At 61.1% G+C, this 48947-nt stretch carries 32 protein-coding genes (1 of these 32 only partly in view); 22 read left to right on the top strand and 10 right to left on the bottom strand.

From position 1 onward, the window contains the following. Nucleotides 1–293: 293 nt before the first annotated feature. The gene (locus tag GWQ22_RS05230; RefSeq protein WP_275929660.1) at nucleotides 294–1034 is read right to left on the bottom strand and encodes a phosphatase; all 741 of its coding nucleotides are present in this window, start codon (nucleotides 1032–1034) and stop codon (nucleotides 294–296) included. A 466-nt stretch (nucleotides 1035–1500) separates the two neighbouring features. Between GWQ22_RS05230 and GWQ22_RS05225 the strand changes: the two genes are divergently transcribed. Both GWQ22_RS05225 and GWQ22_RS05220 read left to right on the top strand, forming a co-directional pair. Further along, nucleotides 1501–2154 carry a TetR/AcrR family transcriptional regulator gene (locus GWQ22_RS05225; RefSeq protein WP_275929659.1) on the top strand — a complete coding sequence of 218 codons (654 nt, stop codon included), beginning with the start codon at nucleotides 1501–1503 and terminating at the stop codon, nucleotides 2152–2154. A gap of 48 nt (nucleotides 2155–2202) precedes the next feature. Next, nucleotides 2203–4527: an acyl-CoA dehydrogenase gene (locus tag GWQ22_RS05220; RefSeq protein ID WP_275929658.1), complete on the top strand. Its 2325-nt coding sequence runs from the start codon at nucleotides 2203–2205 to the stop codon at nucleotides 4525–4527. Between the two features lie 425 nt (nucleotides 4528–4952). Here the strand turns inward: GWQ22_RS05220 and pyk are convergent, their stop codons facing one another. Both pyk and GWQ22_RS05210 read right to left on the bottom strand, forming a co-directional pair. Then, nucleotides 4953–6392: a pyruvate kinase gene (pyk, locus tag GWQ22_RS05215; RefSeq protein ID WP_042038603.1), complete on the bottom strand. Its 1440-nt coding sequence runs from the start codon at nucleotides 6390–6392 to the stop codon at nucleotides 4953–4955. Between the two features lie 162 nt (nucleotides 6393–6554). Beyond that, complete coding sequence (locus tag GWQ22_RS05210; protein ID WP_167335294.1) at nucleotides 6555–7409, bottom strand: MurR/RpiR family transcriptional regulator; 855 nt, start codon at nucleotides 7407–7409, stop codon at nucleotides 6555–6557. Between the two features lie 349 nt (nucleotides 7410–7758). On the opposite strand from GWQ22_RS05210, the gene glk reads away from it, so the two are divergent. Beyond that, nucleotides 7759–8727 carry a glucokinase gene (gene glk, locus GWQ22_RS05205; protein ID WP_108536583.1) on the top strand — a complete coding sequence of 323 codons (969 nt, stop codon included), beginning with the start codon at nucleotides 7759–7761 and terminating at the stop codon, nucleotides 8725–8727. Nucleotides 8728–9058: 331 nt separating this feature from the next. On the opposite strand, the gene GWQ22_RS05200 is transcribed toward glk, so the two are convergent. The 5 genes from GWQ22_RS05200 to GWQ22_RS05180 form a co-directional block, all read right to left on the bottom strand. Next, nucleotides 9059–10441 carry an ATP-binding protein gene (locus GWQ22_RS05200; protein ID WP_275929657.1) on the bottom strand — a complete coding sequence of 461 codons (1383 nt, stop codon included), beginning with the start codon at nucleotides 10439–10441 and terminating at the stop codon, nucleotides 9059–9061. Then, nucleotides 10441–11115, bottom strand: a complete 675-nt coding sequence (locus tag GWQ22_RS05195) for a response regulator (protein ID WP_042038607.1) — start codon at nucleotides 11113–11115, stop codon at nucleotides 10441–10443. The genes GWQ22_RS05200 and GWQ22_RS05195 overlap by 1 nt, the downstream gene beginning before the upstream one ends. Before the next feature lie 127 nt (nucleotides 11116–11242). Further along, nucleotides 11243–13420 (bottom strand): type I secretion system permease/ATPase, encoded by a 2178-nt coding sequence (locus GWQ22_RS05190; protein WP_275929656.1) that lies wholly within the window; start codon nucleotides 13418–13420, stop codon nucleotides 11243–11245. Between the two features lie 2 nt (nucleotides 13421–13422). Further along, on the bottom strand, nucleotides 13423–14787 hold the full coding sequence (locus GWQ22_RS05185; RefSeq protein ID WP_212514122.1) for an HlyD family type I secretion periplasmic adaptor subunit: 1365 nt from the start codon (nucleotides 14785–14787) through the stop codon (nucleotides 13423–13425). After that, nucleotides 14784–16871, bottom strand: a complete 2088-nt coding sequence (locus tag GWQ22_RS05180) for a type I secretion system permease/ATPase (RefSeq protein ID WP_275929655.1) — start codon at nucleotides 16869–16871, stop codon at nucleotides 14784–14786. Before GWQ22_RS05180 ends, GWQ22_RS05185 begins: the two co-directional genes overlap by 4 nt. A gap of 375 nt (nucleotides 16872–17246) precedes the next feature. Between GWQ22_RS05180 and GWQ22_RS05175 the strand changes: the two genes are divergently transcribed. From GWQ22_RS05175 to rtxA, 3 genes are all read left to right on the top strand, one after another. Beyond that, complete coding sequence (locus GWQ22_RS05175) at nucleotides 17247–17576, top strand: peptide chain release factor 1 (RefSeq protein ID WP_275929654.1); 330 nt, start codon at nucleotides 17247–17249, stop codon at nucleotides 17574–17576. Nucleotides 17577–17661: 85 nt separating this feature from the next. Continuing rightward, nucleotides 17662–18057, top strand: coding sequence for a toxin-activating lysine-acyltransferase (locus GWQ22_RS05170; RefSeq protein ID WP_275929653.1), 396 nt, complete (start codon nucleotides 17662–17664; stop codon nucleotides 18055–18057). 17 nt (nucleotides 18058–18074) lie between these two features. Beyond that, the gene (gene rtxA, locus GWQ22_RS05165; protein WP_275929652.1) at nucleotides 18075–31472 is read left to right on the top strand and encodes an MARTX multifunctional-autoprocessing repeats-in-toxin holotoxin RtxA; all 13398 of its coding nucleotides are present in this window, start codon (nucleotides 18075–18077) and stop codon (nucleotides 31470–31472) included. Between the two features lie 335 nt (nucleotides 31473–31807). On the opposite strand, the gene rimO is transcribed toward rtxA, so the two are convergent. Continuing rightward, entirely contained in the window at nucleotides 31808–33136 is a 1329-nt protein-coding gene (gene rimO / locus GWQ22_RS05160) for a 30S ribosomal protein S12 methylthiotransferase RimO (RefSeq protein WP_275929651.1), read from the bottom strand. Between the two features lie 284 nt (nucleotides 33137–33420). Between rimO and GWQ22_RS05155 the strand changes: the two genes are divergently transcribed. Further along, nucleotides 33421–34512: an HD domain-containing phosphohydrolase gene (locus GWQ22_RS05155; RefSeq protein WP_042038617.1), complete on the top strand. Its 1092-nt coding sequence runs from the start codon at nucleotides 33421–33423 to the stop codon at nucleotides 34510–34512. A 96-nt stretch (nucleotides 34513–34608) separates the two neighbouring features. Here the strand turns inward: GWQ22_RS05155 and GWQ22_RS05150 are convergent, their stop codons facing one another. Next, entirely contained in the window at nucleotides 34609–34740 is a 132-nt protein-coding gene (locus GWQ22_RS05150) for a hypothetical protein (protein ID WP_275929650.1), read from the bottom strand. A gap of 218 nt (nucleotides 34741–34958) precedes the next feature. Between GWQ22_RS05150 and GWQ22_RS05145 the strand changes: the two genes are divergently transcribed. From GWQ22_RS05145 to fliM, 15 genes are all read left to right on the top strand, one after another. Further along, nucleotides 34959–35327 (top strand): helix-turn-helix domain-containing protein, encoded by a 369-nt coding sequence (locus GWQ22_RS05145; protein ID WP_275929649.1) that lies wholly within the window; start codon nucleotides 34959–34961, stop codon nucleotides 35325–35327. Between the two features lie 4 nt (nucleotides 35328–35331). Beyond that, nucleotides 35332–35700, top strand: coding sequence for an arsenite efflux transporter metallochaperone ArsD (gene arsD, locus GWQ22_RS05140; protein WP_275929648.1), 369 nt, complete (start codon nucleotides 35332–35334; stop codon nucleotides 35698–35700). 60 nt (nucleotides 35701–35760) lie between these two features. Further along, nucleotides 35761–37524 carry an arsenical pump-driving ATPase gene (arsA, locus tag GWQ22_RS05135; RefSeq protein WP_275929647.1) on the top strand — a complete coding sequence of 588 codons (1764 nt, stop codon included), beginning with the start codon at nucleotides 35761–35763 and terminating at the stop codon, nucleotides 37522–37524. 133 nt (nucleotides 37525–37657) lie between these two features. Continuing rightward, nucleotides 37658–38722, top strand: a complete 1065-nt coding sequence (arsB, locus tag GWQ22_RS05130; RefSeq protein WP_212514116.1) for an ACR3 family arsenite efflux transporter — start codon at nucleotides 37658–37660, stop codon at nucleotides 38720–38722. 75 nt (nucleotides 38723–38797) lie between these two features. Further along, nucleotides 38798–39223, top strand: coding sequence for a glutaredoxin-dependent arsenate reductase (gene arsC / locus GWQ22_RS05125; protein WP_212514115.1), 426 nt, complete (start codon nucleotides 38798–38800; stop codon nucleotides 39221–39223). Between the two features lie 181 nt (nucleotides 39224–39404). Continuing rightward, nucleotides 39405–40190 carry a hypothetical protein gene (locus tag GWQ22_RS05120; protein WP_108536513.1) on the top strand — a complete coding sequence of 262 codons (786 nt, stop codon included), beginning with the start codon at nucleotides 39405–39407 and terminating at the stop codon, nucleotides 40188–40190. Between the two features lie 424 nt (nucleotides 40191–40614). After that, entirely contained in the window at nucleotides 40615–40932 is a 318-nt protein-coding gene (gene fliE / locus GWQ22_RS05115) for a flagellar hook-basal body complex protein FliE (protein WP_042034112.1), read from the top strand. 46 nt (nucleotides 40933–40978) lie between these two features. Further along, a complete protein-coding gene (fliF, locus tag GWQ22_RS05110; RefSeq protein ID WP_042034111.1) occupies nucleotides 40979–42685 on the top strand; it encodes a flagellar basal-body MS-ring/collar protein FliF in 1707 nt (568 codons plus the stop codon). After that, entirely contained in the window at nucleotides 42678–43739 is a 1062-nt protein-coding gene (gene fliG / locus GWQ22_RS05105) for a flagellar motor switch protein FliG (RefSeq protein ID WP_042034110.1), read from the top strand. The genes fliF and fliG overlap by 8 nt, the downstream gene beginning before the upstream one ends. A gap of 68 nt (nucleotides 43740–43807) precedes the next feature. Continuing rightward, the gene (fliH, locus tag GWQ22_RS05100; protein ID WP_042034109.1) at nucleotides 43808–44596 is read left to right on the top strand and encodes a flagellar assembly protein FliH; all 789 of its coding nucleotides are present in this window, start codon (nucleotides 43808–43810) and stop codon (nucleotides 44594–44596) included. A gap of 70 nt (nucleotides 44597–44666) precedes the next feature. Beyond that, nucleotides 44667–45998, top strand: a complete 1332-nt coding sequence (gene fliI / locus GWQ22_RS05095; protein ID WP_275929646.1) for a flagellar protein export ATPase FliI — start codon at nucleotides 44667–44669, stop codon at nucleotides 45996–45998. 26 nt (nucleotides 45999–46024) lie between these two features. Further along, nucleotides 46025–46465, top strand: coding sequence for a flagellar export protein FliJ (gene fliJ, locus GWQ22_RS05090; RefSeq protein WP_108536182.1), 441 nt, complete (start codon nucleotides 46025–46027; stop codon nucleotides 46463–46465). 92 nt (nucleotides 46466–46557) lie between these two features. Next, on the top strand, nucleotides 46558–48327 hold the full coding sequence (locus tag GWQ22_RS05085; protein ID WP_275929645.1) for a flagellar hook-length control protein FliK: 1770 nt from the start codon (nucleotides 46558–46560) through the stop codon (nucleotides 48325–48327). 57 nt (nucleotides 48328–48384) lie between these two features. After that, entirely contained in the window at nucleotides 48385–48900 is a 516-nt protein-coding gene (fliL, locus tag GWQ22_RS05080; protein WP_275929644.1) for a flagellar basal body-associated protein FliL, read from the top strand. Nucleotides 48901–48909: 9 nt separating this feature from the next. After that, nucleotides 48910–48947, top strand: the 5' portion of a protein-coding gene (gene fliM / locus GWQ22_RS05075) for a flagellar motor switch protein FliM (protein ID WP_275929643.1). 1033 nt of this gene lie beyond the right edge of the window; only the first 38 of its 1071 coding nucleotides appear in the window; it begins with the start codon at nucleotides 48910–48912; its stop codon lies off the right edge, out of view.

Raw genomic sequence — 48947 nt, 5'->3', positions numbered from 1 at the left:
CAAGGGATTTGCGCTGCTGACGTTGGTAGCGAACAACGTGAAATTCAAGGACGGAGTAAAGGTGCTGGAGGAGTCAGACAGGAGTGCCGCCTGACCGACGCCATACACCAGATTTGACAATAGCTCCATAGTTCCAAGACTACCTCTTAAGTTAAGAGGGGCGAAGTGTCTGGATCTTCAAGGGGCCAATCTACTGAGCTATATCGGCGTGGCACTAGATTCCCGAAAACAGTGGGTCAAGTCAATGAGTCCCTCTTCTTTTTATGAATAAGCTCATGGAGTTAGCGTCGGGATCAGAGATCGGCAAACTCCGGGATATGGGCTCTGCCGCGGCTCTCGAGAAAATCGAGCAGGGCGCGTGGGGATCGTGCCAGGATCCTGTCCTGCGGGAAGTTTGCCTCGGTCACCAGCCGATGACAGTGCTCGAAATCCCCCAGGCTGAAAGCCACGTGGGAGTCGGAGCCGAAGGTGAGATAGGCGCCCAGATCCCGCGCTGCTTCTACGATGGCGCGGCAGTTTCCTTCGCTACCCGGGCGGGAGTGACTGAAGGAGGAGTTGTTGAGTTCCAGCGCCACTCGGTATTCCGCGGCGGCTTTGACCACGGCCTGGATATCGGTGGGGAAGGCGGGGTTGCCCGGGTGACTTATCATGTCGACCCGACCGCTCTTGATGGCGTTGATCATGGCCTGGGTATGAGTTGCCTGATCGCAGGGGGGAAATACAGGTTCGTGGAAGCCCGCCATGATCATGTCGAGTCGTGATTCGTAACGTTCGGGGAAGTCGATCTCGCCATCAATGTTTTTGATGTTGGCTTCGATGCCACGCAGTATGCCGACCCCGTCGATCATCCGCGGCAGCACATGCAGATTGACGAAGTGCCAGAAGTGGGGAGCATCGGCCATGTCCGGGCCGTGATCCGTGGTGGCAAACAGCTTGATCCCCTTCGCCCTGGCGATGGGCAGATAGTCGTGAATGGTGCTGTAAGCGTGGGTGCTGGCGACGGTATGGGTGTGGGTATCGACCGTATACTTCATCTTCTCTCCCCTTCTGGCGTGAGGCGCCAGCATAGCAAAGGCGGCGGGTCGAGACCACGTTGTGGCTTGTCATACTTTGTCACAAATTGCGTGGGCGTTGACAAAGTTTGAACACGCTTGGCCGCCATGATGGATGAATCGATGCAAGCCTGAACTCGCATCAATGGGTTGGATCCGGATGGTGCAACCTTTTTTTCCCCGCCGTCGCTCCCTGCGACGGTTTTTTTATCCGCGTATCGGCACCAGTGCCAGCAGGGCAAAAAAATGCCCAACTAGCATGGAGCAGGTCGGGCGAGACTTAATACTTAATTACAGTGGCATAGATATAGAGTGTTGTTTGCCCGATAAGTTCCCGCCTTGTTCTCCATTTTTTAGCAAAAACATTCCACTAACACTTGTTCACATTCTCTTGACATAAAAGGTTGTGAAACGTACTTTTTAAACATTCGTTTAAGAGAGGTGTTCTGTGAGTAAAATCGATACCAAAAACCGTATTCTCGATGCCGCCGAGGTGTTGTTTGCCGAACGGGGGTTCGCCGATACCTCTTTGCGTCTGATCACCAGCGAGGCCAATGTCAACCTGGCCTCGGTCAACTACCACTTCGGCTCCAAGAAGGAGCTGATCCAGGCCGTGCTCGACCGTTATCTGAGCCTGTTCATGCCTGAGCTGGATGCGCGCCTGAACACCTTGATGGAGCAGGAGCAGCTGACACTGCTGCAACTCTTTGAGAGCTTTGTCGAGCCGCTGATGAAACTCTCGGCAGTGCGGGCCAACGGTCCGGCCATCTTCATGCAGCTGCTGGGACGCGGCTATATCGACAGCCAGGGGCACCTACGCCGCTTTATCACCGCCCACTATGGCCCGATCTTGATGCGGATAACCCAAGCGATCTCCAAGGCCAATCCGGCCCTGTCGCCGGCGGATCTCTTCTGGCGCCTGCACTTCACCCTGGGCACCGTCGTATTCACCATGGCCTCCGCCGATGCGCTACGCGACATCGCCCTGGCCGATTTTGGCCAACAGCTCGATGTGGAAGGGCTGGTGCGCAACGTTATTCCTTATCTGGCGTCCGGAGTCGGGGCGCCCGTGGAGTCGACCAGGCTCTCCCTGGCCGTGTAACAACCAACAATAAATCAACGGAAACAGTGAAATAGAAGGAACTTGAGTATGATCACATTGCTTGTCCTGCTGGTGCTGGCGATTGCCGTTGTGCTCGGCGTACCCTCCATCCGTAAAAAGGTGGTAACCCGTCCGGTGTTCGGCATCTTCAAAAAGATATTGCCGCCCTTGTCAGCTACCGAGCGGGAGGCCATGGAAGCCGGCTCCGTCTGGTGGGATGGCGAGTTGTTTCGCGGTAACCCCGACTGGAAAAAACTGCACGGTTACGGCAAGGCCGAACTGAGCGCCGAAGAGCAGGCCTTCATCGACAATCAGGTCGAAACCCTGCTCGCCATGGTTGATGACTTCAAGATCGTCAACGAAACCAAAGACCTGCCGGAGCCGGTGTGGGACTACTTGAAGAAGGAAGGCTTCTTCTCCCTGATCATTCCGAAATCCTACGGCGGCCGTGAATTCTCGGCGATTGCCAACTCCACCATTGTCACCCGCATCGCCACCAAGAGCCTGAGCGTGGCGGTCACCGTCATGGTGCCAAACTCCCTCGGCCCGGGCGAGCTGCTGATGCACTACGGCACCCAGGCCCAGAAAGATTTCTGGCTGCCGGGGCTGGCCAATGGCAAAGAGGTGCCCTGCTTCGCCCTGACCGGGCCGGAAGCGGGCTCGGATGCGGGCGCCATTCCTGACAAGGGGATCGTCTGCAAAGGGATGCACAAGGGTGAAGAGGTGCTGGGTATTCGCCTCAACTGGAACAAGCGCTACATCACCCTGGCGCCGCGCGCCACCGTGCTGGGACTTGCGTTCAAACTCTATGACCCGGAAAAATTGCTGGGTGACAAGGAAGAGCTCGGCATCACCTGCGCGCTCATCCCCACCAGCCACCCGGGCGTGCGGGTTGGCGATCGCCACTACCCCATGGGGCTGGCGTTCCTGAACGGCCCGACCTTCGGCAAGGATGTGTTCATTCCGCTCGACTGGATCATCGGTGGCCCGGATTACGCTGGCCGTGGCTGGCGCATGCTGGTGGAGTGCCTCTCCGCCGGTCGCGGCATCTCGCTGCCTGCCCTTGGCACCGCTTGCGGTCACATGGCGAGCCGCACCGTGGGTGCTTACTCCTACGTGCGTAAACAGTTCGGCATGTCCATCGGCAAGTTTGAAGGGGTGCAAGAGGCGCTGGCTCGCATCGGCGGCCTCACCTATCAGCTGGAAGGGGCCCGTCGCATGACGGCAGGTTCCCTGGACTTGGGTCAGGCTCCGGCCATCGTCACCGCCATCTCCAAGTACCACATGACCGAAATGGCGCGCCAGATCATGGATGACTCCATGGATATCCATGCCGGTCGTGCCATCCAGCTGGGCCCGAAAAACTACACCGGCTACGCCTACATGGGCATTCCGGTCGCCATCACGGTGGAAGGGGCCAACATCCTGACCCGTAACCTGATGATCTTCGGGCAAGGGGCGACCCGCTGCCACCCTTACGTGTTTGCCGAGCTGGAAGCGGCCGCCGACACAGACGTGGAGCGCGGGCTCGAGAAGTTTGACGCCCTGCTGATGAAGCACATCGCCTTCGGTGCCGGCAACTTCTTCGGCGCCCTGTTCCAGGGGCTGACCCTGGGCCAGTTCAACAGCGCGCCGGTAGCCGGTGAAACCGCCCGCTACTACAAGCAGCTCTCCCGCATGAGTAAAGGGCTGGCCCTGTGTGCCGACGTCTCCATGCTGATGCTGGGTGGCGATCTCAAGCGCAAGGAGATGATCTCCGCCCGTCTTGGCGATGTGCTGAGCCACCTCTATCTGGCCTCCTCTACCCTCAAGCACTACGAGGATCAGGGCCGCATGGTCTCCGATCTGCCGTTCGTGCAGTACGCGGTGGAACGCAACCTCTATCTGATTGGCAAGGCGTTCGAAGGTTTCTTCCAGAACTTCCCGAACAAGGTGGTGGGTGCCGTGCTCAAGCGGGTCGTCTTCCCGCTCGGCGTTGGCTACAAAATGCCGGCAGACGATCGCTGCCACGCCATCTGTCTGGCCATGATGAAGCCGGGCGAGTTCCGCGACCGTCTGACCGCCCTCTGTTATGTCGGCAAGGATGATGCGGATCCGGTCGGTCTGATGGATCGTGCCTTCCTGGCCATGGTGGCGGTACAGCCCTACGAGAAGAAGCTGGTGCAGGCCCAGAAAGAGGGCAAACTGCCCCGCAAGATGGCCCTGCCGGAGCTGGTTGCCGCCGCGCTTGCCGGTTCCATCCTGAGCAAGGATGAGGCCGACAAACTGCTGGCCGCCGATGCCTTGCGCTACGAAGCGATTCAGGTAGACAACTTCGCCCCTGGCGAGCTGGAGGGTCTGTCTCAGCCGAACCCAGTGGTGCATGCCGCCTGAGTTTATCGCAGTCACTGAACCTCATGAGAAACCGGCCTATTTGGCCGGTTTTTTTGTTTGTTCACCATGCATTTACAACCGCGATGACTTCCACCTCCCACCCTGGAGGCAGGAAGCAAGGCCAGCGGAATGGCCGATAACAACAACTCAGGGAGAGTGAATGAATCTCGCCAAAACGGCGATAGAGCGACCTGTCTTGGTGGCGGTTTTGATCGTGCTGATTTGTCTGCCGGGCCAGCTCAGCATCCGGGGACTGCCCATCCAGAATGGCAATCCCGCCCTCGCGGTCAGAGGGGCAGGTGGTGCGTGGTGCAGGCAGCCTGCGCCAGGCTGACAAGGTCGCGCTATTTCGCGGCTGAAGCGGCTGCTGCACAATGAAAAACGGCTCCCGCGGGAGCCGTCTTGGTTGCAGTCAGATGGACTAATTACTCGACCATCATCACCTTGCAGGTGTTGGTACTGCCGACGGTTTCCATCTTGTCACCGTGGGTCAGCAACACCATGTCGCCACTTTGCACCAGCCCCTTGTCCTTGAGCACATCCAGCGCCTCGCGGCACACTTCGTAGACCGGCTTGGTCTCGTCGCCGTCGAACAGCACAGGGGTGACGCCGCGGTAGAGGTTGGTCCAGGCCAGGGTCTTGTTGTGCGGTGACATGGCGAAGATCGGCAGGCCGGAGCTGATGCGGGACATCAGCAGCGGTGTGGTGCCGGATTCGGTCAGCGCCACGATTGCCTTGACTCCTTCCAGGTGGTTGGCCGCATACATGGTCGACATGGCAACCGCCTCTTCCACCGAGGTGAAGGTGTAGCTCATGCGGTGGTTGGAGACGTTCAGGCTCGGGTGTTTCTCGGCGCCCACGCAGACACTGGCCATGGAGGTCACTGTCTCGATGGGGAACTGGCCGGCGGCGGTCTCGGCGGAGAGCATCACTGCGTCTGTGCCATCCAGCACGGCGTTGGCCACGTCCATCACTTCCGCACGGGTCGGCAACGGGGCGTTGATCATGGACTCCATCATCTGGGTCGCTGTGATGACGACGCGGTTCAGACGGCGGGAGTGACGGATCAGCTTCTTCTGTACGCCGACCAGCTCGGGATCGCCGATCTCGACGCCCAGATCGCCACGGGCCACCATGACGGCATCGGAGCCGAGGATGATGTCTTCCATTGCTTCATCGGTGGCGACGGTCTCGGCGCGTTCGACCTTGGCCACTATCTTGGCGTTGGAACCGGCTTCACGAGCCAGTTCGCGGGCGTAGCGCAGGTCATCGCCACAACGGGGGAAGGAGACGGCCAGGTAGTCCACGTTCATCAGGGCGGCTGTCTTGATGTCTTCCTTGTCTTTCTCGGTCAGGGCCGGGGCGGAGAGACCGCCGCCTTTCTTGTTGATGCCCTTGTTGTTGGAGAGGGGGCCCGCCACCGTCACAGTGGTGTGAATGCGGGTGCCTTCGACCAACTCCACCTTCAGCTGCACACGACCGTCGTCCAGCAGCAGGATATCGCCGGCTATCACGTCATCGGGCAGGCTCTTGTAGTCGATGCCGACCTGTTCCTGACAGCCTTCGCCCTTGCCGAGCGCGGCATCGAGAATGAACTTGTCGCCGATGGCCAGATAGACCTTGCCATCCTTGAAGGTGGAGACGCGGATTTTGGGGCCTTGCAGGTCACCCATGATGGCGACGTGACGACCGAGTCTGGCGGCGATGTCGCGTACCTGCTTGGCGCGCAGTATGTGGTCTTCAGCAGTGCCGTGGGAGAAGTTCATCCGCACCATGTCGGCGCCGGCACGGATGATCCCCTCGAGGATCCCCTCGCGATCGGTCGCCGGACCGAGTGTGGTTACAATCTTTGTACGTCTTGGCATGAAAGACTCCAGTTTGAAGTTGATATGACTTGGGATACTGCCCCGTCAAGCGCATGGCCCATTGCACCCGCTTGCAAGCCATCTGGGTGGCTTTTGTTACTAAATTACAATACTACACCAAGGAAGGTGGCATAGACAGCCGGGGGCCAAGGCCCCCGCCCGTCAGGAAGCGTGGGGGGTATCAAAGCGGGATTCGCGCAAACCTTCTTTGACTTTCTTCAGGTTTTCGCGAAATTTCATGCCACGGCGCAGGGTAAAACCGGTCGCCAGCACGTCTACCAGAGCCAGCTGGGCAATACGCGATGCCATTGGCATGTAGACATCAGTGTCTTCCGGCACGTCCATGGAGAGCACCAGATTGCACTCGCGGGCCAGCGGGGAATCCTTGGCGGTCATGCCGATGACAGTGGCGTCGTTCTCGCGGGCCAGCGCGGCAATTTCCACCAGCGCCTTGGTGCGCCCGGTGTGGGAGATAAGTACCACCACGTCCCCTTCGCTGCTGTTGATGCAGCTCATGCGCATCATGACGATGTCCTCGAAGCTCACCACAGGGATGTTGAAGCGGAAGAATTTGTTTTGGGCATCGCGGGCGACGGCGGAGGAGGCGCCCAGCCCAAAGAAGCTGATCTTCTTGGACTGGGTCAGGATATCGACGCAACGATTGATGGCGGAGATATCCAGGCTGTTTTTGGCGGCATCCAGACAGGCCATGGTGGATTCGAAGATCTTGGCGGTATAGGTCTCTGGCCCGTCTTCTGCTTCCACGTGGCGGTTCACATAAGGGGTGCCGTTGGCCAGGCTCTGGGCCAGATGCAGTTTGAAGTCGGGAAAGCCCTTGGTATCGAGACGGCGGCAGAAACGGTTAACGGTCGGTTCACTGACGTCGGCCATCTTGGCGAGGGTAGCGATACTGGAATGAATGGCCGTCTGCGGGGAGGCTAGAATGACCTCGGCAACTTTACGCTCTGATTTACTGAAACTTTCCAAATTATTAGTAATTTTATCAAGGGTATTCATCATCACCACCAGGCATTTTTGTAATTTAGCTTCAGTGTCTTTGCACTAAACTCACGGCTAAGCAGGTTTCCAATCAACTTGATGACTATACAAGACAAGCTCTTATCGAAACTAATCTTGGCCCTGCAAAGTATGACTCATGTCTAATTATTTCGTCTTTTTGGTTACAAACTTCCACCCTTCCCGTGAAAACGCTTACAAATGTTGCAAAGCAACAACACTGTGAGCGGGCGCACACTTGCATCCATCAATTGCGCCGCGGGGGGAGGGGCTCGGGTAGAATTGTTGTCAAATAATAATTGCGGGACGGTAAGGGCCGCCCCGACCCAAGTAACGAAGGAGTTGTTTTATGCAGCATACCCATGCACTGGTCGGCGACGTAGGCGGCACCAATGCGCGGCTGGCCCTGTGCGAGCTGGCGACTGGTACCATTTCCCAGGCCAAGACCTATTCCGGACTGGCTCACCCCAGTCTCGAGGCCGTAGTGCGCCTCTATCTGGATGAGCATCAGGTGCAGGTGAGTCAGGCCTGTATCGCCATCGCCTGTCCCATCAAGGGCGACTGGGTCGCCATGACCAACCACTGCTGGGAGTTCTCCATCAGCGAGATGCAGGCAAATCTGGGCCTGACCCGCTTGCAGGTTATCAACGACTTCACCGCCGTCTCCATGGCGGTGCCCGTGCTGGCTGATACCGATCGCCTTCAGCTGGGCGGCGCTGCGCCTGTGGCTGGCAAACCCATCGCCATCTATGGTGCGGGCACAGGTCTGGGGGTGGCCCACCTGGTGCAGGCGGGTGAGCAATGGCTGAGCCTGCCGGGCGAGGGGGGTCACGTGGATTTTGCCACCAACAGCGAAGAAGAGGATGCTGTGCTGCAGGTGATGCGCGCCGAACTGGGTCATGTCTCGGCCGAGCGACTGCTCTCCGGGCCTGGTCTGGTTAACATCTATCGCGGTCTGGTGAAGTCTGATGGCCGCGAGCCAGCTGACTTTGCACCCAAAGACATCACAGAGCGGGCGCTGGCGGGCGAATGCCTGGATTGCCGGCGCACCCTCAGCTTGTTCTGCGTGCTGATGGGCCGCTTCGCCGGCAACCTGGCGCTTAACCTGGGCACCTTTGGCGGTGTCTACATCGCCGGTGGCATAGTGCCGCGTTTCCAGGAGTTCTTCATCGGCTCGGGCTTTCGGGTGGCGTTCGAAGACAAGGGACGTTTCAAGTCCTATTTGAAGGATATTCCCGTTTTCCTCATCACCCACGAGGGGCCGGGTCTGCTTGGTGCCGGTGCCTACCTGCGCCAATCGCTGGGCATCAAGTTGTAAGCCGAAACAGGGGCGGCAGCCAATTGTCCCATGGTACAGCTTTGATTCAGTGACCATGGGATAGAGTAACCACACGTACTCAAGAGGCCAGGGCACCATAAGGAATTGGGACTTGTCTTCATCCACTGGGTGCGTTTGTCACCTGACAAGCCTGAACTGTTTCACCGGCCCTTGCGGCCGGTTTTTTTATCTTTTGATCTCCTCCCTGCTCCCGGATTGTCGCTTCCCCTGCGTGATGTGATCTTGCGGATGCCGGGCTGGGGGAAAAGGGCGGGATAAAACACAACGCCTGCGGGCAGGCGTCGTTATTTGTGTCGGGGCTGAGGCAAACTCAGGGCAGATCCAGGGTGAAGCGGGCGCCCCCCAGCGGCGATTCATCCACCATGATCTGGCCGCCATAGCTGTGCACTATCTCGGTGACCACGGCCAGACCTATGCCCTGGCCGGGGGAGCTGTCGGCGCGCACGCCGCGCTGGAAGATCTGTTGCGACTTGCTCGGGTCTATGCCCGGGCCATCGTCCTCAATCGCGATCCGCAAGCGGTCGTGGCGGCGGCTCACCGTCACCCGGATTTCGCTGATGGCGAACTTGCAGGCGTTGTCGAGCAGGTTGCCCATCAGCTCCATCAGATCCCCCTGTTCGCCGGCGAAGAAGACGTCGTCATCGAACGTGAAGCGGGTCTGCAACTTCTTGTGGCGATAGACCTTGGCGAGGCTGGCCAGCAGCTTCTCGATGAGGGGCACAGGTTCCGTGCCCTTGCTGGCGAGGCGCTTGCGGCCGGTGACAGCGCGGCGCAGCTGGTACTGGATGATCTGATCCATGGTCAGGATCTGCTCACTGATGTTGTCATGGATGTCGTGCCCCAACTTGATCTCCTGCGCCGTCATCTGGATCAGCGCCAGCCGGGTTTTCAGGCTGTGTGCCAGATCGTTCAGCGCGTGCTGATAGCGCTGGGTCTGTTGGCGTTCGTTCTCCAGCAGCTGGTTGACTGATTCGGTCAGCGGCGTCAGCTCTCGCTCGTAGTCGTCGGAGAGCGCCTCCCGCTTGCCCGCCCGGATCTCGTCGATCTGGCGCGCCATGGTGCGCAATGAGGTCAGGCTCCAGAAGCTGGTGAGCAGCAGCAGGGCACCGAGCAGCGAGTAGGCCAGCAGGGCCTGGCGGATGCACTGATAGAGGTAGCTGCGGGTCTGGGTCAGGTAACGCTTGGCCGAGTCGACCATCACCACGTAATAGGTGGTGGGGCCCTCACCGTGATTGCGCAGAAAACGCAGGCTGTAGATGAAGTAGCTCTCGCCATTCTGGATGGTGTGGCGCTTGAAGAAGTAGTCCTGATCCAGGCCGCCGAGGTACTTCATCAGATCCTGACAGATGGTGCCCTTGGCGCTGATCACCTCCGGCATGTGCAGGCTGGACCAGCTTAGCTGGCCATCGGCCCGGCAGATCAGGGTATCCAGATTGGGGTCGATGGCATCCGGCGTGATCTTGCCGAGATCCTTGGTGGCATGGAGATCCGGCAGCTTGGATGAGAACAGCTTGGAGAGGTTTTCCTGCATGCGGGTGCTGGCCTTCTGGGCCTGCTCCTCGGTGTGGCCCAGATAGAGGATGTAGACGGAGAAGGCCATGATGAGCGCTATGACCAGCATGGCGCTCAGCATCAGCTTGATATGCAGCGAGCGATGGATCAGTCTCATGGGCCGTGGCAGGCGAAGGCGCATCAGCTGCAGGAGAGGTTGAAGATATAACCCTGGCGCCGGATGGTGGAGATGGGCTGGGTGGTCCCCTCCGGGTCCAGCTTCTTGCGCAGTCGGCTCACCATCACCTCTATGGTGTTGGGGTCCCCTTCACCATCGCCGTAGAGCTGGTCCAGCAGTTGCTGCTTGGAGACCACCTGGCGAGCGTTGCGCATCAGGTATTCGAGGATCAGGTATTCGAAGCTGGTGAGCACGGCCGGCTCACCCGCGATGGTCAGCTCCTTGCGGGAGAGATCCAGCTCATAGTCGCCTGCTTTGACTTTGGGCGAGATGAAGCCAGCGCTGCGCCGCACCAGGGCATTGAGCCGTGCCAGCAGCTCGTCTTTCTGGAACGGCTTGACCAGATAGTCGTCCGCCCCGGCCTCCAGCCCCTCCACCTTGTCCTGCCAGTTGCCACGGGCGGTCAGGATGATGATGGGGAAGGGGATCTGCCGCTCGCGCAGCTGTCTGATGAGTTGCAAGCCGTCCATGTCCGGTAGCCCCAAATCAATGATGGCCACGTCTATGGGGTAATCAGCGGCGTAATGCAGGGCCACCTGGGCACTGTCCGTGCTGTGGACCTGATTCTGTGCCTCGGTCAGCAGGGTGGAGAGGTGGTGATTGAGCAGCTTGTCGTCTTCGACCAACAATATTTTCATAAGGTGCGCGATCATGGGGATCCAGGCTGTCAATTAGAGGGTTTATGCCGGGGAGAGTCAATCCGGATCCTATCAGGAGTGCCTGTATCGGGACTGAATCAGGGCATTTTTATTCGCTGGTTAATCATCAAGGGGTGAGGACCTTTGGGTGCTCCGCCTCTTCCCCGGTCTGCTGGTGCCACAGCCGGGCATAGAGTCCCGGTCGTGCCAGCAGCGCCTCGTGGCTGCCTGACTCCACTATCTGCCCCTCGTCCATCACCAGGATGCGGTCGGCGTTGCGCAGGGTGTTGAGGCGGTGAGCGATGCTGATCAGGGTGCGGCCCTGGCGAATGGCCGCCATGTTGGCCATGATGGCCGCCTCGGATTCGTAGTCGAGGGCCGAGGTGGCCTCGTCGAGCAGCAGTATCCTGGGGTTGGCCAGCAGGGCGCGGGCCAGGGCGATGCGCTGGCGTTGTCCGCCAGAGAGGCGGGCGCCCTTCTCGCCCACCTGCTGCCCAAAGCCCTCGGGCAGCTCGCGAATAAAGCCGAGCGCGCCGGCCAGCTGCGCCGCCTGTTCCACCTCGGCCTGGCTGGCATCGGGGCGACAGATGCGGATGTTGTCGCCGATCGAGCCACAAAACAGAATGCTCTCCTGCAGCACCACGCTCATGTTGCGGCGCAATGAGACGGGGTCGGCGATGGCGAGATCCATGTTGTCGACCAGCACCTGGCCGTGCTGGGGCACGTAGAGCCGTTGCAGCAGGCGGGTGAGGGTGCTCTTGCCACAGCCGGAAGGGCCCGTGATGCCGATGAACTGCCCGGGCTCGATGGAGAGGGAGAGATTGGCCAGCACCTCGGGGGCATCCGGCTGGTAGCGAAAGCGGATATGGCGAAATTCGATGGCCCCCTCAAGGGCGGGGACAGAGGCAAGACCGCCATTGCCGTGTTCGGGCGTCTCGTCGAGTATGTCCCCCACCCGGCGCAGGGTGATCAGGGTGTGTTGAAAGTCCTGCCATACCTGAGCCAGCCGCAATACCGGCTGGGTGACGTGGCCTGCCAGCATGTTGAAGGCCACCAGCTCACCCGGGCTCAGCCGACCGTTCAGTACCTCGCCAACCCCGAGCCAGAGCAGCAGGGCGGCGGTGATCTTTTGCACCAGATCGATGCCCTGACCCGCGGCAAGCCCCACCTTTCTGGCCTGAAAACCGCGCCGCAGCTGGCGTGCCAGCAGACGCTGCCACTCCTGATAAAAACGTGGCTCCGTGGCCGTGGTCTTGATGGTTTCGATGCCGGTGACGGCCTCCGTCAGGAAGCTGGTGGCATCGGCATCCGCCTGATACTCGGCCTCGACCCGCTTGCGCACCAGAGGGCCAATCAGCAGCCACAGCAGAAAATAGACGAGCAAGGAACCCAGCACGCAGCCGGTCAAGACGGGGGCGTAATGGAACATGACGCCGACAAACAACAGGATGAAGACCAGATCCAGCACCAGCATCAGGGTGGAGCCGGTGAGGAACTGGCGGATCTGGGCCATCTCCTTGACCCGGGCGATGATCTGGCCGGTCTGGCGCGCCTTGAAATAGTCGATGGGCAGGCCGACCAGATGGCGATAGAGCTTGCCGGACAGCTCGGCGTTGACCTGATTGGCCAGATGGCCGAACACCTGGCCGCGCAGAAAGCTGTAGAGCGGCTCGGCGCAGGCCAGTGCCAGCATGGCCAGGGCCAGCACTTGCAGGCTGCCAAGGCTGCGCCCCACCAGCACCTTGTCGATGAGGTTCTCAAACAGCAGTGGGCTGGCGAGGGCAATGAGCTGCAGCACGATGGCGAAGCAGAAGACGTCCCGTACCTGCTTCTGCTGGCGAAGTACCGCCGGGCTGAACCAGCTCAGCCCGAACTTGACCTCGGCCGGGGTGAGATCCTGCTGGGCCAGCAACAGATAGTGCCACTGCGCCGCCTGCGTGGGGCTCGGTAGCGGTTGCAGGCTGCTGGCGCCAGTCGCAGGATCAAACAGCTGCCAGCCATCCTGTGCTATTGCGGTGATCGTGAACCAGCGCTCCTCCCGCTTGAGCAGCGCCGGCAGTGGCAGTGCCGCCAGCGGGCAACCCGGCCCCTGTGACAGGGCGCTGCGCAGGCCGAGCCGGGCGGCGGCCTCGCGCACCGTCAGATCTTCTGGCGTCAGATCGCACCCCATGGCGTGGGCCAGTTGCCCGGCATCCGCCGCCATCATCAGCTGATGGGCGGCATGGGCGAGGGCGTCCAGGGCGCCATTGGCGATGGGCGCAGGGTCGTTCACGGGGGCCTCGCAAGCCGGTAAAGCGTGCGTCATGGTCATCGCTCCCGCAGTGCCTCGGCTTGGTATTCACGGATCGGGCTCAGCAGGTAGTCGATCACCCGGCGCCTATCCGTCTTGACCTCTGCCACCACCGACATGCCCGGGGTGAGCCGTACCGGCTGATTGTCTATCTGCATCTCGCCCCGGCTCAGCTTGACCCTGGCGGGAAAGACCAGCCCCAGCTGCTCATCCGTGGTGGCATCGCGCGACACGCTGACCAGCTCGCCATCTATGGTGCCGTAACGGGTATAGGGGAAGGCATCCACCTTGATGCTGACTGTCTGCCCTTGGTGCACGAAGCCGATGTCCTTGTTGAGGATCTTCACCTCGGCGTACTGGACTCCCTCATTGGGGACTATGACCAGCAACTGCTGGGCCGGTTGTACCACGGCGCCCTGGGTGTGAATGGCCAGCTGCTGCACTGTGCCCGCCACCGGGGCGCGAATGACCTCCAGATGCTCCCGCTCGCTCAGCTTGGCGAGCTCCTGCTCGATGGCGGTCAGTTGCAGCTGGGCCTGCTGGCGTTTCTCGATCCACTCCCGCTGTTTCTGCGCCTTGAAACCGGCCAGCCGCTCCTGCAGGCTCTGCTGCTGGGATTGCAGTACCTCGAGTTCGGCCCGTTGCTGGGCGAGCTGGCGCTGGGTTTCCAACAGCTCTTTCTCCTGCTCCAGATATTCCACCCGTGAGATGGCCTGGGACTGGCTCAGGGTCCGGCGCGCTTGCAGGCGGGGCCGGATGTTGGCCAGCAGGGTCGTGAGGGAGGCCATGTCTCCCCGTCGGGCGGCCTGATTGGCCTGATTGACCCCAAGCTCGGCCTGCAGGTTGTTGAGGGTGCTCCGGTACTCGTGCAGCTCGCTCTGGTGGTTCTCCGCCAGCGCTTGCTGCTGCGCCAGGGTGAGTTTGGTGTAGTCGGGGTGCTGGGTGACGGCTTGGTTGCCATAGAGCGCCTGATAACGGATCAGGGTCTGATACTGGAACGCTTGTTGCTCACGCAACCGGCTCAGGTCCTGGCTCACCCCCAGGGTGTTGAGGGTCAGCAGCGGCGCGTTGGCAGCGACCGCCTGGCCGTCTTCCACGTGAATGGTGAGCACCCTGGCCTGTTCGTAGGACTGGATAATCTGGCTGCGGCCAAAGACCAGCAGACGCCCGCTGGCGGTGGCCTGGATATCGAGCTGGCCCCAGCAGGCCCAGAGCAGGGTGAGCAGCACACCGGCGCTCAGGGTGAGCGCCGTGATGCGGGCAAAGGGGGAGGGCGGCGTCTCGGCCAGCGCCAGATGGGCGGGCAGGAAGCCGTAGTGGGTCTCCTGCTGCCGGGCCGGACCGGGTTGGCGCAAGCGGCTCAGCCAGGTGCGCAGATTCATGGGGTTTCCTCGTGCAAGTCCTGTTGTAGCTGCCACAGCCTGGCGTAGTGCTGCCCCAGTGCCAGCAGGCTGGCGTGGTCGCCCTGCTCCACTATCTTGCCGCGCTGCAATACCAGGATGCGGTCGCAATGGCGCACGGTGGAGAGGCGGTGGGCAATGGTGATGACGGTGCGGCCGCTGGCGATGTGGCGCATGTTGTGCTGGATCCGCGCCTGGGACTCGTCATCCAGGGCGCTGGTGGCCTCGTCGAAGATGAGGATCCTGGGGTCTGCCAGCAGGGTGCGGGCAATGGCCAGCCGTTGGCGTTGACCGCCCGACAGCGAACTGCCCCCTTCCGCCAGCACTGTGTCGTAGCCAAGGGGCAGTCGCAAAATGAACTCATGGGCGCCTGCCAGGGTTGCGGCCCGTATGATGTCGTCCAGGCTGGCGTGGGGCACCGACTGGGCTATATTGTCGCGCACCGACTTGTTGAACAGGTGGTTTTCCTGCAACACCACCCCCATCTGCTGGCGCAGGTGGGCAAGGGGGATCTGCTGGATGGGCTGGCCATCGATGAGGATCTGCCCCAGCTCCGGCTGATAGAGCCGTAGCAGCAGACGGGCCAGGGTGCTCTTGCCCGAGCCCGAGCCGCCGACAATGCCCAGCGTCTCGCCAGGGGCGATGGTGAGGGAGAGATCGTTGATGATGAGGGGGGCATCCGGTTGATAGCGAAAATGCACCCGCTCCAGCACTATGGCGCCTGCGTGGATGCGGCCATCCCCATCGCGCTGATGTTCCGGGGGGAGGTTGAGCATGTCACCGAGTTTGTCTACCGCGATCCGGGTCTGGATGAACTGACCCCACAGCTCGACCAGACGCGATAGCGGCTGTGCCACGTGGCTGGCCATCATGTTGAAGGCGATGAGCTGGCCTATGGTGAGTTGCAGCGCGATCACCTCGCTGGCACCGAGCCAGAGCACGCCGACTGTCACCAATTTTTGCAGCCACATGACCCCGTGCTGGGAGGCATTGTTGAGTTGCTGTACCCGGTAGCCAGCCTCCACCATCTGGCGGGTCTGCTCATCCCAGCGCCGCACGAAACGCGGTTCCAGTGCCAGGCTTTTCAGGGTCTCGGCCCCGGCGACCGTCTCGTTCAAGAAGGCGGTGTTGGTGGCCGCATGACCAAACTGCTGCTCGACCGCCTGCTGCATGCGCGGCGTGATCCACCAGGCGATCAGCACATAGGCAGGTACCGAGAGCAGGATCACCAGGGTCAGCATGCCGGAGAGGCTGGCCATGACGGCCAGGAAGACAAACATGAACAGCACGTCCACCGTCAGGGTGAACAGGGTGCCGGTCAGGAATTCGCGGATGGTGTTGAGCTCCTGCACCCGGGTCACAATGGCGCCCACCTGGCGACGCTTGAAATAGAGCAGCGGCAGGGCAAACAGGTGTTGCACCATGCGCAGACCGAGCTGGATATCGATCCGGTTGGCGGTGTGGGCATACTGATATTCCCGCAATCCGCGCAGGCAGACCTCCACCAAGGCCGTGATCAGCAGCCCGAACACCAGCACATCCAGGGTTGCCCAGGCCTGGTGCACCAGCACCTTGTCCATCACCACCTGAAAGAAGAGCGGGGAGATGAGCGCCAGGATTTGCAATACCAGCGAGAACAGCAATATCTCGCCGAGCAGGCGTTTTTGCTGCAAGAAGGCGGGGATGAACCAGCGGATGTCGAAGCGTCCCTGCCGTTTGCCGACCTCGAGCAGGCGGCCACCCCAGCGTGCCAGCAGGGCGTCTTGTGCTATGACTTGCGGCTTGCCGACTGCCGGATCCAGGATCAGCGCCTGTTCACCCTGGCGCTGGGCCAGCACGAACGCCTCGCCAGAGGGGCTCAGCAGTACCACCGGCAGGGTCAGTTTATCGAGTTTGCGAGGGGGGATATGACGCTGACGAATGCGGGACCCTGTCTGTTGTTGCAGCGTATCGACAATATTGTCAAAGGTATCGTCTGGCGTGGGTGCTATATCTTTAGAGGGACAACCCTGCATCCCGATAATAATATTGAGACACGCTAAAACAGACTCTTCGCTCGCCGTCATAATATATCCGTATGCCGCTGTGACACCCCTCCTGTTTATATGGGGTAAGGTGGCCTGTTGCAGGCAGGGCGCGCATACTAACGAGTCATTTTTTCACTGTCAAATATTATCTTGACTGATAGCCTGCATGATAAAAATGGCCGCACCCACTCAGCTAATAACTCATTACATAATACCAAGACATTAACCTTAATGATTGAGTTGATATTTGTGTTGACATTTTAATTCTGTTTTCAGGTCATTGTTTAATTGAACCTGAGAATGATTTCAAATATGGTAAATATAGTGAAAAGCAAAATGTTAACCTCGTGTTATTTTACATGGGGACATTCTTTTCTTTTTTTTGTCGTTATGTTTATTGATAATGGAATTTATATGACAGAGCAGTTTGTACAGACAGTATCCAGCGTCAACTATAACAAGGGGATCTTCTCGCTCTATTTCGTCGGACAAGATCCGCTGAAGATGGCGCAAGGTGTCATGGCTGAAAGCGACAACGAGCTGATGCTGAAACAGACGGTCCATATGCCTGCAGCTGGCTTTATGTATATGGTTTCAATGATAAAAAATATGCTTGAAGATCCGCGCATGGCCGCCGAGTTTGACAAGTTGATCGCCGCAGGCCTGATCCCGTCAGCCCCCTCTGACGAGCCGCAAGCCGCACCGGCTGCCACAGCACAGGCCGCGCCGCGCAAGAAAAAATAATGTTCCGGTTGGGGATCCAATGAGCTTGGTATTGCAATCAACGGAACCGAACTGGCAACAAAATCAACATATTCTGGGGGGAGTTATGCTGCTGAGTCAGCACTCCTCCCTGCACCGGCGTTATTCCGTCGCCGAGTGGCAGCAGCGAATATTGCCTGCCTTTGAATTGAACCAGTTCAGCTATTATGAAGACGCACAAGGACGCCCGGTTGCATTTTGCAACTGGGCGTTTGTCTCTTTATCCATTCGTGACACCTTGCTGGCCGCCGAGCGGGAGCTGATCCGTGAGGATTGGCAATCCGGCAACCATATTTTTATTCCCGAGATGATAGCGCCTTACGGACATGCCCGCGCCGTGGTGAGCGATCTGCGTCGCCGGATATTTTTGCCATGGAAAGGGCAGCGGGTCTGTACCGTGCGTGGTCATGTTCATGCCGAACGTGGTCATTGTGTGCGCAGGGTGCAGTGGTTTTCCATTTAATCATAATGAGTTAATACATGGGACAGAGTGTATGGAGAAGTATTGAGTACTTCTTTACCGGTAATTACACAGCAGATGATGGCAATAATGACATCGATGCCGTTGGCTTTGGCGGCGTCATCCGTGCCTATGGCGGTGACGATACGATCAAAATCGGCTCCATTGGCGCCACCGTCTATACCGGCACGGGGAATGACAGCGTGTACGGCGGCGCCGCCTACCTCAAGGTGGTCGACGAATCCGGCAATCTGACCGTCAAGGGGGCGGAGGGCTATGCGGACATCAGCAAGTCCGAGTCGGGCAATATCCATTTTGCCGGTGCCAGCGGCGGCACCAACATTGATCACAAGGGGCGCGAGGGCGACATCCGCTATCAGGGGGCGGCCTTTGCCAACGTCCTGACCCGCAAGGGGATCAGTGGCAACGTGAGTTTTGAGGGAGCCGGCGGTTACAACAAGCTCTGGCACCAGACAGACAGGGGCGATGTGACCTTCAGCGGTGCCGGGGCGGCCAACCAGATAGATCGTACCTGGCACAGCCAGTATCAGGGATCGCGCGGCAACATCAGCTTCCATGGCGCCGGCGCGGCCAACATCATCAGCTCCCAGGTGGAATCCGGCAACCTATCCCTGAACGGGGCCGGGGCCTACAACAAGGTGTTTCGCAAGGGACGCGAGGGAGATGTCACCTTCAACGGCGCCGGCGGTTGGAACGAGATCTCCCGTCTGCGCCATGAGCATGATGCCTATCTGCAGACCCGTGGCGACATCCGTTTCATCGGCGGTGGGGGTTACAACCGGCTGCTGTCCGATGTTGCCGAGGGTAACATTCACTTCAAGGGGGCCGGGGGATATAACCACCTCTCCCGCCAGGGGGCGGGCAGCGACAGCTCTCCTTTTGCCGGCGCTCGCGCTGACGAGATTGTGCTGACCACGGCCACCATGGGCGGCAGCTGGATCAACCAGTCCCACGCCGTCACGGCCATCAAGTCCAGCCTGCAACCCAATACCTACCTGTTTGCCTTCTTCGACGGCATGTATACCAAGGTCAACCGGATCACGCTCTCCAACGAGGGCGAGCACGGTGCCCTGCGCTATCTCTCCACCTCCTGGTACAAGGAGGGCAGCCAGCTCGAAGGGCTTGCCAGCCAGCAGGTTGACGATCACCACGGCTTCATCTCGACCCAAACCGATGGCGCCTACCGGCTGAGCGATCTGGTGTTTGAGCGGCGCCAGCGCATCAAGCTGGATGCGGTGGAAGCGGATCTGACCGAAAACAGCTGGATCAACTACGGCGGTGGCGTGAACGTGGCGGCCGCCGACGTGACGCTCTCCAGCGCCAAGATGAGTGGCTACGCCATTTTTGAAGATGGTACCAAGGTCGATGTGAGCGCGATCACATCCCAAGTGCAGGCCAACACCTATGTGTTTGCCAAGCAGCTTGGCCCCTACACCAAGATAGTGGTAGTGGAGCTTGCCAATGACCAGGAGACAGGGGCGCTCAAGTATCTGTCCAAGGCCTGGTACAAGGAGGGAAACCATCTGGCAGGGTTGGCCAATCAGGTCATCTCTGAGCGTACCGGCTTTACCTCCATGGGCAAGGGGAGCTACTCCCTGAGCGAGGTGCACTATCAACTCGATACTGTGATTGCGGTATCGGATCGCCTGCCTGCCACCCGGGAGTTCTCCAGCCAGCTGTTGCTGCCCCGTCAGCAAGACGGCGGCAACAGCAAGGGGGACATCTTCTTCGACGGTGCCGGTGCCGGCAACGTCATCGAATCCGACGTGACCGAGGGCAACATCCACTTCAATGGCGCCGGGGAGGCCAACGTGCTGATCAAACGCGGTCAGCGCGGCGATCTGGTGTTCCGTGGTGCCGGCCTTGCCAACGTACTGGTGCATCAGGGTGCGCAGGGGAAGATGGATGTCTATGCTGCCGGTGCGGCCAATGTGCTGGTACGCAGCGGGGACGGGGAGTACCTGGCCCGCCTGCTGGCCTATGGCAACATCTCGGTGCAGCAGGGACGTGGCGACAGCCAGGTCGTGATGCTGGGCGGCTACAACACCCACACCCAGATCGGCGATGGCAATGGTCTTTGGCTGGCCGGCGGTGGGGCAAACGTGCTGACCCAGGTCGGTGAGGGGCAGCTTGATGCCATGCTGGTCGGCGGCGCCAACGTGCTGACCAAGCTGGGTGCCGGCCAGCTGACCGCCGGACTGTTGGGGGGCGCCAATGTGCTGACCCACATCAGCCAGGGGGACGAGGCAGCCGATACCCGCGCCGTGTTGCTGGGGGGCGCCAACGTGCTCACCAAGCAGGGCAACGGCAAGGTGCAGGCCATTCTGGGGGGCGGCGTGAATGTGCTGACCCAGATTGGCCGGGGTGATACCCAGGCGCTGCTGCTGGGGGCCGCCAACGTGCTGACCCGGGTCGGTGACGGCGATCTTTCTGCTGTGATGCTGGGGGCGGGCAACGTGCTGACTCATGTCGGCGATGGCGCAACCCTGGGGGTCATGGGGGCCGCTGGCAACCTGTTCACCAAGGTGGGCGACGGCATGGCCATTGCCGCCATGATAGGCGCGGGCAACCTGTTTACCCAGATAGGCAAAGGCGACGCCTGGGCCCTGATGGGCGGGGTAGCCAACGTCTTCACCAAGGTGGGGGATGGCAATGCCCTGGCGCTGATGGTGGCCAAGGCCAACGTCTTCACCCATGTCGGTGACGGCCTGACCGTCGCCCTGATGCTGGCCCAGGGCAACCTGGCGACCAAGGTGGGCAACGGCATGACGCTGGCCGCCATGGTGGGCAATGCCAACGTCTTCACCCATATCGGCCGGGGCGAGACCTTTGCTGCCATGTTGGGGCAGGCGAACCTGATGACCAAGGTGGGGGATTGCCTGACCGCCGCCCTGATGATTGGCAAGGCCAACGTCTACAGCCACATCGGCAACGGCACCAGCCTGGGGTTGTTCGCCGGCGAGCTGAACGTGATGACCAAGGTGGGCGATGGCACCACCCTGGCGGCCCTGTTTGGCAAGGCCAACATAGTGACCCATGTGGGCAGCGGTCTGACCGGGGTACTGGCGCTGGGCAAGGCGAACATCATCACCAAGGTCGGGGATGACTTTCTCGGCGTCCTCGCCAAGGCCGATGCCAACGTGTTGACCCACGTGGGCAATGGCACCACGGCCGCCGTGTTGTGGGGCAAGGGCAATCTGCTGACCAAGGTAGGTGACGGCACCACTGTGGGCCTGCTCATCTCCGAGGTGGGCAATGTCATGACCCATGTCGGCGCTGGCAGCACCATAGGCCTGGCCAAGGGCCGGGCAAACCTGATCACCAAGGTGGGTGACGGACTGGTGGTGCAGGGGGCTTGGGGGGAGGCGAACCTGCTGACCCAGGTCGGTGACGGCGATCGTTACAGCTTCGCCAAGGGCCGTGCCAACGTGCTGACCAAGGTCGGCGATGGCCGCGAGCTGGCGGTGCTGCAAGGGGAGGCCAACCTGGTCACTCAGGTCGGCGACGGTGACAGTTACACCGGTGCCTGGGGCCGCGCCAACATCATCACCAAGGTGGGTGATGGCCGCCAGGTCGTGCTGGCCAAGGGGGATGCGAACATAGTCACCCAGGTGGGGGATGGCGAGAGCTATCAGGCACTGCTCGGCAAGGCCAACGTCGTCACCCGGGTGGGCGACGGCATCCAGGTTACCCTCGCCAAGGGGGGGCTCAACCAGACCACCACTGTGGGGGATGGCCTGAGCGTCACCGCCGCCTACGGCAAGTTCAACAACAACATCAAGGTCGGCGATGGCAGCTCCATCAACCTGGCCTGGGGTGATTACAACCTCAACACCAAGGTGGGAGACGGGCTCAACGTCGCTGTCATGAAGGGCAAGGGCAATGCCAATGTCCAGATTGGCGACGGGCTCGACGTCACGGCGGCCTATGCCCGCCACAACGTGGCTATCAAGATAGGCAATGGCGACTTCTACAGCCTGGCCCTCGCCAGCAGCAACACCAGCAGCAACAAGCTCGGCACCCTGTTTGACAACATCAAGCAGACCCTGCTCGGTGCGGCAGGCAACCAGGCTATCAACTATCTGGTACAGGGCGATGAAGAGGGCCCGCTCAAGGCGCCACCAGCGGCCAGTCTGGGGGATGTACAGGCCCTGAGCGGCTTTGGTCTGGACGAGATTGGCGAGGTGAAATCCTCGCTGGCGAGCGGCCTGACCGGCCAGGTGAGCCAGACTGGCGAGCGGGATGAGCAAGCCATGGACAAGGGGTTGCAGCTCGATGAACAAGGCCTGGCCAGAGGCGGCGAAAACCTCATCGTCAACGGCGATTTCGAACAGGGCGCCCACGGCTGGCAGCATGCCGGTGAGGGGATCGAAGCGGAGTATTCCGCCACTGCCTACGGGTTGGCTACCGAGGGGCACGGCGCTCGCGTCAGCGAACTCTCTACCGACCGAAACACCCAAATTTCCCAGGAGCTTGTCGGCCTCAAGGCGGGCGAGACGGTCACTCTGAACTTCGATTTTGCCCGTCGGGCCAACATCTCGCTGCAGCACGGCATCGAGGTGCTGTGGAACGGCGAGCGGGTGTTTGCCAGCACGGGCGACGCCGACAGCTGGCAGAGCAAACAGTTGACCCTGACTGCTCGCGCGGGCAGCAATACTCTGGCGTTTAGCGGCACGGGGGAGAACAACGGCTTTGGCTACCTGCTCGACAACGTGGTCGCCACGGCGACTGGCAAGGCCGAGATCGGCCAGGTTAGCGCGCAGCTGGTGGAAGATGGCAACGCTGCCCGGGCCCAAGCCGATCGGGCGAGTGCCGATGCCGACAAACAGCGGCTGGAGCAGGAGAAAGCGCAGCAGCTCGCCGCCATCTCGGGCGCTCAGGCCCAGTTGGACGCCACCGACGAGGGCAAGCTGGCAACGAATGGTCAGGCGCAGCGCACCGCCATCGAGGCTGAAGCGCGCGACATCACGGCCCAGATCGACACCCTGGCCCGCCAGTTTGAACCGCTCAAGCAGCCCGAAGCGGCCACCATCCCGTCCGGCCAGCACTGGCGCCATGGTTTTGCCGACCGCTTGCTAACCGATCTACAAGGCGGCCTGGAAGAGGCCAGTGGCACGGCAGGTGAGGCGATCGCGGATGCCAGATCCCGCCGTGAGCAGCAGAGCCAGCAGGTCGATGCCGCCCTGGCCCAGTCCAAATCTGGCCAGCAGCGCAGCGATCAGTTGCAGGGCGAGGCCCGGACGCAGGGGCAAAGCCGGACCGAGCAGGCCGAGCAGCGTCGTCTCGATGCCCTGACCCGCGATGCCGATGCCCGGCAGCGGCAGCAAGAGGGCGAGTCGAGCGCCAGCAAGGCGCAGGCCGCAGGCGAGCAGGCCAGCAGCCAGGCCAGTCAGCAGGCAACACAAGCCAGGCAGAATGCGGCAAGCCTGAAACAAAGCGGCGACAAGCCGAGCCATCAGGGAGTGAACAACGGCCAGAGCCCGATTGCGGCACCCCGGCTGCCGCAGGCCGGTGAGCTTGATGTGCCGAATGCCACCGGCTTGTCGACCGATGCTGCGGCCAGCGCCCAGCCATCTGCCATCGATGCCGCCAATGGCGTGAGTGAACAGGAGCAATCCGCGCTCGATGGCGCCTTGGCTGCGGTCAATCGTCTCCAGATCAATGCCGGGCTTCGGGCTCATGGCACGCCCGCCATCACCCTGCCCGGCATGGTCGGTGAGCGCGAGGCGGACACCACTACTGTGCCGGCGAGCCATGCGTCTTCGCGCCGCAGCGCCGAGCAGGGCCTGTCCGGGGTCTCCCTGGCCGGGCTGGGGAGCCCGGTGCGAGGCCCTGCCGTAGCTGTCCCCGAGACCGCCGGTTTTGCCTTCGAGCTGCTCAAGCGCGAAGACAACGACTTCATCGACTCCACCCGTCGCCAGCTGGGCAAGCTCTCGACCGACTTGCCAAGCGAGCGACTCAAGGCGGTACGAGAGGCCGTGGTACGGGTGCAGCAACAGCCATCGGAGGCGAATCTGGGGCTGTTGGAGCAAAGCCTGTCCCAGTGGCAGGCACGTGACCCCAAAGAGTTTGCCCAGCGCGGTGAGCTGGTGACGGCGCTGCGCTTCGAGGTCGCCTCCTTGCAGAGCCACACCTTCGCCTTCAGGGCCAAGGCTGCCGGTGTGTATGGTCTGGCACTGCCGCCGGAACAGACAGCCCGCTTTGAACATCAGCTGCTGTTCGACGGCATAGGCCGGATCACCGGCGCTGTGGGTGAGTTGAGTGCCACCGACATCGCCCGGGTGACCGAGCTCAGCATTCGTCCGCTCACCGACACCAACTCCAACGCCGAGCGGCAGGCGCCCCGTACCGAGCATGACAATCTGATCGCGTTTGCCCATCAGCTGGGTCAGTTCGACACGCCGCAAACCCGCTTGCTGGCCGACGAGGTCAAGGCGATTTGGTTCTCTGGCGAGGTGAATGGTCCTCGCACCATTGCCTTGTTTGAGACCGCCAGCAAGACGCTGGGCGATCAGCCGCAGCTGCAGGTACTGGCACAAGCCTTGCTGGCCGATGCGAACAAGAGCAAAACGACCGGCCAGTACATAGACAACCTGTTTGGCCGTCGTTTCGACTCTGAGATTGCCCATGCGCTGGTGGCCTCACCGTCGCAGGCGGCGATCGATACCTCTGCGCAACTGGGCGCCAGGCTGGTGAAGGAGTTTGGCGACTGGATCCAGACACTGCAGCTGGATGAGGCCACCCAGAGCCGGCGCATCGACAAGAAGATGGCGGCATTCGCCGAGGCCATCAAGAAGGACACCCGTCCCTGGTTCAGCCGGGTGCCCAGCCTGACCGATTTTCTGGCCGAGCCGAATCTGGCCACCTTCAAGCAGATGATGACCCGGGTCGACAACGGCTTCGATGTCATCAAGGTGCCCTTCCTGGCGGTGAAGATGGCCACCCATCCCGAGCTCGGCATGGACATGGCCGACTGGAAGAGAGAGGGGGATCACTTTTATGGCAACGTCATTACCAAGGCGCGCTCGACCAGCACCGAGATCGCCTCTGCCAAGGACGGTTTGCTGCAAGTCGACTTGCCGGATCGCACCACCAGTGACTACGGCACGGGTCTGCACTACCAGCCAGGCGGCGACAAGTACGACGACTTCCTGAGCGGGCGCAGCGTGGCCGATGGCCGCATACTGACGCCGGGCAAAGAGACCACCTTCGAGCGCAACGCGCTGGACAAAGGCTTGCCCGTGGTGACCGGGGCCTCCGGTTCCACCAACATCATGGTGCACCTTAACAACTATCTGGCGGCGAAAGAGCCGGGCTACTCCCCGAGTCAGGCTTACCTCAACACCCTTGCCTTCCTGGTATTCGATGGCGGCCACTCGGTGAACGAGAGTCTGGCGGTCTATCAGGCGTTGCAGGCGAGCGGGGATGCGCGCAAGCAGGTGCTGGAGAGCTACACCGCCAACTACCGGGATCTGGTGATGCTGGCGGGGGATGCCGGCAAGGCGGCGGTGCAGGATGCCCTCGATCGTGCCTTTGGCCGCACCCTCGATTTTTATCAGCAACACGCCCACTCGGCGCAGCTGGCTGAGCTGGCCGCACTCGGGTCGCCGCGCAAGGTCACTGCCCCGGTCGATGTGGTTGAACCCGCATCATCCGGCAAGCCCGTCTCCATGGAGAGCGACGGCTCGGCACCGGTAGACAGGCAGTCGCTCAACCCCCTGACCCGGTTTCTCAATGACAACCTGTATGGCACCCGGGATGAGCGACGTCAGGTGGATGAGATGACCCGGCAGTTGCTCGACCATGCGGTGAGCAAGGGGGAGGCTGCACAGATGACCCTGCAAGGGGAGGCTGGCCGTCTGTCGGGTTATCTGCACAAGGGCACCCCTCGTGACGGTCAGGAGCAGAAAAACCAGCCTGGCACCAGTCCCGAGGTGGTGCTGTTCCTGCACGGCTCGGGCTCCTCTGCCGAGGAGCAGGCCGATGCCGTTCGCAGTCATTACCAGAAGCAGGGCATCGACATGCTGGCAGTCAACCTGCGCGGCTACGGGGCCAGCGATGGCGGCCCCAGCGAACAGGGGGTCTATCAGGATGCCCGCACCATGTTCCGCTATCTGGTGGAAGAGCGGGGCGTGGCACCGGACAAGATCCTGATCCACGGCTACTCCATGGGCGGCCCCATCGCCGCCGATCTGGCCCGTTATGCCGCCGATCAGGGCAAGCCGGTGGGTGGTCTCTTGCTCGATCGCCCCATGCCCAGCATGAGCAAGGCGATCAGGGCCCATGAGCTGCCCAATCCGGTCGGTCTGGTCGGGGCGATCGCCAAGGCGGTCAACGGGCGCTTCTCGGTTGAGAAAAACCTCGACGGCCTGCCCAAGAGCACGCCCATCATGCTGCTGACCGACAACGAAGGGCTTGGCAGCGAGGGTGAAAAACTGCGGGCCAAGCTGGCCGTGGCCGGGTATCAGGTCAGCGGTGAGCAGACCTTCTATGGCCATCTGGCCAGCAACCGGCTGATGGGCCAGTACGCCGGGCAGATAGTCGGCGATCTGTTCAACCGCAAGAGTGGCATCGATTTTTCAACCATCTCTCGCCCGGATGAGTTGAAAAAAGCCGCCCAGGTGTTTGCCAAGCCGATTGGCGAATCTTATCAGGGGATCCTGGATCAGCTCACCGTGCTGCACAGTGCGACCGGGCAGGCGCAGGTGGAGGCCGCATTGCGGTTGAACAACCTGATCGACGGCTATCTGGCCAGGCACGAGAGCTCTGGCAGAAACCCGGCGCTGAGCCAGTTGCAGAGCCAGCTCAACGACGGTCTCTATCGCGGTGAGCTGGCGTCACTGCAAGCCGATGTCGCGGCACTGGCAACGCGTCGCCCCGATCTGGCGGCCCTCGTCATCGGCAAGGCTGCCGAGGAGGCGAATGGCAAGCATCCGGGTCTCACCCAGATGTTGCTGCGCTGGGTGGCAGAAGATCCCTATCTGGCGGTCAAGGGGGGATACCAGGGGCAGGCGCCTGCGGATCTGCCGTTTGATGCCAGCTTCCATGTCGTGCTCGGCGAGCAGTATGGCGAGCTGAAGAAGTGGCTGGCAGACGCCCAGTCGAAGGGGCTGCTGAGCAAGGCCGTGCTGGACGAGACCGGCAAGGTGCTGCATCTGGGCTACTCCTATCAGGAGTTGCAGGACATGACGGGGGATCAGTCTGCCCAGATGACTGTCTACTTCATCAAGGAGGCAGCCAAGCAGGCTGCGCCCGGCTCCGAGCTCTCTGCCGAGATGATCATGCTGGACCAGTTTGCCGACCGGCGCTATCTCGGCGAGCTGGAGTCACGCCGCCTCGAGCAGGTTGAGAATATCTATCACAGCAGCAAGCAGACAGACGTGGCGGCCTGGGATGCCCGCTATGCCGGGAATGCCCTGCGGGATCTGAACGATCAGGTGGCACAGGAGAGCACGCTGGCGGGGCAGCTGTCACGCCTGCTGGAGAACCGTAACGGCCTGCTGATCGGGGAAACCCATGGCAGCGACGTGAATGGTCTGCGCTTCGTCAACGAGCAGATGGATGCCCTCAAGGCGCAGGGGGTGACCGTCATCGGTCTGGAGCACTTGCGCGGTGAGCTGGCACAGCCGCTGATTGACCGCTATCTGGCGGGGGGAGAGATGTCCCCCGAGCTGGCAACCATGCTGAAAACCAAGCATCTGGATCTCTCCCTGTTCGAGCGAGCGCGAGAGAAAGGGCTGCGGATTGTGGCGCTGGATGATGGCAGCACGGCAAGACCCGCGATTGCCGGGACTGAGCACGGCCTCATGTATCGCGCCGGGGCGGCCAACAACGTCGCCGTCGACGTGTTGGGCAAGTTGCCTGATGGGGAGAAGTTCGTCGCCATCTACGGCAGCGCGCACCTGGCTTCCCACAAGGGGATCGAAGGCTTTGTGCCCGGTATTACCCACCGTCTGGGGCTGCCCGCCCTGAAGGTGGATGCAGATAACCGCTTGCACCTGCAGGAGGATGACACCCGCCAGCGGGTCGAGTACGGCGATGTCGCCAGGAAATGGACGCCGGTGGCGGGCCTGGACGGTGCGGATCAGCCGGTACGCAACCAGCAGGTTACCCAGTGGCAGCCGCTTGAGGTGACACCGGGCCGCCAGGGGGGGGAGACCCGCTTCGATGGCCAGATCATCATCCAGACCGAAGATGATCCGGTTGCCGCCAAAGCGGCGGCCAGTCTGGCGGGCAAGCACCCCGACCACAGCGTGGTGATGCAGTTGGATGCGGATGGCAACTATCGGCTGGTGTATGGCGATCCTGCGCAGCTGGCTGGCAATATTCGCTGGCAGGTGGTGGGTCACGGTCGCAACGGTGACGAGCAGAACAACAGCCGACTCAGTGGCTACAGTGCCGATGAGCTGGCCGGGCGTCTGCGCCGGTTCGGCGATCGCCTGCAAGAGGCTGGGGTGGCGAGCAAGCCGAGCTACGTCAGTCTGGTGGGTTGCTCCCTGGTGAGCGACGATCAGCAGACCGGCTTTGCGAGCCGCTTCATCAAGGCATTGAAAAATGAGGGGATAAACGCCCAGGTATCGGCCCGCAGCAGTGAGGTGGCGGTCGATCTGGCTGGTCGCAAGCACACCCGTGGTGAAGATGATGTCTGGGCCCGCAAGGTGGCTGGCAACAAGGTGGTGTTGACCCTTAACGAAGCCGGCGAGCCTGTTGCGCACACCGAGCTGGTGCGCGGCGGCGTGGCCGAAGGGGATATCGATCTGGCCAAGGTGGGCCGGGGTGATGGCGAGCGCCGCGCCCGTGGTGCCATCGCCGACAACGACGAAACCTTCGTCGCCCCCGAAAAACAGCGTCAGCCTGAGCCTGCTGCTGAAAGGACCGACAATGCCGTCAGTTACTCCGGCAATATTCAGGTCAACGTGGGGGATGGCGAGTTCACCGCCATCAACTGGGGTACCAGCAACCTGGGTGTCAAAGTGGGTACGGGGGGCATGAAGTCACTGGCCTTTGGCGACAACAACGTCATGGTGCACATCGGGGATGGCGACAGCAAACACAGCCTGGACATTGCCGGTTACCGGGCGCTGGAGGGGGCCCAGCTGTTCGTGGGTCAACGCAACGTCAGCTTCAACCTGGGGCGCAGCAACGATCTCATCGTGATGCTGGAGAAATCCATCCCCACGCCGCCCATGGTCAACCCCTTTGGCGGGGCGGCCCGTATCGCCGGTGCCTTGCAGCAGATTGCCGGTGATGGCTCCCAGCCGAACTGGGTTGCCAGCCAGTGGGAGCAGTGGACCCTGGCCGGGGCCGACAAGTTCGTGGCGGACATGGCCGGGCTGGATCAGACCAGCAGCGTCAAGTATGGCTCGCTCACGGCGCTCGATAGCGACCATGAGCGCAGCAGTCGCGGCCTCAAGAGCGATCTGGAGGCGACCCTCAACAAGGCGTTCAACAAGCGCATTTCTGGCGGTGGTCAGGGCGAACAGGGACCTCTGAGCCGGGCGGACAAGCTGCGCCAGGCCAACGAGAAGCTGGCGTTCAACTTCGCAGTTGCCGGGCAGGGGGCCGATATCCAGGTCACCACGGGCAACTGGAACTTTGTGTTTGGTGACAATATCCAGGCGATTCTGGACACCAACCTGGGCTCCCTGTTCGGGATCCTGACCCAGGAGTTCACGTCGACCGGGCAGGCCAAGACCACCTTTACCTTCACTCCGACCGATCTGCCGCGCCAGTTGCAAAACCGGCTGCTGGGCCGACTGGCTGGGGTCGGTGCCGATACCACGCTGGCGGATATTTTCGGGGTGGATTACAACGCCCGGGGCCAGCTGGTGGCGCGCGATGGCGCGGCCATCGATGCGCCTGCGCTGTTGCAGGAGATGCTGGGGGTCATCGCCGAATTTGGTGGTGATCAGCTCAAGAGCCTGACCGATCCTGCCAAGTGGCTCGACAGCCTCAAGGCCGGGCTGGATCTGGGCACAGATGCCCTCGGCGACTTTGCCCGCACCCACGGCTTGCAGGCGGCGGCGCCCGAGGAGGCCAAACCCGGTGAGGTGACGGTGCAGCAAGGGGAGGGCCAAGCCAAGGCTGCTACCCAGCCGGCCGCCACACAGGAGAAGGCGTTCGGTTTCAATGCCCTGAACCTGCCGAACCTGTTTGCAACCCTGTTCAACGGCGACAAGCAGGCGGAGATCAAGGCGCTGGCCAGCAACCTCAAGCAGAACCTGGCGGCGGACTTGCTCAACATGGAGGAGCAGACCTTCGACTTCTTGCGCAGCAGTGGTCACCTGCAGGGGGATGGCGACATGCACGTCTCCCTTGGCAACTACAACTTCAACTGGGGGGGAGACGGCAAGGATCTGGGGGCCTACCTCGGCGACAACAACAACTTCTGGGGTGGGCGCGGGGACGATGTCTTCTATGCCACCGGTACCTCCAATATCTTCACCGGCGGTACCGGTCAGGACACTGGCATCATGATGGGACGGGAGAACATGATGTTTGGCGGGCAGGGGGACGATGTTGCCGTGCTGGCTGGCCGTGTCAACCGGGCCTTCATGGGCGAGGGCAACGATCAGGTCTTCATCTTCGGAGAAGAGGGGATAGTGGAAGGGGGCGCAGGCCAGGACTATCTGGTCACCTCTGGTAACTATAACCAGATCGATGCCGGTGCGGATCAGGACTTTGCGGTGACCATAGGCCATCACAACCAGATCCGGCTGGGTGAGGGGGATGACGTTGCCATTGTGTTTGGCAACCACAACCGCCTGCTGGCGGAGCATGGCAACAATCAGGTCAAGCTGATGGGTTATCACGCCACCATCCGGGGCGGTGACGGCCGGGATCGACTGATCGCCGATCGGGTCGCCAAGTTCAGTCAGCTCGATGGCGGCGACGGCGATGATCTGCTGGTGCTGGGCGGTTATCAGAACCGCTTCAGTGGCGGCACTGGCGTTGACAGCTTCGTGTTCAGTGGCGAGGTGATAGAGAACCTGGTGCAGGACATCGGCAAGGAGGATTTCATTGTCTTTAACGACGTCAGCTGGCGGGATCTCTGGTTCAAGCGCAGCGGCTACGATTTGCAACTGCTGGTCAACCGTCACACCGACGGGGCGAGCGAGCAGGACAAGTTCGAGCAACTGGGCTGCGCCACCTTCAGCAACTACTTCGCTGACAACCGGGCCCAGCTGGTCATAGGCCTTGGGGAACAGCAGGCAGAGGGCGAGCGCGCCTACACTGCGCTCTCGCACCATGCGGTCGACAGCCTGATCCAGGCCATGAGCAGCTTCGCGCCCGAAGCGGGCGACATGGGACTGATCAATCGCCTCGACAGCCAGGCCAACAGCCTGGTGCAGTCTGCCTGGGGGGATGTGATACAGGGTCGGGCGCGCGTCGCCTGAGCGACCTGAAGCTAATCCAATGACATGCAAAACCTGCTCTTCGGAGCAGGTTTTTTTATGGGAAAACAGTGGGAGTGAGCCGCCTTGCCGGTGAATGGGTGGGGGCTGCCGAGCTCAAGAACCATGAAATGGCGATATTTCCCGAGTACGAATATTGGTTAGGTGGGGTCTATGTCGTTGAAAAAGCGCGCGGGCAGGGTGACGCCAGGCGCAGCAGTTTGCGCCCCGGTTCAGCGCGCATAACCATTTCGTGCGATCAATAAAAAAGCCAGTCAGGGTCACTGACTGGCTTTTTATCGGCGCCTGCCGGGCAGGCGCCGTCACCGACTGCGGGCTTAGCCTACCATGCTGGCCCACAGGTCGTATTCGTCCGCTTCATCGATGCGAACCTTGACCAGATCGCCGGGTTTGAGGCCGGTTTCGCCGTTGAGGTAGACCAGACCGTCGATCTCGGGGGCATCGGCGGCGGAGCGACCGGTGGCACCCTCTTCGTCCACCTCGTCGATCAACACCAGCATCTCCTTGCCAACCTTGCGGGCCAGCTTGCGGATGGAGACCTGCTGTTGCAGCTCCATGAAACGCTGGAAGCGCTCTTCCTGAACCTCTTCCGGTACCGGATCCGGCAGCTCGTTGGCTTTGGCGCCTTCGACCGGGCTGTATTTGAAGCAGCCGACCCTGTCCAGCTCCGCCTTGTCGATGAAGTCCAGCAGCATCTGGAACTCTTCTTCGGTCTCGCCGGGGAAGCCGACGATGAAGGTGGAGCGCAGGGTGATCTCGGGGCAGATCTCGCGCCACTTCTGGATCCGCTCCAGGGTGCGCTCGACCGTACCCGGGCGCTTCATCAGTTTCAGGATGCGCGGGCTGGCGTGTTGCAACGGGATGTCGAGGTAGGGCAGCACCTTGCCATCGCGCATCAGCGGGATGACGTCATCCACGTGCGGGTAGGGGTAGACGTAGTGCAGGCGTACCCAGATGTCGAGCTTGGCCAGCTCTTCGCACAGGGCCACCATGCTGGTCTTGACCGGCATGCCGTCGTAGAAACCGGTGCGGTGCTTCACATCGACGCCGTAGGCGGAGGTGTCCTGGGAGATCACCAGTATCTCTTTGACGCCCGCCTCTTTCAGGCGCTTGGCTTCCGCCAGCACGTCGCCGATGGGGCGGCTCACCAGATCCCCGCGCATGGAGGGGATGATACAGAAGGTGCAGCGGTGGTTGCAGCCTTCGGAAATCTTCAGATAGGCGTAGTGACGCGGGGTCAGCTTGACGCCGTGGGCTGGCACCAGACTGGTGAAGGGGTTGTGAGTTGGCTTCTCCACATATTTGTGGACGTGACCCAACACCTCTTCGTAGGCGTGGGGGCCGGTGATCTCGAGCACCTTGGGGTGGATCTCGCGGATCTGGTTCTCTTTGGCGCCGAGGCAACCGGTGACGATTACCTTGCCGTTCTCGGCCAGTGCTTCGCCGATCGCTTCCAGCGACTCCTGCACCGCGCTGTCGATAAAGCCGCAGGTGTTGACGACGACCAGCTCGGCATCGTCATAGCTGGGCACCACGTCGTACCCTTCGGTACGCAGCTGGGTCAGGATGCGTTCTGAATCGACCAGGTTTTTGGGGCAACCCAAGGAGACGAATCCTACTTTGGGGGCCTGTTTTGTGTTGGACATCGCTCAATCACTCTTAGGTGGCTCTTCTTTTAGGGCGCGGATTTTACCGGAATGGTTAACCAAAAACTATACAGCCAGCACGGCAGAACCGAACAATATCTCTGGCGGGGCAAGATTGCCTGGGTGTGACCTCAGTCACGACGCCACTTTGGGGGTATCTCTTTGGGGCAGAGCAAACTGTCTACCCGATCACATTTTGTTGAGTTTTCAGTTAACAAGATGGGAGCTGGTTGATGGGCTTCATTATACTCCCATCAGGCAGGCACACCAGCAGGGAGAACGGGATGGATAGCTCATTTGGCGAGAGAATGCAGAATGTGCACGCCACGCTCAGGCAACGTTTTGACAAGGTGAGCCGGGTGGCCATCGCTATCTATGACCAGCACACGGATCGGCTCAAGACCTTTGCCCACAGCACCGAGGGGAGATCCCCCCTGATGCAGTACGAGGTCAAGTTGAGCGAGGTGCCCTCTCTGCGCTATCTGGCCGAACATCAGCAACCCAGGGTACTCGACAGTCTGGACTCTCTGCTGGGCTCGAGCTCGGAGCACAGCCGCAAACTGCTGGAAGCGGGGTATGCCTCCAGCTATACCGAGCCGCTGCTGTTTAACAGCAGGCTGTTTGGCTTTCTGTTTTGCGATGCGATGGAGCCGGGTTACTTCAACGAGCCCATTCGCAGCGAGCTGTCAGCCTATGCCCAGGTGCTGTCGGCCATCATGGCGGTGGAATTTTTCTCCATTCAGACCCTTGGCGGTGCGCTGATTACGGCGCGGGAGTTCAGCCGCTATCGGGATGAGGAGACCGCCAACCATCTGCACCGGATGTCTGCCTACTCCCGGCTGATCGCCAAGACGTTGGCCCCCACCTGCGGCCTGAGCGACGAGGAGGTGGAGTTTATCTATCTCTTCTCCGGGCTGCATGACATCGGCAAGATTGCGGTGCCGGACGCCATCCTGCTCAAGCCGGGCCAGCTGACGCCGGAAGAGTTCGAGATCATGAAGACTCACCCCGGCAAGGGGCGGGAGATGATCAGCCTGATGATCAACGAGTTTGGCCTCGATGGCATTCACCACACCGATATGCTGACCAATATCATCGCCAGCCATCACGAGCGCTTTGATGGCACGGGCTATCCGCAAGGGCTGGCGGGGGAGGCCATCCCGCTGGAGGCGCGCATCGTGACGGTGGCCGATGTGTTCGATGCGCTGACCAGCGAGCGCCCCTACAAGCAGCCCTGGCCGTTCGAGACGGCGTTTGCCTATCTTGAGGCGCATGCCGGCAGCCAGTTCGATCCCGCCTGTGTCGAGGCGGCGCTTCGCAACAAGGAGGCGTTTCGCGTCATCCATCAGCAGTATCAGGATCTCGCCACCCAATAGGATGTGGCCACTGCGCCCCCCCTCGCTCAAGCCTGTTATCCGCCCTATCCGCAAGCCATGCCGGTCACGGCACTCCTCACCTGCCTGGGCAGGGGATCAGTAGCAGCTGTGACGTGGGCTTTCCTCCTTGCCCTGGCTCAGACAGTCCACACAGTAGCGAGCTTTTTTCAGTATGTTGGCCTGGGTCTGACGGGAGATGTTCATTACCCCGGCGGCCAGCTGCTGCATGGGGGATCCTGATTGGCATATGCAAGCTAAGGGAAGATGTGACTCGGGTACATGATCGGTGGATCTGAACGAGAAGCACAAACAGCGCCAGCGTATCCCCTGATGTCAGGAGGCATGGTGAAAGGGGGAGTTCATCCGTGGATCCAGGCTTGTAACTTGATCATTTCAATGTTTCTTGTATAGTTGAAATTATGAATCTGAGAGCGAAGGTGAACAGCATGAACAAAGAGACGGCCACCAAGGTGTTTGAATCGCTCGCCTCCGGCATTCGGCTGGATGTGTGGCGGTTGCTGGTCAAGGCGGGGCTGGATGGGCGGGTCGCAGGCGAACTGGCCAGCGAGCTCAATATCGCCCCCAATACCCTCTCGTTTCACCTCAAGGCCATGCTCAATGCCGGCCTGTTGTCGGTGGCGCAAGAGGGGCGTTTTTTGCGCTACCGCGCCAACATTCCCCTGATGCTGGATCTGATCGGCTATCTCACCGAGGAGTGCTGCGTCGGTCACCCTGAGGCGTGCGGCGTGATGCGTGCCGAGTCTACCTGTTCCCCCCATGTTCTGCCTTCGCAGCCCTGCTGCAACAAGGAGTAATGCCATGTCAGCCATTCAGGTTTTTGATCCCGCTCTCTGCTGCTCCAGCGGTGTCTGCGGCACCGAGGTCGATCAGGCATTGGTCACCTTTGCCGCCGACGTGGCTTGGGCCAAGGAGCAGGGGGTTGCCATCGAGCGCTTCAATCTGGCCCAGCAACCCATGCAGTTTGCCGAGACCCCGGCCGTTAGCGCCTTTCTGACTCATGCCGGGGAGGAGGGATTGCCGCTGGTACTGGTGGAGGGGCAGGTGGTGTTGACCGGCCGCTACCCGAGCCGCAGCGAGCTGGCCCGCTATGGGGGTCTGCCCGTGCCGCAGGCATCGATCAAGGGGATCGTCAAGGGTGATTGCTGCTCCGGCAGCGGTTGCTGCTGATCCCCTGAGTCAAACCAGATCCCCCAGCCGGGCTAGCCACTCTGTCGACAGGAGTTCGTCATGTTTCAGTTTCTGACCGATCCGCCCCCCTTTCTCTTTTTCACCGGCAAGGGCGGGGTGGGCAAGACCTCGCTGGCCTGCGCCAGTGCGGTGGCCCTCTGTGATGCCGGCAAGCGGGTGCTGCTGGTGAGTACCGATCCCGCTTCCAACGTGGGGCAGGTGTTTGCCACCGAGATTGGCAATCGCGTCACCGCCATCGCCGCTGTGCCCGGCTTGTCGGCGCTGGAGATAGATCCCCCTGCGGCGGCCAAGGCTTATCGGGAGCGGATCGTCGGGCCGGTGCGGGGCAAGTTGCCCGAGAGCGTGGTGCGCAGCATAGAAGAGCAGCTCTCCGGCGCTTGCACCACTGAAATTGCCGCCTTTGACGAGTTCACCGCCCTGCTCACTGACCAGGGGCTGCGCTCGGAATATGATCATATCGTGTTCGATACCGCCCCCACCGGCCACACCATCCGGTTGCTGCAACTGCCGGGGGCCTGGGGCGAATTTCTCGAGCAGGGCAAGGGGGATGCCTCTTGCCTTGGTCCGCTGGCGGGGCTGGCTAAGCAGCGCAGCCAGTATGCCGAGGCGGTTGCCGCATTGGCAGACGGGAAACAGACCCGACTGGTCTTGGTGGCCCGCGCCCAACACTCAACCCTGCGCGAAGTGGCCCGCACTCACGAGGAGCTGGCCGCCATCGGTTTGTTAAACCAGCAGTTGGTGATCAATGGCCTCTTTCCCGAGGACGCCATTGCCGGTGACTCGCTCGCCTTGGCCCTCTGGCAACGTGAGCAACAGGCCCTTGCCCAGATGCCGCAGGGGATCAAGGGGCTGGCGCAGGATCATATCCCGTTGCTGGCTACCAATCTGGTGGGGGTCGAGAGCCTGCGCCAACTGCTGCAACCAGCGGCGATGGCCGAGCTATCCCCTGTTGCACCATCCTGTATCCAGCATGAGCAGCCTGCGCTGGGGTCGCTGGTGGACGAGCTGGCCGCCGATGGCCACGGCCTTATCATGCTGATGGGCAAGGGCGGGGTGGGCAAGACCACGCTGGCGGCCGCCGTGGCGGTGGAGCTGGCCAGCCGCGGCCTGCCGGTGCACCTCACCACCTCGGATCCTGCCGCGCATCTGAGCGAGACGCTGGCAGACGCCTTGCCTCATCTTGAGGTGAGCCGCATCGACCCCCACGCCGAGACCGGGCGTTACCGCGCCCAGGTGCTGGCCACCAAGGGGGCCGCGCTGGACGAGCAGGGGCGGGCACTGCTGGAGGAGGACTTGCGTTCCCCCTGCACCGAGGAGATCGCCGTGTTTCAGGCCTTCTCGCGCATCATTCGCGAGGCGGGCAAGCGCTTCGTGGTGATGGATACCGCCCCCACCGGCCACACCCTGCTGCTGCTCGACGCCACCGGCGCCTACCACAGGGAGATAGCTCGTCAGATGGGCGGCAAGGGGATGCACTTCACCACGCCCATGATGCAGTTGCAGGACCCCAAGCAGACCAAGGTGCTGATCGTTACCCTGCCCGAGCCCACGCCAGTGCAGGAGGCGGCAACTCTGCAAGCCGATCTGCGCCGCGCCGGCATCGAGCCCTGGGGCTGGCTTATCAACCACAGCTTGCAGCAAGCTGCGGTCAGCTCGCCGCTGCTGCAACTGCGGGCCGAGCGTCAGTTACCCCATATCGAGGCGGTCGAGCAGCAGCATGCCAGCCGCTACGCCGTGGTGCCGCTGCTCGCCGAGGAGCCGGTGGGGCCCGATGCCCTGCGCCGCCTCTGCCAGCACCACTGAATTGCCGCCCCGGCCCGCTGTCGGGGCGGCTTGGCTATGCCGTTAACTTGTTATGAACCCGTGTTTTTAACCTTTTTTGAACCTTGTTTTGAACAAATGTGAGATGCGGGATTGCGCCGTATCGGGAGCTGTGATGTCTGCAATATGTGATGCCAAGGCAGTGCCTGCCATCGGCTTTTTTGAACGTTATCTGACCGCCTGGGTCGCCCTCTGCATTGTGGTGGGGATTGGCCTCGGGCAGGGGTTGCCGGACCTGTTCAAGGCGATCGGTGCCATGGAGGTGGCCAGGGTCAACCTGCCGGTGGGGCTGCTTATCTGGGTGATGATCATCCCCATGCTGCTCAAGATCGACTTTGGGGCTCTGCATCAGGTGAAGGGCCACATGAAGGGAATTGGCGTCACCCTCTTTATCAACTGGCTGGTCAAGCCCTTCTCCATGGCCTTCCTCGGCTGGCTTTTTATCCGCGTGCTGTTTGCCGACTGGCTGCCGGCGGATCAGCTTGACAGCTACGTGGCGGGGCTGATCCTGCTGGCGGCGGCCCCTTGCACCGCCATGGTGTTTGTCTGGAGTCGCCTCACCAGCGGCGATCCCTACTTCACCCTGTCGCAGGTGGCGGTGAACGACCTCATCATGGTGTTTGCTTTCGCGCCGCTGGTGGCGCTGCTGCTCGGGGTCTCCAGCATAGTCGTGCCGTGGGATACCCTGCTTACCTCTGTGGTGCTCTATATCGTCATTCCGGTCATCATTGCCCAGCTGCTGCGCAAGGCGTTGCTGCGAAAGGGGCAGGCCAGTTTCGATGGTGTCATGACCCGTATCCAACCCTGGTCGGTGGCGGCCCTTTTGCTCACCCTGGTGCTGCTGTTCGCCTTTCAGGGCAACGCCATCATAGAGCAGCCGCTGGTTATCGCCCTGTTGGCGGTACCGATCCTGATCCAGGTGCTGTTCAACTCGGGATTGGCTTACTGGCTCAACCGCAAGGTGGGGGAGAAGCACTCGGTTGCCGGCCCCTCTGCCCTGATCGGTGCCTCCAACTTCTTCGAGCTGGCGGTGGCCGCCGCCATCAGCTTGTTCGGCTTTCACTCTGGCGCCGCGCTTGCCACCGTGGTTGGCGTGCTGATCGAGGTGCCTGTCATGCTGCTGGTGGTGCGCGTCGTCAACGCCAGCAAACCCTGGTACGAGGCGGGGCTGAGCCGTTAACTGATGGCCGTTAACAGATGGCCGCTAACTGATGCTATCCATTTTCTATTCACTTGATTAATGAGAGACACGTAAATGAGTGCAATCACCATCTATCACAACCCGGAATGTGGCACCTCCCGCAACACCCTGGAGCTCATTCGCAACAGCGGCGTGGAGCCCACGGTTATCCACTATCTGGAGACGCCCCCCTCCCGCGAGCAGCTGGTGGCGCTGATCGCCGCCATGGGCATGCCGGTGCGCGAGCTGCTGCGCAAGAACGTGCCCCCCTACGAGGCGCTCGGGCTGGCGGAAGATCGCTTCAGCGATGAATCGCTTATCGATGCCATGTTGGCCCATCCGATCCTTATCAACCGTCCCATCGTCGTGACGCCCCTTGGCACCAAATTGTGCCGTCCGTCGGAACTGGTGCTCGATATTCTGCCCTCCCGGCAACAAGGGGCCTTCGCCAAGGAGGATGGCGAGCAGGTGGTGGATGAAAGTGGCAAGCGCCTCAAGTAGTACCCGCGCTCAGGCGTAGCGCAGACATGATAATGACCACGAGGGCGCCTGGCGCCCTCGTGCACAGGTGTAGCTGCCAGGGCCGCGTCACTCGTTGACCGCGCCGTGAGCACCGCCTTATCCGGCGTCATCCAAATCTGCTACTGTGACTATCGACTCATCACAGAGGGTAGATAGCAGCATGAAAATTCGATTCCTGGTGATTGCAACGACGCTGGCACTGGCGTCGACCCCCGGTCTGGCCGATTGGGCGAAGCTGAAGGCTGCCGCCTCCGATCTTGGTACCGCGGTGAGCGAAACAGGCAAGGAGGTGTGGCAGGATGTCAGTGACTTCTCCAAGAAGAGCTGGGCCTCCATTTCGGCCTGGGGGGAGGAGGCGTTCAATACTGCCGGAGTCTGGACCGACAAGAGCATAGCGACCGGCAAGGAGTGGCTGAAGGTCGCTGACAAGAAGCTTGACGAGATGTTGAATCCCAAGACGGCGCAAGAGGCAAGGGTGGCGCTCAATACTATGGCCGATACTGCGCTGGTGCGACTGTTCAACGAGCAGCCTTCCGCCAAGTTGTTGTTTGACAAGGCCTATGGCTATGCGGTGTTCGATTCGCGCAAATTCTCCCTGATGCTCCATACCAACCAGGGGGCTGGCGTTGCGGTCAATCGTAACAGTGGCGAATACACCTATATGAAGATGTTTGGCGCGGGGCTTGCGGCCGGGATTGGGGGCAAGTTCTATCAGCAGGTGATCCTGTTTGAAGACAAGGCCAGATTCGATGCCTTTGTGACCCAGGGCTGGGAAGCCACCTCGGAAGTGGGCGTGGTGGCAGGCAAAGAGAGCGCCGAGCTGACCGCCAAATACAACGGCGGCATGGCCATCTACCAGATCGGCGAGAAGGGCTTGCTGCTCGATGCCAACATCTCGGGATCCAAATACTGGATAGATGAGGATCTGACGGAAAAGAGCCGGTAACGGTGTCGTTATCGGCTGATCACAGCAGGTAATGGCGTTGCCATCATCTGTCTATCAAGGCCCGCATGGCGGCAATGCCAGTTAGTTAATCATTTTATGTGACTAAATATTCTTAATTAACGGGAGCGGTGCCAGGGTGAACGCCTCAATAGGGCTGACACCTTTGCCCTGACTGGTACCCAATAAAAAAAGAGGGAGGCATCATGCCTCCCTCACTCTGTAGCCCTTATACCTCGCGGGTTGGGACTCAAACTATCTTAACTGACTTGCATTAGGCACCTTAGCCGGATTTAATCAGAGCCACTGGCACTTGTCGAACCCGCCTATCCTGGTCTGGCCACTCATTCACACCACACTCTAAGCGCATTGGCACTCTAATTGCTTACTGGATGCCAGCGTCAATGATTTGTCTGGGGATTGAGATATGGAAATTAGTGCAAGCAGCCTGATGCAAGAGATGCAGGCGCTCAAGATCGAAGCGGGTGCCACGCCACTGGCACAGCCCGGCCGTGAGGTCACTTCTGACTTTGGTCAGTTGCTGCAGCAGGCGCTCGGCAACGTCAACGAGCTGCAAGGCGCGGCCAATGATCTGCGTACCCGTTTCGATATGGGCGACAAGTCAGTCGATCTGTCCGATGTGATGATCGCCGGCCAAAAATCCTCTATTGCTTTCGAAGCAACGGTACAGGTGCGCAACAAGATGGTCGATGCCTACAAGACCATCATGAACATGCCGGTATAAGTGATTACTGAACATCATGAAGATGTCAGCAATAAGGACATAAATCGTGGCTAATGACCAAAACGGCGACCTGCTGATGAACGATGAGGGCACTGCCGCCCTCGATGAGAATGAGCAGAAGAGTTCCGCACTCGGCTTCCTGTCCAACACCGATGTGCTGCGGCAAATCACCCTGATCCTGGGACTTGCCATCTGTCTGGCCATTGCGGTGTTTATCCTGCTGTGGGGCAAGGAGCCGGACATGCGTCCCCTCGGCACCTTTACCACCCAGGAGTTGGTCAAGACCCTCGATTTCCTCGATCAGCAGCGGATCCCCTATGAGGTGGATGGCAAGAGCGTGCTGGTCAGAGCCGAAAGATATGCTGATATCCGCCTGCGCCTGACTCGTGCCGGCCTTGCCAGCAATACCGATGCCAGCAACGATGGCGAGTCCATTCTGCTCAAGGACTCCAGCTTTGGCGTCAGCCAGCGCATGGAGACGGAGCGCCTCAAACTGAGCCGCGAGCGTCAGCTGGCGAGCGCCATCGAGCAGTTCCAGAACGTGGCCAAGGCCCAGGTGCTGTTGGCAATTCCCAAGGACAACGTGTTCGCTCGCAACGAGCGCAGGCCCAGTGCGACTGTGGTACTGAGCCTCAAGGGCAACGCCCTCGGCCAGGGGGAAGTGGACTCCATCGTCGACATGGTCGCCTCTGCCGTGCATGGCCTCGAGCCGACTCGTGTCACCGTGACCGATCAGAACGGTCGCTTGCTCAACTCGGGTTCCCAGGATCCCATCTCTGCCCAGACTCGCAAGGAGTTTGCGATGCAGCAGAGGCAGGAGGTGGAGTACAAACAAAAAATTGACGCCATTCTGATCCCCGTGCTTGGCGCCGACAATTATACGGCGGAGGTCGACCTCTCCCTCGATTTCTCCCAGCAGGAACAGACCCGCAGGACCTTCAACCCGGACCTGCCGGCCGTGCGCTCCGAGATGACCCTGGAAGAGAACAGCGCCAATGGCGGCGGTGGCATACCAGGTGCCCTCTCCAACCAGCCGCCTGCCGCCTCCAACATTCCCGAGCAGACCGCCGCAGCTGATGGTGCCAGCGCCGCGGCTTCCGGCCGCTCCCGCAAGGAGGCGACCCGCAACTTTGAACTGGATACCACAGTGAGCCATATCCGGCGCCAGATGGGGGGCATTCGCCGCATGACGGTCTCGGTCGCGGTGGATTACAAACCCGCTACCGCCGCCGATGGCAAGGTGACCCGCGAGGCGCGCAGCCAGGCAGAGCTCGATACCCTGCGCCGTTTGCTGAGCGGTGGGCTTGGCTTTGATGTGACCCGAGGTGATACGCTGGAAGTGGTCGCCATCCCGTTCAACCGGCCAGAGTTTGAGAGCGTGGCCGCCGCACCCATCTACGAGCAGCCCTGGTTCTGGCGCGCGGTGCGCATCGCCGCCTCCGTGCTGGTCATCATAGTGTTGATCGTGACAGTCGTGCGCCCCATGCTCAAACGCCTGCTCTACCCGGATGCACGTCCGGAAGGGGATCTGGACCTGGACAACAGCATAGTGCTGGGTGGGGATGACGAGCTCAGTCTGCTGGCCGCTCAGGCCGAGTCAGAGCCGGTGTTCGGGGTACGTGACGGCCATCTGAAACTGCCGGATCTGCACCGTGACGAGGACTTGCTCAAGGCGGTACGTGCGCTGGTGGCGAACGAACCTGATTTGGCCGCACAGGTCATTAAAGAATGGGTAACGAACAAAGATGCCTGAAGATAATAAGACCCAAGTCACTGGCAATGACATTACCGACAGCCAGCGCCAAATCCTGGACCAGATGAGCGGGATGGAGATGGCGGCTGTGCTGATGCTGAGCCTCAACGAAGAGGATGCCGCCCAGATCTTCCGTCATCTCGAGCCCAAGCAGGTGCAACGGCTCGGTATGTCAATGGCCTCAATGTCTGACTTCAGTCACGATCGGGTGGCGGCGGTGCACCGTCAATTCATCGACGATATCCAGAAGTACACCAACATAGGTATCGGCAGTGAAGACTTCGTGCGCAAGGCGCTGGTGGCAGCCCTTGGCGAAGACAAAGCCAGCAACCTGGTGGATCAGATCATCCTGGGTTCCGGTGCCCGTGGTCTTGATTCCCTCAAGTGGATGGATGCCCGCCAGGTAGCCAGCATCATCCAGAACGAACACCCGCAGATCCAGACCATAGTGCTCTCCTATCTGGAACCGGAGCAGTCTGCCGAGATCCTGAGTCAGTTCCCGGAGCAGGTGCGTCTGGATCTGGTGATGCGGATCGCCAACCTCGAAGAGGTACAACCGGCAGCGTTGCAAGAGTTGAACGACATCATGGAGAAACAGTTCGCCGGCGCGGCTGGCGCCCAGGCAGCCAAGATGGGCGGCCTGAAGGCGGCGGCCAACATCATGAACTACCTGGATACCAATATCGAAGGCCAGCTGATGGACTCCATCCGCGACTCGGACGAAGAGATGAGCCAGCAGATCCAGGACTTGATGTTTGTGTTCGAAAACCTCATCGATGTGGACGACCGCGGCATTCAGACCATGCTGCGGGAAGTGCCGGGGGATCTGCTGCAGCGCGCCCTCAAGGGCTCCGACGATCAGATGCGCGAGAAGATTTTCAAGAACATGTCCAAACGGGCGGCCGAAATGCTGGCAGACGATCTGGAGGCCATGGGGCCAATCCGGGTCTCCGAAGTGGAAGCGGCCCAGAAAGAGATCCTCTCCATCGCCCGCCGTCTGGCGGATGCTGGCGAGATCATGCTGAGTGCCGGTGGCGGCGAGGAGTTCCTCTAAACCATGGACTATCAACTCTACAGTTTCGCCGTGCCACATCCGGTGCTGGCGAGGAGCGCCTCTAAAGCATGAACAACAAGCTGCGTGGCTATGTACGTCCCGATGGGGAGGATGCTCGGGTTGAGGCCTGGGGCTGGCCCGAGATGGAGGTCGAGTCCGAGGTCGAGACCAATGCCCTCGGGTTGACGCCGGACTGGTATCGGCAGGAGGCAGAGGCGCCGGTTGAGGAGCCCGCAGAGGAGCCGGTCCCCAGTATCACGGCAGAAGAGCTGGAAGCGATCCGTCAGGCCGCTTGGGACGAGGGCATGGCCGAAGGCCAGGCCGCCGGCTTTGCCAAGGGGCTGGAAGAGGGCAAGCTGGAAGGCTTGCAACAGGGTCATGCCGCCGGGCTGGAGCAGGGCAAGGAGGAGGGACTGGCCATGGGCCGCGAGTTGGTGGATCAGCAACTGGCTCACTGGCAGTCACTGGTCGATCGTCTCGCTACTCCTCTCAGCGAGCTGGATCAGGCAGTGGAGCAGCAGCTCATCGCCCTGATGCTGCAGCTGACCCGCGCCCTCATCCGGCACGAGGCAGAGACGTCTCCCCGCATACTGCTAGAGGCCCTCAAACAGGGGTTGGCTTTGCTGCCTGCCGCCGAGCAGGGGGTTACCTTGATGCTGCATCCTGATGACATAACCCGGGTCGAGCAGGCGTTTGGAGTGGAAGAGTGCGCCAAGCGTCACTGGCGGCTGCAAAGTGATCCCACCCTCTCTCCTGGCGACTTGCAGCTGGCGACCGAACTCTCCAGCATTGACCTGACGCTGTCGGGACGCATCGATCAGCTGCTGCGCAACTTTTTGCGGGACAATCACGCATAACCGGCGGCGGACAGGTGTAACCACCCGCCGCCAGCATGACCCATCTCAATATCGCATTTCAGGAGGCCAGATGAGCGGCTCGTTACTCACTCGGTTGCAAGGGTATCGGGTGCGCGATATCGCGCCCAAGCCGCCTGTCGCCGGCAAGTTGACCCGGGTGGTGGGCCTCACGCTGGAAGCCATCGGTTGCCGCGCCGCCATCGGTGCCCTCTGTCGCATCGATACCCAGGATGGCATGCTGGAGGCCGAAGTGGTGGGCTTCTCCGGTGATCGTCTGTTTCTGATGCCGAGCGAGCAGCTCAAGGGGGTGATCCCCGGTGCCCGGGTGGTGCCCATCACAGAGGAGCACGGCATCCCGGTTGGTATGAACCTGCTTGGCCGGGTCATCGACGGTATCGGGCAGCCACTCGATGGCCTCGGCCCCATTCTCTCCTCCCAGACGGTGCAGTTTGCCCAGCACCGCATCAATCCGCTCTCCCGTCGTCCTATCCATCAGCCGATGGACGTGGGAGTGCGCGTCATCAACGCCGTACTGACGGTGGGTCAGGGCCAGCGGATGGGACTGTTTGCCGGTTCAGGCGTCGGCAAGTCGGTGCTGCTCGGGATGATGACCCGTGGCTCGGTGGCGGACGTGGTGGTGGTGGGTCTTATTGGTGAGCGGGGCCGGGAAGTCAAAGAGTTTATCGAAGATATTCTGGGGGAGGAGGGCCGTGCCCGCTCCGTGGTGGTGGCGGCCCCGGCCGACGCCTCGCCCCTGATGCGCCTTAAGGGGTGCGAAACTGCGCTCGCCATTGCCGAGTATTTTCGCGATCAGGGGCTTAACGTGCTGCTCTTGATGGACTCCCTCACCCGTTACGCCCAGGCCCAGCGTGAGATCGCGCTGGCGGTGGGTGAGCCGCCAGCGACCAAGGGGTATCCGCCCTCGGTATTTGCCAAATTACCGGCGCTGGTGGAGCGGGCGGGTAACGGCAGTGACGGCCAGGGTTCCATCACCGCTTTTTTCACCGTGCTGACCGAGGGGGATGACCTGCAAGACCCCATCGCCGATGCGGCGCGGGCCATCTTGGATGGTCATATCGTGTTGTCGCGCGAGCTGGCAGATGCGGGCCACTACCCGGCCATTGACATCGAAAAATCCATCAGCCGGGTCATGCCCATGGTGACCTCGCCGGAACATATGGACTTGGCGCGTACCCTCAAGCAGTTCTACTCCCTCTATCAGCAGAACCGGGATCTCATCACCATAGGCGCTTACAGCCAGGGATCGGATCCCCGCATCGATCGCGCCATCATTCAAAAACCCTATCTGGATCAGTTCTTGCAGCAGGGGATGCGCGAGGTCATTCACTACGATGAGGGCCTGCAATCCCTGCAGCTGGTGGCCATGCCCCTGATGCGTTGACGATAGGATGAAGAGGGAAGGTTGTCATGAGTAAAGGCTTGGTGATGTTGTCCGAGCGGCTGGTGGAGGCCGAACAGCAGGCGGCGCTGGCGCTGGCGAAGGCCCAGCAGGATCTGAAAATCTTCATGGAGCAGCAGGAGGCGCTCAACCAGTATCGCCAAATCTACCATCAGCAGTGGACAGATCGCGGTCTGCAGGGCATAGCTGCCCAGCAGAATGCCCAGTACCACGCCTTTATCAACAAGCTCGAGCAAGCGGCCACCCAACAGTACGAAGGTGTGCTGCAGGTGCGCCAGGCACTGGCGTTGCGGCGGGAAGAGTGGCTGGCCGCCCAGCAGAGGCGCAAGGCGTTGGAGTTGCTGCTGGCCAAGCAGGCCGGGCGTGAGCAGCAGAAGGCCCAGCGTCAGGAGCAGAAGATGCTGGATGAGTACACCATGCTGCGCCGCTTCCATCATTCTGGCCTGTAACTTGCTTTATTCTGCCCATCCAGTGTGCGCCTCACCACCATCGCGTTCGTGAGGGCCGCGCCAGAACCCGATTGTCGTCAGGGATTTTCATCATGATGCAGACACTGCTAACCCCACCCCCTCCCGTTCAGGCTGCTGCGCCTGCCGACAAGAGTGCTCCGCTCCCCCCTGTTTCCGATAGCGGCGAACGGACGCCACAGGGTGAGCCGAAAGGCGGTTTCTCCGATGTGATGGCCAAGGCTCGGACAGCGGGAGCGCCGGTGACCAAGGGCTCTCAGACGGCTGTGATGGAGCCGAAGGCCGGTGGTCAGGTCGTTACTGACCAGGTGGCCGGTGACAAACGCGCCAGTGACAAGCACGCCGATGCCAAATCTTTGGCGAATGATGCCGAAGGCACGGCGGCCATCGACGATAACAAGAAAAAAACGGAGGAGGCCGAGAGCAGTGCCTCTCCCAATGATTTCTTACAGCGCCTGCAAGATGCCCTCAAGCAGGACACCAGCCTTGTCTCCCCGACGTCCCTTAACCTGGTTGTGACCGCGCCAGCCGTGGACACGGACGGCAATATGTTGCCGCAAGAGGGGGAGGGCGCCGAAGCTGCCGACGTTCTCGTTGGCGCGGGTGACAAGCCACTTACCCTGGATGACAGGAAAGCAGCCACCGGCGCCGCCTTGCTGGCACAACAGGCAGCAAGCCTGCTCAAGGGGGAAGGGGTCGAGGTGCCGGCAGCAGAGGGCGAGGCGCAGGCCATGGAGAGCCATGCTGCCGCCATGGCCGCCAAAGGTGAGGTGAGCAAGTCTGCCGAGGCCGATGCCAGCGCCAAACCCGTCATTCCTCCCATGAGCAGCAAGGAGGGGGGCGAGAAGGCACATCCCCAACAGGCCGTGCCCACCCAGGCGACCGTCGTGTTGGAAACGGGTCAGGAACGGGCCGACACAGAGACGACTCGCTCGGCGGACAGCGCTCAGGCACGGGGCGCTGCCGAGGGGGGCGAGCAGGCCAAGGCGGCCACCGCCGCCAAGTCAGAGAGTCCGCTGGCCGCCGCTACCAGCAGCGCCACAGCGCCGGCTGCCCAGCCGCCAGCCGACCCCGAGTTGACGGTACAGCAACAGGTGCTGGCCAGCCGTGAATCCCAGGGGCCACAGGCCTCACTGAGTGCCTTGTCGGCCGGGATCAAGCAGATGGAGGCCAGTGAAGACCGCGAGTCTCCCAAGGTCAGGACCGAGGTCAAGGTGGACGTGAAGCAGAAGGTAGCCGAGTTTGGCAAAGGCAGTACCCCCGGGACCGAGTCCAGCCCCCATGACAGCAACCATAGTCAGCAGGTGCAGCAGAACAGCCAACCCCAGGCGCCCAACAACGACAGCAAGCCCACGGTCGACATAGCGGCGCGGCGCGATCCCCAGAATCTGCCACACCTCAAGCTGGCCAATCCGGAGGCGCCAGCCCAGCTGCACCAGAAGGTGAATCTGATGCTGGCGGACAAGTTGCAACAGGCGGAGATCCAGCTCGACCCCCTTGGCCTTGGCAAGATGAAGATCCAGATCCAGATTGGCGCCGACAGCCAAGCCAACGTGCACTTCGTGGTACAACATGGTCAGACCCGCGAAATGCTGGAGCAGGCCATGCCACGGCTGCGTGATATGCTGGCCGGGCAGGGCATCCAGCTCGGCCAGACCATAGTGCAACAGCAGTCGCAGCAACAGTCACAGGGTCAGTCGGCATTTGCCGGACAGGGCCAGCAAGGTCAAAAAGAGAGCGGTTCTTTTGCCGAAACAGGCCAAACTGAGGCTGAGGTCACGGCTGCAGGCCGTCGTTTGCTGATGGAATCGACAAACGACAGCGGAATTGATTTCTATGCTTGATGCCAGCCTGAGTAAGTTTATGATATCGAACAAGTTTGAGACTAGGGTGGACAAGGGATGGCAGATGATAACGAACTGACGCTGAAAGACCCGGCGGCAGGCAAGAAAAAGAAGCTGATCATGGTAGTCGCCCTGGCCGTGATTGTGCTGGGTGGCGGTGGTGCCGGTGCCTGGCTGATGCTGTCCGGTGGCGACAAGGCGGCGGAAGCCTCGGCGGAAGGGAAGGATGCCCAGCCCAAGGAGACGGCACCCCAGCCCTCGCTCTACGTAGGCATGCCGCGCCCCTTCGTGTTCAACGTCTCGGGTGGCCAGCGGGATAGACTGGTGCAGATCAAGATCCAGTTGATGGTGCGTGGCGCCGCCGATGAGACCCTGGCCAAGCAGAATATCCCCCTGATCGAAGGCACCCTGCTGCGGGTCTTCAGCGCAGCGACCAGCGAGCAGCTGATGACCTTTGAAGGCAAGGAGAAGCTGCGTAAAGATTCACTGGAAGAGAGCCGTCGGGTGCTCAATGACCTGGTTTCTTCCCCCGTTATCGAACAAGTGCTGTTTACCGGCTTTGTAATGCAATAAGGGTGATGCGTGAGCGATCTGTTAAGTCAGGACGAAATTGATGCCCT

Source organism: Aeromonas sp. 1HA1, from assembly GCF_029237385.1.
GTDB lineage: Bacteria > Pseudomonadota > Gammaproteobacteria > Enterobacterales > Aeromonadaceae > Aeromonas > Aeromonas popoffii.
The sequence above is the reverse complement of the archived record's forward strand: the minus strand, read 5'-3'. Positions and strand labels throughout refer to the sequence as shown.

Bases quoted from the DNA above. Each gene is read 5' to 3' on its own strand.
- GWQ22_RS05170 (WP_275929653.1), top strand. From the start codon at position 17,662: ATGCTGCTGAGTCAGCACTCCTCCCTGCACCGGCGTTATTCCGTCGCC.
- GWQ22_RS05175 (WP_275929654.1), top strand. From the start codon at position 17,247: ATGACAGAGCAGTTTGTACAGACAGTATCCAGCGTCAACTATAACAAG.
- GWQ22_RS05190 (WP_275929656.1), bottom strand. From the start codon at position 13,420: ATGACGCACGCTTTACCGGCTTGCGAGGCCCCCGTGAACGACCCTGCG.
- GWQ22_RS05150 (WP_275929650.1), bottom strand. From the start codon at position 34,740: ATGCAGCAGCTGGCCGCCGGGGTAATGAACATCTCCCGTCAGACCCAG.
- GWQ22_RS05200 (WP_275929657.1), bottom strand. From the start codon at position 10,441: ATGCGCCTTCGCCTGCCACGGCCCATGAGACTGATCCATCGCTCGCTG.
- arsC (WP_212514115.1), top strand. From the start codon at position 38,798: ATGAGTGCAATCACCATCTATCACAACCCGGAATGTGGCACCTCCCGC.
- fliG (WP_042034110.1), top strand. From the start codon at position 42,678: ATGCCTGAAGATAATAAGACCCAAGTCACTGGCAATGACATTACCGAC.
- glk (WP_108536583.1), top strand. From the start codon at position 7,759: ATGCAGCATACCCATGCACTGGTCGGCGACGTAGGCGGCACCAATGCG.
- GWQ22_RS05210 (WP_167335294.1), bottom strand. From the start codon at position 7,409: ATGAATACCCTTGATAAAATTACTAATAATTTGGAAAGTTTCAGTAAA.
- fliH (WP_042034109.1), top strand. From the start codon at position 43,808: ATGAACAACAAGCTGCGTGGCTATGTACGTCCCGATGGGGAGGATGCT.
- rimO (WP_275929651.1), bottom strand. From the start codon at position 33,136: ATGTCCAACACAAAACAGGCCCCCAAAGTAGGATTCGTCTCCTTGGGT.
- GWQ22_RS05230 (WP_275929660.1), bottom strand. From the start codon at position 1,034: ATGAAGTATACGGTCGATACCCACACCCATACCGTCGCCAGCACCCAC.
- GWQ22_RS05120 (WP_108536513.1), top strand. From the start codon at position 39,405: ATGAAAATTCGATTCCTGGTGATTGCAACGACGCTGGCACTGGCGTCG.
- pyk (WP_042038603.1), bottom strand. From the start codon at position 6,392: ATGCCAAGACGTACAAAGATTGTAACCACACTCGGTCCGGCGACCGAT.
- rtxA (WP_275929652.1), top strand. From the start codon at position 18,075: ATGGGACAGAGTGTATGGAGAAGTATTGAGTACTTCTTTACCGGTAAT.
- fliI (WP_275929646.1), top strand. From the start codon at position 44,667: ATGAGCGGCTCGTTACTCACTCGGTTGCAAGGGTATCGGGTGCGCGAT.
- GWQ22_RS05185 (WP_212514122.1), bottom strand. From the start codon at position 14,787: ATGAATCTGCGCACCTGGCTGAGCCGCTTGCGCCAACCCGGTCCGGCC.
- fliE (WP_042034112.1), top strand. From the start codon at position 40,615: ATGGAAATTAGTGCAAGCAGCCTGATGCAAGAGATGCAGGCGCTCAAG.
- fliJ (WP_108536182.1), top strand. From the start codon at position 46,025: ATGAGTAAAGGCTTGGTGATGTTGTCCGAGCGGCTGGTGGAGGCCGAA.
- GWQ22_RS05155 (WP_042038617.1), top strand. From the start codon at position 33,421: ATGGATAGCTCATTTGGCGAGAGAATGCAGAATGTGCACGCCACGCTC.
- GWQ22_RS05195 (WP_042038607.1), bottom strand. From the start codon at position 11,115: ATGAAAATATTGTTGGTCGAAGACGACAAGCTGCTCAATCACCACCTC.
- arsA (WP_275929647.1), top strand. From the start codon at position 35,761: ATGTTTCAGTTTCTGACCGATCCGCCCCCCTTTCTCTTTTTCACCGGC.
- fliL (WP_275929644.1), top strand. From the start codon at position 48,385: ATGGCAGATGATAACGAACTGACGCTGAAAGACCCGGCGGCAGGCAAG.
- GWQ22_RS05220 (WP_275929658.1), top strand. From the start codon at position 2,203: ATGATCACATTGCTTGTCCTGCTGGTGCTGGCGATTGCCGTTGTGCTC.
- GWQ22_RS05145 (WP_275929649.1), top strand. From the start codon at position 34,959: ATGAACAAAGAGACGGCCACCAAGGTGTTTGAATCGCTCGCCTCCGGC.
- arsD (WP_275929648.1), top strand. From the start codon at position 35,332: ATGTCAGCCATTCAGGTTTTTGATCCCGCTCTCTGCTGCTCCAGCGGT.
- GWQ22_RS05180 (WP_275929655.1), bottom strand. From the start codon at position 16,871: ATGACGGCGAGCGAAGAGTCTGTTTTAGCGTGTCTCAATATTATTATC.
- arsB (WP_212514116.1), top strand. From the start codon at position 37,658: ATGTCTGCAATATGTGATGCCAAGGCAGTGCCTGCCATCGGCTTTTTT.
- GWQ22_RS05085 (WP_275929645.1), top strand. From the start codon at position 46,558: ATGATGCAGACACTGCTAACCCCACCCCCTCCCGTTCAGGCTGCTGCG.